This is a genomic window from Kluyvera genomosp. 2, assembly GCF_036759865.1.
GTDB classification, from domain to species: Bacteria; Pseudomonadota; Gammaproteobacteria; order Enterobacterales; family Enterobacteriaceae; genus Kluyvera; species Kluyvera ascorbata_B.
The window spans coordinates 57672-113730 of sequence record NZ_JAPKIA010000009.1 but is presented as its reverse complement, the minus strand read 5'-3'; the positions used below and the strand labels follow the sequence as shown (position 1 = coordinate 113730).

Annotated in this window: 56 protein-coding genes and 1 other RNA gene (2 of these 57 only partly in view); 21 read left to right on the top strand and 36 right to left on the bottom strand. The window is 56.1% G+C overall.

Annotated elements, in window-relative coordinates:
* Window positions 1-1179: the 3' portion of a DEAD/DEAH family ATP-dependent RNA helicase gene (locus tag V6942_RS11620; RefSeq protein WP_182928506.1), read on the top strand. Its footprint begins 774 nt before the window's first position; only the last 1179 of its 1953 coding nucleotides appear in the window; its start codon lies beyond the left edge, outside the window; its stop codon occupies window positions 1177-1179.
* A gap of 145 nt (window positions 1180-1324) precedes the next feature.
* Complete coding sequence (gene mtr, locus V6942_RS11615) at window positions 1325-2569, top strand: tryptophan permease (RefSeq protein ID WP_182929957.1); 1245 nt, start codon at window positions 1325-1327, stop codon at window positions 2567-2569.
* Window positions 2570-2656: 87 nt separating this feature from the next.
* Here mtr and V6942_RS11610 read toward each other — a convergent pair whose 3' ends face one another.
* From V6942_RS11610 to ubiU, 3 genes are all read right to left on the bottom strand, one after another.
* Window positions 2657-3664 carry a luciferase-like monooxygenase gene (locus V6942_RS11610; RefSeq protein WP_333501275.1) on the bottom strand — a complete coding sequence of 336 codons (1008 nt, stop codon included), beginning with the start codon at window positions 3662-3664 and terminating at the stop codon, window positions 2657-2659.
* Window positions 3665-3798: 134 nt separating this feature from the next.
* A complete protein-coding gene (locus tag V6942_RS11605) occupies window positions 3799-4677 on the bottom strand; it encodes a U32 family peptidase (RefSeq protein WP_106927204.1) in 879 nt (292 codons plus the stop codon).
* A gap of 8 nt (window positions 4678-4685) precedes the next feature.
* Window positions 4686-5681, bottom strand: coding sequence for a ubiquinone anaerobic biosynthesis protein UbiU (gene ubiU / locus V6942_RS11600; RefSeq protein ID WP_106927202.1), 996 nt, complete (start codon window positions 5679-5681; stop codon window positions 4686-4688).
* A 219-nt stretch (window positions 5682-5900) separates the two neighbouring features.
* On the opposite strand from ubiU, the gene ubiT reads away from it, so the two are divergent.
* Window positions 5901-6425: a ubiquinone anaerobic biosynthesis accessory factor UbiT gene (gene ubiT / locus V6942_RS11595; RefSeq protein ID WP_106927200.1), complete on the top strand. Its 525-nt coding sequence runs from the start codon at window positions 5901-5903 to the stop codon at window positions 6423-6425.
* Window positions 6419-6922 (top strand): GNAT family N-acetyltransferase, encoded by a 504-nt coding sequence (locus V6942_RS11590; protein WP_106927197.1) that lies wholly within the window; start codon window positions 6419-6421, stop codon window positions 6920-6922. Before ubiT ends, V6942_RS11590 begins: the two co-directional genes overlap by 7 nt.
* On the opposite strand, the gene V6942_RS11585 is transcribed toward V6942_RS11590, so the two are convergent.
* Complete coding sequence (locus tag V6942_RS11585; RefSeq protein ID WP_106927195.1) at window positions 6909-7193, bottom strand: GIY-YIG nuclease family protein; 285 nt, start codon at window positions 7191-7193, stop codon at window positions 6909-6911. The two genes, V6942_RS11590 and V6942_RS11585, sit on opposite strands and share 14 nt — an antisense overlap.
* Window positions 7194-7247: 54 nt before the next feature.
* Between V6942_RS11585 and V6942_RS11580 the strand changes: the two genes are divergently transcribed.
* On the top strand, window positions 7248-7673 hold the full coding sequence (locus tag V6942_RS11580) for a YhbP family protein (protein WP_106927193.1): 426 nt from the start codon (window positions 7248-7250) through the stop codon (window positions 7671-7673).
* Here the strand turns inward: V6942_RS11580 and V6942_RS11575 are convergent.
* From V6942_RS11575 to V6942_RS11565, 3 genes are all read right to left on the bottom strand, one after another.
* Window positions 7670-9106 (bottom strand): Cu(+)/Ag(+) sensor histidine kinase, encoded by a 1437-nt coding sequence (locus V6942_RS11575; RefSeq protein WP_106927191.1) that lies wholly within the window; start codon window positions 9104-9106, stop codon window positions 7670-7672. The genes V6942_RS11580 and V6942_RS11575 overlap by 4 nt on opposite strands.
* Window positions 9096-9779, bottom strand: a complete 684-nt coding sequence (locus V6942_RS11570) for a copper/silver response regulator transcription factor (protein WP_106927189.1) — start codon at window positions 9777-9779, stop codon at window positions 9096-9098. The genes V6942_RS11575 and V6942_RS11570 overlap by 11 nt, the downstream gene beginning before the upstream one ends.
* 175 nt (window positions 9780-9954) lie before the next feature.
* Window positions 9955-11241 (bottom strand): ABC transporter substrate-binding protein, encoded by a 1287-nt coding sequence (locus tag V6942_RS11565; protein ID WP_106927187.1) that lies wholly within the window; start codon window positions 11239-11241, stop codon window positions 9955-9957.
* Window positions 11242-11748: 507 nt separating this feature from the next.
* Between V6942_RS11565 and V6942_RS11560 the strand changes: the two genes are divergently transcribed.
* From V6942_RS11560 to V6942_RS11540, 5 genes are all read left to right on the top strand, one after another.
* Window positions 11749-13131 (top strand): Cu(I)/Ag(I) efflux RND transporter outer membrane protein, encoded by a 1383-nt coding sequence (locus V6942_RS11560; RefSeq protein ID WP_333501274.1) that lies wholly within the window; start codon window positions 11749-11751, stop codon window positions 13129-13131.
* 22 nt (window positions 13132-13153) lie between these two features.
* Complete coding sequence (locus tag V6942_RS11555) at window positions 13154-13498, top strand: copper-binding protein (protein ID WP_106927183.1); 345 nt, start codon at window positions 13154-13156, stop codon at window positions 13496-13498.
* A 5-nt stretch (window positions 13499-13503) separates the two neighbouring features.
* A complete protein-coding gene (locus V6942_RS11550; protein WP_333501273.1) occupies window positions 13504-14763 on the top strand; it encodes an efflux RND transporter periplasmic adaptor subunit in 1260 nt (419 codons plus the stop codon).
* Window positions 14756-17899 (top strand): CusA/CzcA family heavy metal efflux RND transporter, encoded by a 3144-nt coding sequence (locus V6942_RS11545; RefSeq protein ID WP_106927180.1) that lies wholly within the window; start codon window positions 14756-14758, stop codon window positions 17897-17899. The genes V6942_RS11550 and V6942_RS11545 overlap by 8 nt, the downstream gene beginning before the upstream one ends.
* Window positions 17900-18024: 125 nt before the next feature.
* Entirely contained in the window at window positions 18025-18663 is a 639-nt protein-coding gene (locus V6942_RS11540; protein ID WP_333501272.1) for an NAD(P)H-binding protein, read from the top strand.
* A 22-nt stretch (window positions 18664-18685) separates the two neighbouring features.
* Here V6942_RS11540 and dolP read toward each other — a convergent pair whose 3' ends face one another.
* The 4 genes from dolP to V6942_RS11520 are packed head-to-tail and all read right to left on the bottom strand — an operon-like array spanning window position 18686 to window position 22315.
* Window positions 18686-19261: a division/outer membrane stress-associated lipid-binding lipoprotein gene (gene dolP / locus V6942_RS11535; protein WP_106927175.1), complete on the bottom strand. Its 576-nt coding sequence runs from the start codon at window positions 19259-19261 to the stop codon at window positions 18686-18688.
* A gap of 9 nt (window positions 19262-19270) precedes the next feature.
* Window positions 19271-19861: a DnaA initiator-associating protein DiaA gene (gene diaA, locus V6942_RS11530; RefSeq protein WP_064542037.1), complete on the bottom strand. Its 591-nt coding sequence runs from the start codon at window positions 19859-19861 to the stop codon at window positions 19271-19273.
* 16 nt (window positions 19862-19877) lie between these two features.
* Complete coding sequence (locus tag V6942_RS11525) at window positions 19878-20267, bottom strand: YraN family protein (protein WP_106927174.1); 390 nt, start codon at window positions 20265-20267, stop codon at window positions 19878-19880.
* A complete protein-coding gene (locus V6942_RS11520; protein WP_106927172.1) occupies window positions 20225-22315 on the bottom strand; it encodes a penicillin-binding protein activator in 2091 nt (696 codons plus the stop codon). Before V6942_RS11520 ends, V6942_RS11525 begins: the two co-directional genes overlap by 43 nt.
* A 62-nt stretch (window positions 22316-22377) precedes the next feature.
* Here V6942_RS11520 and rsmI point away from each other — a divergent pair, with 62 nt between their 5' ends.
* Window positions 22378-23241, top strand: a complete 864-nt coding sequence (rsmI, locus tag V6942_RS11515; RefSeq protein ID WP_106927170.1) for a 16S rRNA (cytidine(1402)-2'-O)-methyltransferase — start codon at window positions 22378-22380, stop codon at window positions 23239-23241.
* A 59-nt stretch (window positions 23242-23300) separates the two neighbouring features.
* On the opposite strand, the gene V6942_RS11510 is transcribed toward rsmI, so the two are convergent.
* From V6942_RS11510 to kbaZ, 11 genes are all read right to left on the bottom strand, one after another.
* The gene (locus V6942_RS11510) at window positions 23301-25190 is read right to left on the bottom strand and encodes an enterotoxin (protein WP_182966933.1); all 1890 of its coding nucleotides are present in this window, start codon (window positions 25188-25190) and stop codon (window positions 23301-23303) included.
* A 14-nt stretch (window positions 25191-25204) separates the two neighbouring features.
* Window positions 25205-26380, bottom strand: coding sequence for a PatB family C-S lyase (locus V6942_RS11505; protein ID WP_333501271.1), 1176 nt, complete (start codon window positions 26378-26380; stop codon window positions 25205-25207).
* An 11-nt stretch (window positions 26381-26391) separates the two neighbouring features.
* Window positions 26392-27963 carry a maltose/glucose-specific PTS transporter subunit IIBC gene (malX, locus tag V6942_RS11500; RefSeq protein ID WP_106927164.1) on the bottom strand — a complete coding sequence of 524 codons (1572 nt, stop codon included), beginning with the start codon at window positions 27961-27963 and terminating at the stop codon, window positions 26392-26394.
* Between the two features lie 114 nt (window positions 27964-28077).
* Window positions 28078-28950, bottom strand: coding sequence for a tagatose-bisphosphate aldolase subunit KbaY (gene kbaY / locus V6942_RS11495; protein WP_106927162.1), 873 nt, complete (start codon window positions 28948-28950; stop codon window positions 28078-28080).
* A 12-nt stretch (window positions 28951-28962) separates the two neighbouring features.
* On the bottom strand, window positions 28963-30117 hold the full coding sequence (locus V6942_RS11490) for an AgaS family sugar isomerase (RefSeq protein ID WP_106927160.1): 1155 nt from the start codon (window positions 30115-30117) through the stop codon (window positions 28963-28965).
* A gap of 298 nt (window positions 30118-30415) precedes the next feature.
* The gene (nagA, locus tag V6942_RS11485; RefSeq protein ID WP_333501270.1) at window positions 30416-31549 is read right to left on the bottom strand and encodes an N-acetylglucosamine-6-phosphate deacetylase; all 1134 of its coding nucleotides are present in this window, start codon (window positions 31547-31549) and stop codon (window positions 30416-30418) included.
* Entirely contained in the window at window positions 31546-31980 is a 435-nt protein-coding gene (agaF, locus tag V6942_RS11480; protein ID WP_106927156.1) for a PTS galactosamine/N-acetylgalactosamine transporter subunit IIA, read from the bottom strand. The genes nagA and agaF overlap by 4 nt, the downstream gene beginning before the upstream one ends.
* Before the next feature lie 17 nt (window positions 31981-31997).
* Window positions 31998-32876, bottom strand: a complete 879-nt coding sequence (agaE, locus tag V6942_RS11475) for a PTS N-acetylgalactosamine transporter subunit IID (protein ID WP_182966941.1) — start codon at window positions 32874-32876, stop codon at window positions 31998-32000.
* On the bottom strand, window positions 32866-33645 hold the full coding sequence (agaW, locus tag V6942_RS11470; protein ID WP_106927154.1) for a PTS N-acetylgalactosamine transporter subunit IIC: 780 nt from the start codon (window positions 33643-33645) through the stop codon (window positions 32866-32868). The genes agaE and agaW overlap by 11 nt, the downstream gene beginning before the upstream one ends.
* Window positions 33646-33655: 10 nt before the next feature.
* Window positions 33656-34129 carry a PTS N-acetylgalactosamine transporter subunit IIB gene (gene agaV, locus V6942_RS11465; protein ID WP_106927152.1) on the bottom strand — a complete coding sequence of 158 codons (474 nt, stop codon included), beginning with the start codon at window positions 34127-34129 and terminating at the stop codon, window positions 33656-33658.
* A gap of 19 nt (window positions 34130-34148) precedes the next feature.
* On the bottom strand, window positions 34149-35426 hold the full coding sequence (gene kbaZ / locus V6942_RS11460; RefSeq protein WP_264988179.1) for a tagatose-bisphosphate aldolase subunit KbaZ: 1278 nt from the start codon (window positions 35424-35426) through the stop codon (window positions 34149-34151).
* Between the two features lie 269 nt (window positions 35427-35695).
* On the opposite strand from kbaZ, the gene V6942_RS11455 reads away from it, so the two are divergent.
* Window positions 35696-36511, top strand: a complete 816-nt coding sequence (locus tag V6942_RS11455; protein WP_106927148.1) for a DeoR family transcriptional regulator — start codon at window positions 35696-35698, stop codon at window positions 36509-36511.
* Window positions 36512-36628: 117 nt separating this feature from the next.
* Here V6942_RS11455 and garD read toward each other — a convergent pair whose 3' ends face one another.
* A complete protein-coding gene (garD, locus tag V6942_RS11450; protein WP_106927146.1) occupies window positions 36629-38200 on the bottom strand; it encodes a galactarate dehydratase in 1572 nt (523 codons plus the stop codon).
* A 413-nt stretch (window positions 38201-38613) separates the two neighbouring features.
* On the opposite strand from garD, the gene V6942_RS11445 reads away from it, so the two are divergent.
* From V6942_RS11445 to rnpB, 5 genes are all read left to right on the top strand, one after another.
* Window positions 38614-39954, top strand: a complete 1341-nt coding sequence (locus V6942_RS11445) for an MFS transporter (RefSeq protein ID WP_333501269.1) — start codon at window positions 38614-38616, stop codon at window positions 39952-39954.
* 27 nt (window positions 39955-39981) lie between these two features.
* Window positions 39982-40752 (top strand): 2-dehydro-3-deoxyglucarate aldolase, encoded by a 771-nt coding sequence (garL, locus tag V6942_RS11440; protein ID WP_182929970.1) that lies wholly within the window; start codon window positions 39982-39984, stop codon window positions 40750-40752.
* A 29-nt stretch (window positions 40753-40781) separates the two neighbouring features.
* Window positions 40782-41672 (top strand): 2-hydroxy-3-oxopropionate reductase, encoded by an 891-nt coding sequence (gene garR, locus V6942_RS11435; RefSeq protein WP_106927140.1) that lies wholly within the window; start codon window positions 40782-40784, stop codon window positions 41670-41672.
* A 94-nt stretch (window positions 41673-41766) separates the two neighbouring features.
* Window positions 41767-42912, top strand: coding sequence for a glycerate 2-kinase (gene garK, locus V6942_RS11430; RefSeq protein ID WP_333501268.1), 1146 nt, complete (start codon window positions 41767-41769; stop codon window positions 42910-42912).
* 32 nt (window positions 42913-42944) lie between these two features.
* An RNA gene (rnpB, locus tag V6942_RS11425) (RNase P RNA component class A) lies at window positions 42945-43325 on the top strand.
* Window positions 43326-43440: 115 nt separating this feature from the next.
* Here the strand turns inward: rnpB and V6942_RS11420 are convergent.
* Both V6942_RS11420 and V6942_RS11415 read right to left on the bottom strand, forming a co-directional pair.
* Window positions 43441-43602: a hypothetical protein gene (locus V6942_RS11420; RefSeq protein WP_181358003.1), complete on the bottom strand. Its 162-nt coding sequence runs from the start codon at window positions 43600-43602 to the stop codon at window positions 43441-43443.
* A 26-nt stretch (window positions 43603-43628) separates the two neighbouring features.
* On the bottom strand, window positions 43629-44330 hold the full coding sequence (locus tag V6942_RS11415) for a pirin family protein (RefSeq protein ID WP_106927137.1): 702 nt from the start codon (window positions 44328-44330) through the stop codon (window positions 43629-43631).
* 104 nt (window positions 44331-44434) lie between these two features.
* Here V6942_RS11415 and V6942_RS11410 point away from each other — a divergent pair, with 104 nt between their 5' ends.
* Window positions 44435-45331 carry a LysR family transcriptional regulator gene (locus tag V6942_RS11410; protein WP_106927136.1) on the top strand — a complete coding sequence of 299 codons (897 nt, stop codon included), beginning with the start codon at window positions 44435-44437 and terminating at the stop codon, window positions 45329-45331.
* Between the two features lie 109 nt (window positions 45332-45440).
* On the opposite strand, the gene V6942_RS11405 is transcribed toward V6942_RS11410, so the two are convergent.
* The 3 genes from V6942_RS11405 to V6942_RS11395 all read right to left on the bottom strand — a co-directional run bounded on the left by V6942_RS11405 (window position 45441) and on the right by V6942_RS11395 (window position 47383).
* Entirely contained in the window at window positions 45441-45806 is a 366-nt protein-coding gene (locus tag V6942_RS11405; RefSeq protein WP_106927135.1) for a DUF805 domain-containing protein, read from the bottom strand.
* A 130-nt stretch (window positions 45807-45936) separates the two neighbouring features.
* Window positions 45937-46923, bottom strand: coding sequence for a glutathione S-transferase family protein (locus tag V6942_RS11400; protein WP_333501292.1), 987 nt, complete (start codon window positions 46921-46923; stop codon window positions 45937-45939).
* 67 nt (window positions 46924-46990) lie between these two features.
* A complete protein-coding gene (locus V6942_RS11395; RefSeq protein ID WP_106927133.1) occupies window positions 46991-47383 on the bottom strand; it encodes a DoxX family protein in 393 nt (130 codons plus the stop codon).
* A 273-nt stretch (window positions 47384-47656) separates the two neighbouring features.
* Here V6942_RS11395 and V6942_RS11390 point away from each other — a divergent pair, with 273 nt between their 5' ends.
* A complete protein-coding gene (locus tag V6942_RS11390) occupies window positions 47657-48568 on the top strand; it encodes an Rpn family recombination-promoting nuclease/putative transposase (protein WP_333501267.1) in 912 nt (303 codons plus the stop codon).
* Between the two features lie 6 nt (window positions 48569-48574).
* Here the strand turns inward: V6942_RS11390 and V6942_RS11385 are convergent, their stop codons facing one another.
* The 8 genes from V6942_RS11385 to V6942_RS11350 all read right to left on the bottom strand — a co-directional run bounded on the left by V6942_RS11385 (window position 48575) and on the right by V6942_RS11350 (window position 53671).
* Window positions 48575-48865: a YqjK-like family protein gene (locus tag V6942_RS11385; protein WP_106927131.1), complete on the bottom strand. Its 291-nt coding sequence runs from the start codon at window positions 48863-48865 to the stop codon at window positions 48575-48577.
* The gene (locus tag V6942_RS11380) at window positions 48862-49260 is read right to left on the bottom strand and encodes a phage holin family protein (protein ID WP_106927129.1); all 399 of its coding nucleotides are present in this window, start codon (window positions 49258-49260) and stop codon (window positions 48862-48864) included. The genes V6942_RS11385 and V6942_RS11380 overlap by 4 nt, the downstream gene beginning before the upstream one ends.
* 2 nt (window positions 49261-49262) lie before the next feature.
* Window positions 49263-49568: a DUF883 family protein gene (locus V6942_RS11375; RefSeq protein ID WP_106927127.1), complete on the bottom strand. Its 306-nt coding sequence runs from the start codon at window positions 49566-49568 to the stop codon at window positions 49263-49265.
* 29 nt (window positions 49569-49597) lie between these two features.
* Window positions 49598-49966, bottom strand: coding sequence for a DUF1090 domain-containing protein (locus tag V6942_RS11370; protein WP_106927125.1), 369 nt, complete (start codon window positions 49964-49966; stop codon window positions 49598-49600).
* Between the two features lie 144 nt (window positions 49967-50110).
* Complete coding sequence (gene mzrA / locus V6942_RS11365) at window positions 50111-50491, bottom strand: EnvZ/OmpR regulon moderator MzrA (RefSeq protein ID WP_182966955.1); 381 nt, start codon at window positions 50489-50491, stop codon at window positions 50111-50113.
* Window positions 50492-50493: 2 nt separating this feature from the next.
* Window positions 50494-51156, bottom strand: a complete 663-nt coding sequence (yqjA, locus tag V6942_RS11360; RefSeq protein WP_106927121.1) for a DedA family general envelope maintenance protein YqjA — start codon at window positions 51154-51156, stop codon at window positions 50494-50496.
* Window positions 51157-51459: 303 nt separating this feature from the next.
* Window positions 51460-52236 carry a transcriptional regulator ExuR gene (gene exuR, locus V6942_RS11355; RefSeq protein WP_182929973.1) on the bottom strand — a complete coding sequence of 259 codons (777 nt, stop codon included), beginning with the start codon at window positions 52234-52236 and terminating at the stop codon, window positions 51460-51462.
* A gap of 130 nt (window positions 52237-52366) precedes the next feature.
* Window positions 52367-53671, bottom strand: coding sequence for an MFS transporter (locus tag V6942_RS11350; RefSeq protein ID WP_106927117.1), 1305 nt, complete (start codon window positions 53669-53671; stop codon window positions 52367-52369).
* A 475-nt stretch (window positions 53672-54146) separates the two neighbouring features.
* Between V6942_RS11350 and uxaC the strand changes: the two genes are divergently transcribed.
* Together uxaC and V6942_RS11340 are read left to right on the top strand one after the other, a co-directional pair.
* Window positions 54147-55559, top strand: a complete 1413-nt coding sequence (gene uxaC, locus V6942_RS11345; RefSeq protein ID WP_182929974.1) for a glucuronate isomerase — start codon at window positions 54147-54149, stop codon at window positions 55557-55559.
* Between the two features lie 15 nt (window positions 55560-55574).
* Window positions 55575-56059, top strand: the 5' portion of a protein-coding gene (locus tag V6942_RS11340; protein ID WP_106927113.1) for a UxaA family hydrolase. It continues 1003 nt past the right edge of the window; only the first 485 of its 1488 coding nucleotides appear in the window; its start codon is at window positions 55575-55577; the stop codon falls past the right edge of the window.

Below are 56059 nucleotides of genomic sequence, written 5' to 3'. Positions count from 1 at the left end.
CTGGAAGTGGCTGAAGCGCTGGAACGCAGCGGCTATAACAGCGCCGCGCTGAACGGCGACATGAACCAGTCTCTGCGTGAACAGACTCTGGATCGTCTGAAAGACGGTCGTCTGGACATCCTGATCGCGACCGACGTTGCGGCCCGTGGTCTGGACGTTGAGCGTATCAGCCTGGTCGTTAACTACGACATCCCGATGGACTCCGAGTCTTACGTTCACCGTATCGGTCGTACCGGTCGTGCGGGTCGTGCTGGCCGTGCGCTGCTGTTCGTTGAGAACCGCGAACGTCGTCTGCTGCGCAACATCGAACGCACGATGAAGCTGACCATTCCAGAAGTTGAGCTGCCGAACGCAGAACTGCTGGGCAAACGCCGTCTGGAAAAATTCGCCGCGAAAGTACAGCAGCAGCTGGAAAGCAGCGATCTGGATCAGTACCGTGCACTGCTGGCGCAAATCCAGCCGACCGCGGAAGGCGAAGAGCTGGACGTTGAAACGCTGGCCGCTGCGCTGCTGAAAATGGCACAGGGCGAACGTTCTCTGATCGTTCCACCCGATGCGCCAATGCGTCCTAAGCGTGAGTTCCGTGACCGTGACGATCGTTTCGAACGTCGTGACCGCAACGACCGTGGTCCGCGCGATCGTAATGAGCGTGGTGGCGAAGATCGTCCTAAACGCGAACGTCGTGACGTTGGCGATATGGAACTGTATCGCATTGAAGTGGGTCGTGATGATGGCGTTGAAGTTCGTCACATCGTTGGCGCTATCGCGAACGAAGGCGACATCAGCAGCCGTTACATCGGTAACATCAAGCTGTTCGGTACCCACTCTACTATCGAACTGCCAAAAGGCATGCCGGGCGAAGTACTGCAGCACTTTACTCGTACCCGCATCCTGAACAAACCGATGAACATGCAGCTGATCGGCGACGCGCAGCCTCGTCCAGAGCGCAGCGGTCGTAGCTTCGGCGGCGAACGTCGCGAAGGCGGTCGTAGCTTCGGTGGCGAACGTCGTGAAGGTGGTCGTGGCTTCGGCGGCGAGCGTCGTGAAGGCGGTCGTGGTGATGGTCGTCGTTTCAGCGGCGAACGTCGTGAAGGCAGCCGTGCTCCGCGTCGTGATGATGCTGCTGCGCCGCGTCGTGATGACTCCGCAGGCCGTCGTCGTTTCGGCGGTGACGCATAAGCCCAACGGCTTAAAAGCGTAAAGTAAAATATACAGCCCCGATCGTGACGATTGGGGCTTTTTTTATTCCCTTTGTACTCGTGTACTGGTACAGTGCAACACATTAAAATGCAGTAGCAAAATAATACACTGGAGAAAAGGCTGTATGGCGACACTAACCACCACCCAAACGTCACCTTCGCTGCTTGGCGGCGTGGTGATCATCGGCGGCACAATCATTGGTGCGGGGATGTTTTCTCTGCCGGTGGTGATGTCCGGTGCGTGGTTCTTCTGGTCAATGGCGGCGCTGGTGTTTACCTGGTTCTGCATGCTGCATTCCGGGCTGATGATTCTGGAAGCTAACCTGAACTATCGCATTGGCTCCAGCTTCGACACCATCACCAGGGATCTGCTGGGTAAAGGCTGGAACGTGGTGAACGGTATCTCTATCGCCTTCGTGCTCTATATTCTGACCTACGCCTATATTTCAGCGAGCGGGTCGATTCTGCACCACACGTTCTCTGAGATGTCGCTAAACGTCCCGGCGCGTGCGGCGGGCTTTGGCTTCGCGCTGCTGGTGGCCTTTGTGGTGTGGCTGAGCACCAAAGCGGTGAGCCGTATGACCGCGATTGTGCTGGGCGCGAAGGTGATCACCTTCTTCCTGACCTTCGGTAGCCTGATGGGGCACGTTACGCCCGCGACGCTGTTTAACGTTGCTGAGAGCCACGCCAGCTATACGCCTTATCTGCTGATGACGCTGCCGTTCTGTCTGGCCTCCTTTGGCTATCACGGCAACGTGCCGAGCCTGATGAAGTACTACGGCAAAGATCCGAAGACCATCGTGAAATGCCTGGTGTACGGCACGCTGCTGGCGCTGGTGCTCTACACCGTATGGCTGCTGGGGACGATGGGCAACATCCCGCGTCCGGAATTTATCGGTATTGCGCAGAAGGGCGGTAACATTGATGTGCTGGTACAGGCGCTGAGCGGCGTGCTCAATAGCCGTGGCCTGGATCTGCTGCTGGTGGTGTTCTCCAACTTTGCGGTGGCGAGTTCATTCCTTGGGGTGACGCTAGGCCTGTTTGACTATCTGGCGGATCTGTTCAAATTTGATGATTCTGCGCTGGGTCGCTTCAAAACGGCGCTGCTGACCTTCCTGCCACCGATTATCGGCGGCCTGCTGTGGCCGAACGGTTTCCTGTACGCCATTGGTTACGCAGGGTTGGCGGCAACGATCTGGGCGGCAATTGTTCCGGCGCTGCTGGCGCGCAAATCCCGTAAACGCTTCGGTAGCCCGAAATTCCGCGTCTGGGGCGGCAAGCCGATGATAGCGCTGATTCTGGTGTTTGGCGTGGGTAACGCGCTGGTGCATGTGCTGTCGAGCTTTAACCTGCTGCCGGTTTATCAGTAAGGCATTCGCCCGGTGGCGCTACGCTTACCGGGCCTACATTCTTGTGTAGGCCGGATAAGGCGCAGCCGCCATCCGGCACAAACCACACTACCCCAACAGTTCCCGCTTCACATCCATCGCCAACCCAAACGAATGCAGCCGCGCCTGGTGATCGAAAATCTGGCCGTTAACCATAATCTCATCCGCCTGCGTTTCCCGCAGAATCGACTCCAGCCCGTGGCGCACCTTCGCTTTATCGCCTACCAGTGACATCCGCAGCGCCTGATCGACACCGTATTTTTCCGACGGCGTCCAGAAATGTTCCATTTGCTGCACCGGCGGTGGCAACTGCCCGGTTTCACCACGGCGCAGTTTGGTAAATGCCTGTTGCATCGAGGTGAAGAGGAATTCGGCATCGCGGTTGCTGTCGGCGGCGATAATATTAATGCACACCATTGCATACGGTTTCTCGAGCCGCGCTGACGGCTGGAAGTGAGTGCGGTAGAGGTGCAAGGCCTGGAACAGCATATCCGGTGCAAAGTGCGAGGCGAAGGCAAACGGTAGGCCAAGCTGTGCCGCCAGCTGCGCACCGTACAGGCTTGAGCCTAACAGCCACACCGGTATTTTCTCGCCATAGCCCGGTACCGGGCGCACCTGCGGGTTAGGATCGGCCGCATCAAACCAGTCCACCAGTTCCGCCACGTCGCGCGGGAAGTTATCGATATCCCAGCTCATATGACGACGCAGTGCGCGCATCGTCGGCTGGTCGCTACCCGGCGCGCGGCCAAGGCCGAGATCGATACGTCCCGGATACAGCGTATTCAGCGTCCCGAACTGTTCGGCAATCACCAGCGGTGAGTGGTTAGGTAGCATCACGCCGCCTGAACCCAGATGTAGCGTAGTCGTGTGGGCGGCGAGATAGCCAATCAGTACCGAAGTTGCCGCACTGGCGATACCGACCATATTGTGGTGTTCTGCCAGCCAATAGCGGTGATAGCCGCGCTTTTCAGCGAGCTGTGCGAGATCGAGAGAATGGGAGAAGGCTTCTCGCGCGGAGGAGCCCTGAGGGATCGGCGCGAGGTCGAGCACCGAGAAGGCAACGGTTTTGTCAGTCATAAAGGCTCACTTTGCTACAGCATAGTCATCAGATTGAAGGTCTTGTTCCCACCGGGGTCACCCGGCCAGAAAAGCTGCATCTTTAATAATGCATTAAAATCTGACGACAGTTGTTAACAAAGTGAGCGGTTTTATCAGGCCTGTAGCTCCAGCCCGGCCAGACGCTTCCAGTAGCCGTTGCAGTCGCTGTTGGCGGTCAGCGGCAGCGGGGCTGCGCCATTTTCGTTAGCGCGGAAGGCGTCAAGCATGGCGAAGGTCTCATTGCCCATCGGCGACAGACGCACCATATCAACCAGTCCGTGCATCGATGTCAGTTCGTTGCCGAGGTTGTAAACGTAGCCGCTCATAGTCTGAATACCGTTCAGCACGAACACCTGCTGATTCTCCTGCGACAGCATGCTGCGCCCGTTAGGGTACTTGATGCAGCAGGTCTCGCACTCATCTTTTGGCTTATCTTCTGAGCGCGCGGTAAAGCAGCGGGCGGAATAGGCCAGCGGCAGGTGACCGTAGCTCAGCACTTCCACTTCAAACTTATCGCGGATGCCCAGCTCTTCACACTGATTGAGCAGGTTTACCAGCCAATCGCGCGAGAGCTCAACCGGCATGCACCAGCGAACCATGCCCTGCTTTTGCAACAGGCGCAGGGTGACCGCGTTATAGCAGTTCAGCGCATGGCCGGCGACGAACGGTAGCTTACGCTCAGCGCACAGGTTAACCACGCCCAAATCGCTGGCTTCAACGAGGAAGTCACCGTTCTCAACATAGCGCTTGAGCTCGCCCAGCTCGGACGATGCCTGGACCAGCGCGAGGGTGGAGAGCACCACCTGTTTACCGCTACCGGCCAGCGATTTGGCCATATCCAGCCAGTCGCCCACTTTGGTGGCGCGGCGTTTGCTGCATACGGCTTCACCCAGATAAATGGTGTCGGCGTTGCTGATGGCGGCCTGCTGGTAGAAATCTTCCAGCGTCTCTTTTGACCAGTAGTAAAGCACCGGCCCTAATGAATATTTCATGGGAATTCCTACTGCCATTTACGGTGATACGCGCCGAGCGTGGTCTGGGTGCCTTCGGACATCGAGCCGAGGGTTTCCATCCACGCGGCCTGCGGAACGAAGTTCTGCGGATCGGCCATACAGCGGTCGATCGCCTGACGCCAGACTTTGGCCACCTGGCTAACGTACGCCGGGCTGCGCTGGCGGCCTTCAATTTTCACCGAGGCGATGTTCGCGGCCAGCAGTTCCGGCAGCAGCTCCAGCGTGTTAAGGCTGGTGGGCTCTTCCAACGCGTGATAGCGCTCGCCGTCTACCAGATAGCGGCCTTTGCACAACGTTGGGTATCCGGCGTTTTCGCCGTCCTGATAGCGGTCAATCAACACTTCGTTAAGCCGTGACTCCAGCCCCTGCGGCGTTTGCTGCCAGCGTACGTAGCGGGCCGGTGAACAGGCACCCACGGTGTTCGGCGACTCGCCGGTTAAATAAGACGAGAGGTAGCAGCGGCCTTCGGCCATAATGCACAGACTGCCGAAGGCGAACACTTCCAGCGGCACCGGCGTGACGCGAGCCAGCTGTTTCACCTGGTGAATCGACAGCACGCGCGGCAGCACTACGCGGGCAACGTCAAAGTTGCGATGATAGAACTGAATCGCCTCTTCGTTCGTCGCGGATGCCTGAACGGAGACATGGCGCTCAATATGCGGGTAGCGCTCTGCGGCATACTCAAGCATGGCGAGGTCGGCAAGGATCAGCGCATCGGCACCCAACTGGGCGGCCATGTCTACGGCGCGCTGCCAGCGCACGTAGCCGTCCGGGTGCGCGAAGGTGTTGATGGCGATATGCAGCTTACGGCCGTGTTGATGCACGAAGCTGACGGCTTCCTGCAATTTCTTTTCGGTAAAGTTCAGACCAGCGAAATGGCGGGCGTTGGTATCGTCTTTCAGCCCGATGTACACCGCATCCGCGCCGTTTTCGATAGCCGCTTTTAGCGCCGGGAGGTTTCCGGCAGGGCAGAGCAACTCCATAATTCTTCCTGAGTTAGCGGCCCAGCAGGGCGCATTATTGTTAATGAATGGGGATTTTAGTTAACCTATCGCTAATCATTTTTGATTTGAGGCAGACAAAAGCGTATTGATTGCGCCAATAATCCCTCTGTCTCACGACATAATTGTTGATTTACGCCGCTATGTCGTTTATCTGATATGGCAAAATAACGGAACTATTGCATTCAGGGAGTAAAGCTTGTGTTGGATAAACTGCGTTCACGTCTGGTTCATGTTGCTCCGACTTTAATGAGCGTTCCGGTAAAATTGACGCCGTTCGCGCTTAAGCGTCAGGTGCTACAACAGGTGTTAAGCTGGCAGTTCCGCCAGGCGCTAAACGATGGCGAACTGGATTTTCTCGACGGCCGCTGGTTAAGCATTGAGGTGCGTGATATTGGCCTGAAATGGTTCACCTCCGTTGAGAATGAACGTCTTATCGTGAGCGATGCTGCCCAGGCAGACGTGAGCTTTAGCGCGGACGCCAGCGATTTGCTGATGATCGCCGCGCGTAAACAGGACCCGGATACGCTCTTTTTCCAGCGTCGGCTGGTGATTGAAGGCGACACGGAGCTGGGTCTTTATGTCAAAAATCTGATGGATGCTATCGAGCTTGAGCAGATGCCAAAAGCGCTGCGCGTGATGCTGATGCAGCTGGCTGATTTCGTTGAAGCTGGCCTAAAATCACCATCAGAAACTAAACATACATCGGTAGGTGAGCCATGCTGATTCGAGTAGAAATTGGAATTGATGCCCCGGGCATCGACGCGCTGCTGCGTCGGACCTTCAACCGTGACGGCGAAGCCAATCTGGTACGCGAGCTGCGCGAAGACGGTCTGATCACGCTGGGCCTGGTGGCTACGGATGATGAAGGCCATGTGGTGGGCTATGTGGCATTTAGCCCGGTCAGCATTGAAGGCGAAGAGCTACAGTGGGTCGGTCTGGCTCCGCTGGCGGTCGATGAAGCCTATCGCGGCCAGGGGCTGGCGCGTCAGATGGTCTATGAAGGTCTGGATTCACTCAACGAGTTCGGCTATGCGGCGGTCGTCACGCTTGGCGATCCGGCGCTGTACGGGCGCTTCGGCTTCGAACGGGCGTCCCAGTACGATCTGCGTTGTCGTTGGCCGGGGACCGAAGAAGCGTTTATGGTGCACCGTCTGGCCGACGATGCGTTAAACGGCGTGCACGGCCTGGTGGAATACTCTGACCACTTTAACCGTTTCTAAGGCTGTCCAGTAACGTTTCAAACGAACCGTCACCTGCGACGAGGCGCTCTTTCTGGCGCTTCGTTAGCTGTTTAATGCGGTACTCCAGGCGTAGTGCCAGCGAGTGCTCGCCCACTTCACCGGAAAATGCCAGCCGCAGCGCGCCTTTGCCGCGCAGCGCCTTCGCGCCTTTACCGCTCTGATGCTGGTGAAATCGCCGTTCAACATCGGTGGTGATACCGGTGTACAATTTGTCGTCCTCGGTGCGGACAAGATAAAGAAACCAACGCACGTGTGCCAACCTGTCTGTGTAGGTGAGCGCACCATAGCATATCGGAGAGAACAGATGGAAACGCTGGCAACCATCAGCCGCTGGCTGTCGAAACAACATGTCGTAGGCTGGTGCGTAGCGAATGAGGGCGAGCTGTGGTGTGCCAATGCGTTCTACGTCTACGACCCGCAGAGGGTGGCGTTTTATCTGCTGAGCGAAGAAACCACCCGCCATGGCCAGATGACCGGCAAACAGGCCTCGGTGGCCGGGACGGTCAACGGCCAGCCGAAAACGGTGGCGCTGATTCGCGGCGTGCAGTTTAAAGGGCAAATTCGTCTGCTTGAGGGCGAAGAGGCCGATGAGAAGCGCGCGCTATACGTCCGTCGCTTCCCGGTGGCCCGCATGCTCTCTGCCCCGGTATGGGAGCTACGTCTCGACGAGCTAAAGTTTACCGACAATACCCTTGGCTTCGGCAAAAAACTACACTGGCTGCGCGACTAAAGCCGCGGCAGCTCCAGCGTAAAGCGCGTGGCGACGGTATCGGAGGTCACGCCAATCTTCCCGCGATGCGCCAGTACGATCGATTTTACGATCGCCAGACCAATCCCGCTGTTTTCCCCTTTCCGCTGGCGCGACGGATCGACCCGGTAAAAACGATCGAACAAACGCGGCAGATGCTCTGCCGCAATCGGCGTACCGGGATTCTCGACACAGTACTCCACCCAGCCGCCTTTCTCGCTGACCTGTACGGTGACCGACATTCCACGCGGAGTGTAACGGATAGCATTGGAGAGCAAGTTGTTGATCACCCGGCGAATCATAAGCGGATCGCCCGATATCAACGACGGCTGCCCTGCAAACCTCAGCGTCACTTCACGTTCTTCCGCCCAGGCTTCAAAGAACTCAAATACCTTCATCGTTTCACTTTGCAGATCCAGCGGTACACGCTCGGGGATCAGCAGATTTTCATCGGCCTGCGCCAGAAATAGCATATCGCTGACCATCTTCGCCATCCGGTTGTACTCTTCGAGGCTGGAGTACAGCACGTCTTCCAGCTCCTTGACCGTTCGCGGCTGGCTGAGCGCTATTTCGGTTTGAGTCAGCAGATTGGTAATCGGCGTGCGGATTTCATGGGCGATATCGGCCGAGAAGTTGGCCTGTCGACGGAATACATCTTCGATCCGGCCGATCATCTGGTTGAACGACATCACCAGCTGTTCCAGTTCGATCGGCACCCTGGACGGATCCAGCCGCACGTCGAGATTTTCTGAGGTAATACTTTTAATCTCATGGCTGACGTCGCGCAGCGGCTGGTGGCCCTTGCGCACGGCGATCAGCACGATCACGATAATCAACAGGCTGATGACGGCAGCAATCATCATCAGGTTGCGTTTTAGCGCATCGAGATAATGCAGATGAAAGTCGATCGACAGCGCGGTCAGCAGGGTGTAGGTCCGATCCTTTGCCTGGAGGGTGGAGGCGATGACCCGATAGGTTGTGGGGTGCTGAGCGCTCACGGCATGTTCTGCCATCGGACGCATCGCGCTGCCGGTCCAGCGGAACATTTGCCCGGACTGACGTTCACGAGTGAAACGATCGCTGGTGAGAATCGGCGACAGATCCGGCCCGCCCGGTGAGTGGTAGAGATGGGCGTTATCCGGCGTGGCGAGCAGCACGGCGGTGTTGCGATAGCCCGCCAGCACATTGTTAATATTCGCGAGCTTCTCCGCTTCTGAGGTATCAGGTGCGGTCAGCAGCGCGTTCAGCGTCGCGTTAACTTGCTTCAGGTCGCTGACATCCTGCTCAGCGAAGTGTTGCTCCACCGAGTGCAGCATGATGCCGGTGAAGGCGGCAAAGGCGATGACGGTGGCCAGGCTGATAAAAAAGGTCAGACGCGTTGCCAGCGAGAACGGGCGGCGCAGGCTAGCCTTCATCCCTAACCTCAAGCACGTAGCCCACGCCGCGTACGGTCTGAATCAGTTTGGGCGAGAAGTCGTTATCAATTCTGGCACGCAGACGTTTGACGGCGACGTCGATAACGTTGGTGTCGCTGTCGAAGTTCATATCCCAGACCTGTGAAGCAATGAGCGAGCGGGGCAGCACTTCTCCCTGATGGCGGAGAAAGAACTCCAGGAGCGTAAACTCTTTACTGGTTAGCGTGATGCGGGTATCGCCGCGGGTGACTTTGCGCGAGACCAGATCGAGCGTAAGGTCGGCCACCTGAAACTGACTTTCGACAATGGCGGCCGCGCCGCGCCGCAGCAGAGTGCGCACGCGCGCCAGCAGTTCGGCAAAGGCGAACGGCTTGACCAGATAATCGTCGGCACCCAGTTCCAGCCCCTTCACCCGTTGCTCAATTGTGCCCAGCGCGGTGAGCAGCAGAATCGGCATCCCTTTATTGGCGGCGCGCAGCATGCGCACGATATCCCAGCCGTTAACGTCCGGCAGCATGATATCCAGCACAATCAGATCGTAATCGGCGGTCATGGCCAGATGATAGCCGTTGAGGCCATTGTCGGCGTGATCCACCACGAAGCCTGCTTCCGTCAGCCCCTTGCACAGGTACTGCCCGGTTTTGACTTCGTCTTCTACCACCAGAATTTTCACGCGTCCTCCGTCGCTGCTGTGTGATGGGGCCATTCTAATGAGGTGTAAGGAGTGACGGAAGAAAAAAGCCCGTCCTGATGTTACCTGTAGTCCGCAGAGCAGTGACGCCGCCATCGGGCAGCCTGAGCCAGGCAGCCCGATGGCGCTACGCTTATCAGGCCTACAAGCGTTGGTATTACTCCGCCCACGCGTTCTGCCGTTTCAGCTCCTCGTTGACCTTGTCGTTGAGCGTCTTGAGTACCGCCGGAATATCGCCCTCGCAATCGGCATAAATTTTGTTAAAACCGTCGGCGGTGATCTGCCTTACCGGGATCCAGTTTGGGATCTGCGGCATGTAGCGCCCTTCCTTCGCGTAGGTTTCCGCAAACACTTCCCAGCGCGGATCGTCATGGTAATCCTTGATGTTCAGCGTTTTATTGATCGGCAGGCGGACGATCGGCATCGAGGTACTGTCGGTCGCCATACCGATCTTCTGGCCTTCTGGTGAAATTAAAAACTCGAGGAATTTTTTAGCCGCCGCTTTGCGCTGGCTGGTTTTCATCAGGAATGCCGTGGTGCCTTCGGCCATCGACGCTGCGCCGCCGGGGCCCGCCGGCGGGGGGACTACGGTATAGGTCGCTTTACCCGGATCTTTATCAAACAGGGCAATATGGTACGGGCCGGAGGAGTACATCCCGCTTTGTCCGGAACGGAAGGCCGTGTTCGCATCGGCAGTGGTGTGATTAATCGCGCCCGGCTGTGCAAGCCCTTCGCAAACCATGCTTCGCATAAATGTCATGGCGGCGACCGCTTCCTGGCCGTTGAGCGCGGCCTTAAATTTTCCCGGCTGGGTGGCAACCAGATAATTACCGCCCGCCTGCCACAGATAGGAAGATGAAAATGAGCTGGCATAGCCGCGGGTGGTCGATAGCGGCATGGTAAAGCCGTAGGTATCATTCTTACCGTTACCGTCAGGATCGTTGCGGGTGAACGCCTGCGCCACGTTTTTCAGTTCATCCCAATTGGTGGGGGCCTTGAGGTTAAGCTTGTTGAGCCAATCCTGGCGGATAAACAGCGCATAGGTATGCGCCGACGTTGGGACGCCGTAGTACTTACCGTCCGGGAGCTGTGCGGATTTCCACGCCGTCTCGTAAACATCGCCGCCGCCTTTCAGTTCGCCGGGTTTGATTTCATCGACGATACCTAGCTGCACCATCTGGCCGACAATAATGGCGTCGTTGAAAACCACGTCCGGCAGCGCGTTGCCGGTTGCCGCGCGCGCCAGTCGCTGGTCAAAGTCGGTGACGGCGTTGAAGTACTTGATGGATATCCCTGTCTCTTTCTGGAACTGGTCGGCGAGTTTTTGGTAAATCACTTTTGAATCATTGCTGGCGCGTATCCAGACGTCGAGCTGTTCGCTGAAGGCATTTTGTGAAAGGGCACATAACAAGGCTAAACCAAGCGCTTTTGTTCTGAATTTCATAGAGAGACTCCGGTTTTGCGATAGGTATTATTTTCATCCCTGAACAGAGGTAAGGATTGCTGAAAAGGAAAACGAAAGTGATGATAGGAGCGCTATTTGTATGAAACAATGTTCTATTATGGCTAACCGGTAAATATCGTATCGTTATGCGGTGCGTCTCACAGAGAAAATGCAGAGAATTCTTTCGGGGAAATATAACCTCTTGAAAAAGTTATCTTGCTTTTTTTTTAATAAAAATACTTATTTGTCATTCAGACGTTAATTTGTGAGCAATCTGGCATATTATTGAATAAATGTGATCGCGGTTAATTTCTTTCCACCGATATTCCCTTTTTTTATGTTCGTAAAAGCTAATTTATTTTTTCTGCACGACTTTTCGCTGTGCGGATCACGTTATCTCAGGCCTTAAATGACAACTTTGTCATTATCCTGTCAGGCTGCAAACAGAGTCGCTCCCGTAAGGTAATTGCCAGGCCAGCCCTTTTCCTTGGCCATACAGGACGTGACATGTTGAAAGTAAAACCGCTGACGCTGCTGATGGCGTTGTTTCTGGCCGGGTGCGTCTCGCTGGCGCCGGACTATCAACAGCCGGAAAATACCGTGCCCGAGCAATTCTCGCTGTCTTCGGGAGCGCTGGTGCCAACCGGCACCCGCTGGCAGGAGACCGGCTGGCAATCGTTTTTCGCCGATCCGCAGGCAAAGCGGCTGATTGACATTGCGCTGCGTAACAACCGTGACTTACGTATGGCGGTACTCAACGTTGAGGCCGCGCGCGCGCAGTATCAGGTCACCGACGCCGGGCGTTATCCGCAGCTGGATGGCACTGCGGACGCCAGCTATAAAGGCGACCTGCAGGACAATAACCCCACCGATAAAGGCTACGCGACCGGGTTGAACCTGAGCTATGAGCTCGACTTTTTCGGCAAGCTGAAAAACATGAGCGAAGCTGACAGGCAGAACCTCTTCGCCAGTCAGGCGGCCCAGCGCGCCGCGCAAATTACCCTGGTGACCAGCGTTTCGCAGGCCTATTTCAACCAGCGTCGGCTGGCCGCACAGCTGGCGATCGCCAAAGAGACGCTGCGTAACTATCAGCAGTCGTACGGTTTTGTTGAACAGCAGTTGGTCACTGGCAGTACCAATGTGCTGGCTCTGGAACAGGCGCGCGGCGTGATAGAAAGCACCCGTGCGGACATCGCTAAGCGTGAAGGCGAGCTGGCGCAGGCCGGCCATTTACTGCAGCAACTGCTGGGTACCTACAGCACGCCGCTAAGCGATAGCGCGCAAAGTGAGGCGGTGAACCCGCTGGTGCTGCCAGCAAACCTGCCGTCAGCGATTCTGCTTCAGCGCCCGGACATCATGGCGGCGGAGCACCAGCTGCGTGCCGCTGATGCCAATATTGGCGTGGCGCGTGCGGCATTTTTCCCCTCCATCACCCTAACCAGCGGTGTCTCAACCAGCAGCTCGGCGCTCTCCAGCCTGTTTAACGCAGCAAGCGGTATGTGGAGCTTTGTGCCGAAGGTTGATCTGCCCATTTTCAACGCCGGGCGTAATGAAGCCAATCTGGCGCTGGCAAAAGTGAAGCAGCGTCAGGCCGTGGTGGCCTATGAGCAAAAAATTCAGGCGGCGTTTAAGGATGTGGCCGACGCACTCTCGCTGCGCGACAGTATTCAGGGGCAGCTGGCGGCCCAGCGGCGTTATTTATCCTCGCTGCAAATCACCTTACAACGCGCACGTGGTTTATATGCCAGCGGTGCGGTGAGCTATATCGAGGTACTCGATGCTGAGCGCTCAATATTCACCACGCAGCAAGCCATTCTCGATTTAATTTATTCCCAGCAGGTTAACGAAATCAATTTATTCACCGCCCTTGGCGGCGGCTGGAAAGCATAAAACTTATTCAGGAGTCTTAAATATGCGTCACTTTACCACTCTGCTTGGCGGTATTTTTATGGTTATGACGATGAACGTTCAGGCGACAGAAATGCAGCATGACGGTCATGGATCCATGACGACGATGAATGCGCAACCCACGGTTATTCAGGGAACCGGGATTGTGAAGTTAATTGATCGACAGGCGAAGAAAATCACCATTGCGCACGATGCGATTGCGGCAATCGGCTGGCCGGCGATGACCATGCGTTTTACCTACGCTGAACCGACGGCGGCAATCGAGCAGCTTAAAGCGGGTAGCCAGGTGGATTTCAGCTTTATCCAACAGGGAAATATTTCCCTTCTTCAGGACATTAAGACGCGCTGAACGCTATGACCAACGCACAATTCAAATACGCCGTGACGATCGTCTGTAGCCTGATAGTCGGCGGAATAGCCGCGGTGATGATGGGCCACCTGTCGACCCCGGCGGAACATGCCCATGCGCAGCCAGCCGAGCGTAAGGTGCTCTACTGGTACGATCCGATGAAGCCGGATGTCCGCTTTGATAAACCGGGTAAGTCGCCGTTCATGGATATGGACCTGGTGGCAAAGTACGCCGACGAGGGCGGTGAGGCCTCCGCGAATGGCGTACGCATCGACCCTACTCAGGTGCACAACTTAGGGCTACGCACCGTGGCGGTCAGCAAGGGGCGGCTGAGCGACAGCCAGACGCTCCCGGCTAACGTCAGCTATAACGAGTACCAGTTTGTGATTGTACAGGCGCGTGCGGAAGGCTTTATCGAAAAGGTTTATCCGCTGACGGTGGGGGATACGGTCCACAAGGGCGCGCCCTTAGTCGAGGTCACTATCCCATCGTGGGTCGAGGCGCAGAGTGAATACCTGCTGCTGGCGAACTCGGGCGGAACGCTAACTCAGCTGGATGGCGTGCTCGAGCGCCTGCGGCTGGCGGGGATGCCGGAGGCAGACATCCAGCGTATGCGTGCCACTCGCCGGGTGCAGACGCGCTTTACGCTCACCGCACCAATTGATGGCGTGCTGACCGCCTTTAGCCTGAAAAGCGGCATGAATATCGCCAAAGACAACGTGGTGGCACAAATCCAGGGCATGGACCCGGTCTGGATCAGCGCCGCCGTACCGGAGTCGATGGCCTGGCAACTGAAGAATGCCGCCCAGTTCCGCATCGCGATCCCTGCTTATCCGGATAAAACTTTCCCTATCCAGACGTGGTCGGTACTGCCGAGCGTCGATCCGACGACGCGTACCGTACAGGTACGTTTGCAGATCAATAACCGCGATGGGCTGCTTAAGCCCGGCATGAATGCCTCGCTGAAACTGCAAAGCCAAAGCGATGAGATGCTGCTCATCCCCTCGCAGGCGGTGATTGATACCGGTGACGAGCAGCGGGTCATTACCGTTGGCCCGGACGGTGAATTTATCCCGAAGACAATCCAGGTGCTGCACGAATCCCGGCAGCAGACGGGGATTGCCGGTGGTCTGGTCGAGGGGGAGTCGGTGGTCCTCAACGGCCTGTTCCTGATTGACTCTGAAGCGAACATCAGCGGCGCGTTAGACCGTATGCGCCGCGCCGCCGACGCCCACGCCGGGCACTCAGGAGGCGGTAATGATTGAATGGATAATCCGGCGCTCGGTGGCAAACCGTTTCCTGGTCATGATGGGCGTGCTGTTTTTAAGCCTCTGGGGAGGCTGGACCATACTGAATACGCCAGTGGATGCGCTGCCGGACCTCTCGGATGTACAGGTTATCGTTAAAACTAACTATCCAGGGCAGGCGCCGCAGATTGTGGAAAACCAGGTGACTTATCCGCTGACGACCACCATGCTTTCGGTCCCGGGGGCGAAGACTGTCCGCGGCTTCTCGCAGTTTGGGGCCTCTTACGTGTACGTCATCTTTGAAGACGGGACGGATTTGTACTGGGCGCGCTCGCGCGTGCTGGAGTACCTCAACCAGGTGCAGGGGAAACTGCCGCAGGGCGTCAGCTCGGAGATTGGCCCTGATGCGACCGGCGTCGGTTGGATCTTTGAGTACGCGCTGGTGGACAAAAGCGGTAAGCACGATCTGGCCGCGCTGCGATCGTTACAGGACTGGTTCCTGAAGTACGAGCTGAAAACGATCCCTAACGTTGCCGAAGTGGCGTCAATCGGCGGCGTGGTAAAACAGTATCAGGTGCAGGTCGACCCGATGAAGCTCGCCCAATACGGCATCAGCCTCAGCGACGTCAAACAGGCGCTCAGCACGTCTAACCAGGAGGCGGGCGGTTCATCAGTAGAGATTGCCGAAGCCGAATACATGGTACGCGCAACCGGATACCTGAAGAGCCTGGCAGACTTTAACCATATCGTTTTGAAGGCGGGTACCGACGGCGTACCGGTGTATCTGCAGGATGTGGCGCGCGTGCAGATCGGTCCGGAAATGCGTCGTGGTATTGCCGAACTAAATGGTGAAGGCGAAGTGGCGGGCGGCGTTGTCCTGCTGCGTTCGGGCAAGAACGCCCGAGAAGTGATTACGGCGGTGAAAGACAAGCTGGCCGCGCTGCAAAAAAGCCTGCCTGATGGCGTTGAGGTGGTGACCACCTACGACCGTAGCCAGCTGATTGACCGGGCAATTGACAATCTGCGCGGCAAGCTGATTGAGGAATTTATCGTTGTGGCGGTCGTGTGTGCGCTATTCCTCTGGCACGTCCGTTCGGCGCTGGTGGCCATTGTCTCGTTGCCGCTGGGGCTGTGCATTGCCTTTATCGTCATGCACTTCCAGGGACTGAATGCCAATATCATGTCGCTCGGCGGTATTGCGATTGCGGTTGGGGCGATGGTGGACGCGGCGATCGTGATGATCGAAAACGCCCACAAGCGGCTGGAGCACTGGCAGGAAGCGCATCCCAACGTGCAGATGGATAACGCCACGCGCTGGAAAGAGATTACCGACGCGGCGGTCGAAGTCGGGCCGGCGCTGTTTATCAGCCTGCTGATCATCACTCTGTCGTTTATCCCGATCTTTACCCTCGAAGGGCAGGAGGGGCGGCTGTTTGGCCCGCTGGCGTTTACCAAAACCTACGCCATGGGCGGGGCTGCGGCGCTGGCGATCGTGGTGATCCCTATCCTGATGGGGTTCTGGATCAAAGGCCGGATCCCGGCAGAGTCGCGCAATCCGCTGAACCGCGTGCTGATAGCCTTGTATCATCCGCTGCTGCTGAATGTATTGCGCTGGCCAAAGCTGACGCTGGTGGTCGCGCTGCTGTCGATGTTGACCGTGCTCTGGCCGCTTAGCAAGGTGGGCGGCGAGTTTCTGCCGAAAATTAACGAAGGCGATCTGCTCTACATGCCCTCCACGCTGCCGGGCATTTCTCCGGGCCAGGCGGCGGTGCTGCTACAGCAGACTGATAAGCTGATAAAGACGGTACCGGAGGTGGCATCGGTGTTTGGCAAGTCGGGAAAAGCGGAAACGGCGACCGACTCCGCGCCGCTGGAGATGATTGAAACCACCATCCAGCTCAAGCCGCAGGATCAATGGCGCCCGGGGATGACGCTCGACAAAATCATTGATGAACTGGACGCCACCGTGCGCCTGCCGGGCCTGGCGAACCTGTGGGTGCCACCGATTCGTAACCGTATCGATATGCTCTCTACCGGCATTAAAAGTCCCATTGGTATCAAAGTGTCGGGCACGTCGCTGGCGGATATCGATGACGTGGCGCAGCGTATTGAAACCGTGGCGAAAACCGTGCCCGGGGTCGTCTCTGCGCTGGCAGAGCGGCTGGAAGGTGGGCGCTATATTGATGTGGATATCGACCGGCAGAAAGCGGCCCGTTACGGCATGACCGTTGGCGATGTACAGCTGTTCGTCTCATCGGCGATCGGCGGCACGACGGTGGGGGAGACCGTGGAGGGCGTGGCACGCTACCCGATTAATATTCGTTATCCGCAGGGCTTCCGCGATGGCCCAACGGCGCTGCGTCAGCTACCGATTCTGACGCCGGCAAAGCAGCAGATTACGCTGGGGGATGTGGCGCAGGTGAAGGTGGTTTCCGGGCCAACGATGCTGAAAACGGAAAATGCGCGTCCCACCAGTTGGATTTACATCGACGCCCGCGGCCGCGATATGGTGTCTGTGGTGCATGACCTGCAAACGGCGATTAGCCAGCAGGTCACCCTCAAACCGGGGACCAGCGTGGCGTTTTCCGGCCAGTTTGAACTGCTGGAGCACGCGAATAAAAAGCTTAAGCTGATGGTGCCGATGACGGTAATGATTATCTTCATTCTGCTCTATCTGGCATTCCGGCGGGTAGAAGAGGCGATGCTGATCCTGATGAGCCTGCCGTTTGCGCTGGTGGGCGGTATCTGGTTCTTGTACTGGCAAGGGTTCCATATGTCGGTAGCGACCGGCACCGGGTTTATCGCCCTGGCAGGGGTGGCGGCAGAGTTTGGCGTGGTGATGTTGATGTATCTGCGCCACGCCGTCGAGGCCGACCCTAAACTGCAGCGCCCGCAAACTTTTACCGAGCAAGGGCTGGACGACGCGTTGTACCATGGGGCGGTGCTGCGCGTGCGGCCAAAGGCGATGACGGTTGCCGTGATTATTGCCGGGTTATTGCCCATACTATGGGGGACAGGCGCAGGATCTGAGGTGATGAGCCGCATCGCCGCGCCGATGATAGGGGGGATGATCACTGCGCCGCTGCTGTCGTTGTTTATCATTCCGGCAGCCTATAAATTGATATGGTTACATCGGCACAGGCGTAGTTTGTAGGCCGGATAAGGCGGTTACGCCGCCATCCGGCAATGTGCACCGTATTGCCTGATGGCGCTGCGCTTATCATGCCTACAAACTACAAACGGTGAACTATTCGATTCCAGGGAAATAGGGAGACCCTCATGCACTACGTCCTCATTACCGGTGCCACCGGCCTTGTTGGTGGGCACTTACTTAACTTACTTCGCCGGGCGTCGCAGGTTGAATCCATCGTCGCACCTACGCGCCATCCGCTGGAGGATGTCTTCGGCATCGATAATCCGCATCATCCGGATCTCAGCGCCGCGCTGGCGCAGATAGACTCACCGATCGATACCGTCTTTTGCTGTCTTGGCACGACGATACGCGACGCAGGTTCAAAAGCCGCGTTCACCCACGTTGACTACGATCTGGTGCTGGAGACCGCACAAACCGGTTTACGCTTGGGCGCAAAGCAAATGCTGGTGGTGAGCGCGATGGGGGCTAACGCCCATTCACCGTTTTTCTACAATCGCGTGAAGGGTGAAATGGAGTCGGCCTTAATTGAACAAGGCTGGCCGCGATTGACGATTGTGCGTCCTTCGATGCTGCTGGGCGAACGCCGCGCGCCGCGCTTAAACGAGCGCCTGCTGGCACCGTTGTTCAGCCTGCTACCGGGGAACTGGAAATCCATTGCTGCTCAGGATGTGGCGAAAGCGATGCTGAAAATGGCGAAGAATCCGGGGACATCACCGGTAACGATTCTGACGTCACGCCAGCTCAGAGAAACTGCCCGGCAGTGAACCTACCGGGCGAACGTACGGATTACTGAATGTAGGTAAATGCGGTGGTGACGCGCTTCACGCCGCTCACGCGGCTGGCGATGTCAGCCGCTGCTTTCCCTTCGCGGTCGGTCACCAGGCCCATCAGGAACACTTCTCCATTCTCGGTGGTGGCCTTCACGTTGGACGATTTGACCTGATCGCTGGTTAACAGCTGCGAACGTACTTTAGTGGTGATCCAAGTATCGGACGACGAGGTTCCCAGGCTAATCGGCTGGCCCTGGCGCACTTCGTTAAACACCTCGGTCGCGCCATCGACGCCCACCGCAATCTGCTTCGCCCGTGTGGCGAGGCTGAGGTCCGGCGCCTGGCCGGTCAGCAGGACTTTGCCCTGATAAGCCGTCACGTTAATGCGCGCTTCTTTTTTAATCTGCTCGTCTTTTGACAGAGCGCTGTTCACGCGAAGCTCCAGCGTGCTGTCATCGACCTGAGTCCCCACCGTTCGCGGGTCAGTTGCGGCTTTGGTCCCCACTGCAGCGGTGCCGACAACGGCGGCTGCAATGCATCCCTGGAGCAGCAGTGCGGAAATAAGGACCGCGAGGGTCGAAATTACCTTCATGTGTTCTCCTTAGTCGTCCTGGTGTGGGAAAAGGGTGTTATCAATTAAATCGCACAGGCAGTTAACCGTGAGCATGTGCATCTCCTGGATGCGCGCGCTGCGATGCGACGGGATGCGAATTTCCACATCCTGCTGGCCCAGCAGGCCCGCCAGCTCGCCGCCGTCGTAGCCGGTCAGGGCCACGATGGTCATATCGCGGGTCACCGCGGCTTCGACCGCTTTCACAATATCGCGACTGTTACCGCGCGTGGAAATCGCCAGCAGAACGTCCCCGGCGTGGCCCAGCGCGCGTACCTGCTTGGCATAAATTTCATCATGCAGACGATCGTTGGCAATTGCCGTTAAGACCACGTTATCAGTATTAAGTGCAATCGCGGGTAAACCGGGACGCTCGGTTTCATAACGGTTAATCATGCAGGCCGCAAAATGCTGTGCGTTGGCCGCGGATGAACCGTTACCACAACAGAGAATTTTGTTGCCGTTCAGCAGCGATTGTACCAGGGTCATCGCTGCTCGGGAGATAGCGTCCGGGAGCGCTTCCGCCGCCGCAATTTGGGTCTGGATGCTTTCAGTGAAGCACACTTTGATTCTTTCGAGCACGATATCCCTTTACATTCTATGAGCTAAAAGCGTTTTGAAACCATTCGATCTCATGGCCCGTGAAGGCTATCACATCGAAACGGCAATCCACAGTGTCAAAACTCCCATTGTGACGTGCAAGCCACAAGCGGGCAGTTTGTAACAGTTTGTTTTGTTTGCTCCGGGTCACGCTTGCGGCTGCGCCGCCGTAGGCACCGGAAGAACGATAACGGACTTCGACGAAAACCGTTACCGCTCCTTCACGCATAATCAGATCGATTTCGCCGCCGCGCTCATGCACGTTGGCGGCGATAAACACCAGTCCCTGGTGTTCCAGCCAGCGACGCGCGCGTTGTTCGGCGGCGTCGCCGGTCTGCCTGGCGGTCAGTTTGCCGGGACGACTTGCCCCTGTTGGTATTTGAGCCATGATAACTTCCTGTTAATCACGCAGTCCTGATTCGCGCTCAGATCGCCGGTGTTGCCGTTCAGTTCAAAGCCCGGTACACCGCGCATCTGAGAGAAATGATTCGCCAGCGCCCAGGCATCGACGCCCATTGCGTACAGGCGCGCCAGCGAGTAGTCGTTGTTGACCGCGCGTAGCGCCTGCTGCATCAGCGCCGGATTGCTGCCGGCCAGCATAGGGATTTCACTGTACTGCAAACCTTCCATTTCCAGACGGAAGTCCGGGCCCGCAGTGCCCTGTGCGCTGCGGGAACTGGCATACAATAGCGCGCCGCTCTGGCTGCCGTTACGCATCGCAATCATTGGCTTGATAAAGGCGATTTCTTCCGGCGTTGCCACAATGTAGGCCGCATCAACTTTACTACTGCCGGTAATCTGCGCATCGGTTGGCGCTGCCGGAATCGTTAAGCCGCCGATGGTTACACCCTGCGCCTGAGAAGCGGCAACCGGCGTACCTGACAGCGAAATACCGGAACCGCCGTTGACGCCGCCGCGCAGCTCAGAGAGCGAACCAAATTTCTGCTGCAGCACGGTACCGCCGCCCAGCTTGTGCCATTCGTCGGCAAAGGCTTTGGTGACGCGATCGCCGAGGGCGTTACGCGGAATCAGCAGCAGCGGCGATTGTTTACCCTGGTCATGGATATGGCGCGCGGCATCGCGGGCCTCATCTTCCGGCGAAAGGGCAAAATAGCACACGTTGGCGCGGCTGGTGACCGACTCCGGCTGGTTAAGCGCCAGCACGTTCAGCGTGGTATTGCTTTTGAGCAGCTCATCAACGTTATTTTTTAACAGCGGGCCGACCACCAGGCTGACGCCGTCCTGCTGCGCCTGCGCCAGAATCTGGTTTAGCGGCTGGGATGAGGTGTCATAGATTTTCAGCTCCGCAGACGGATTGGCCGCTACGCTGGCGACCGGCTGCGGCGATGAGGGGGCAGTAGATGCTGGAACGGGGGCCGGGTTAGTCTGCTCCGCGTCGGCTTGCGGCTGTGCGGCGGCTTCGACCGGGGCTGCGGCGGCAGGTGCCTGAACCGGTGCCTGAGTTTGCGGGCTGGTCAGATCGGTGACTTCCGCCTGTGACGGGCTGACGACCGCGGCGTTAGCCGCCTGGGCAACCTGCTGCGGGACAGCGCTTCCGGTGACCGGCGTCGTACCGTTTTTCGCCGCTTCAAAGCCTTGCTGGATGGTGCGGCCAAAGACCGACGCCTGGCCGCTCAGCGGCAGCAGCAGGGCAATTTTATTGACCGAAGCCGGTTTAAAATTCTGCACGTTAGCCAGCTGCGACGGCAGCACTTTCGCGCCCGGATTTTGCGGGTAGCGGGTCTGCCAGTCTTTAATACCGGCCTTCAGCATGGTGGGATCGTTGCGATTGTCAAACCACATGCGCTGCAGGTCGAGCCAGCCCTGCAGGTCGTTTTCATCGGCATTGATCACCAGCGCGTTAGCCTGCTGTTGGGTCATTGAGGACAGCGTCTGCCAGGTTGCGTCGCTGTTTTGCTGTTTTTCCTGCTGTGACGCGAGCAACGGGGCCTGTGCAATCAGGGCGCGCAGCAGCGTGAGTGAGGGTTTTCCCTGTTCTGCCGAAATAGTGTCTTGCCAGAATCGCGCCTGTAACGCACTGTCGAAATCACTCGCCTTCAGCGGCTGCAGCAGCGCTTTTGCGCCCGCAAAATCTTTCAGCGCCAGCTTAATTTCGACGGCCAGCAGAGACTGCTCCTGACGCTGGGCAGCATTGAGTTCTTTAGGCAACTGATTGTACAGCTCCAGCGCCCGCTGGCTTTTGCCTTCTTTCAGCAGTGCACGAATGGCGAGTAATTGCCAGTTGGTCTTGCTATCATTCGAACTTTGCTGCATCTGCTGCAGGTAAAAGCCGGAATCAGCCTGCGACGCACCCTGAAGCTGGGTGGCACTCTGATCGGAAGCCTGCTGGGTTCCACAGCCTGCGAAAATCAGCGCAGCCAGGATAACCGGCAGACAACGCGCGGCTTTCATACGAGAAAATGTTGAGGGTACCATACTGTATCCAGTGATATTTTTTACGCAATGCTCAATATTAAATCGGCAATACGGACGAAACAATGAAACAACACGAATCGGCGGATAATTCTCAAGGCCAGCTCTTTATTGTACCTACTCCTATCGGAAATTTGGCTGATATTACCCAACGAGCGCTCGAAGTATTGCAAGCTGTTGATTTAATTGCGGCTGAAGACACCCGACACACAGGTTTATTGCTGCAACACTTCGCCATTAACGCCCGTTTGTTTGCGCTGCACGATCATAACGAGCAGCAAAAGGCCGAAACGCTGGTGGCAAAACTGAAAGAAGGGCAAAACATTGCGCTGGTGTCCGACGCGGGCACGCCGCTGATTAACGATCCTGGCTATCATCTGGTGCGTACCTGCCGCGAAGCGGGTATCCGGGTCGTGCCGCTGCCGGGCCCGTGCGCTGCGATCGCCGCGCTGAGCGCCGCCGGTCTGCCATCGGACCGTTTTTGCTATGAAGGTTTCCTGCCGGCCAAGTCAAAAGGCCGTCGCGACGCGCTGAAGGCGATTGAAGACGAGCCGCGCACGCTGATTTTTTATGAATCAACCCACCGTCTGCTCGATAGCCTGGAAGACATGGTGGCGGTGTGGGGCGAAGCGCGCTACGTGGTGCTGGCGCGTGAGCTGACCAAAACCTGGGAAACCATTCACGGCGCGCCGGTTGGCGAACTGCTGGCGTGGGTGAAAGAGGATGAAAATCGCCGCAAAGGTGAGATGGTGCTGATTGTTGAGGGCCATAAAGCTCAGGACGACGAACTGCCCGCCGATGCGCTGCGTACGCTGGCGCTGTTGCAGGCGGAGCTGCCGTTGAAGAAAGCGGCGGCGCTGGCGGCGGAGATCCACGGCGTGAAGAAGAATGCGTTGTATAAGTATGCGCTGGAGCAGCAGGGGGAGTAAGCCCCTGCTGCCGGTTTTGCCGGGTTGCGCTTTACCCGGCGACTCATTGGTGCAGGCCTTTAGTTAACGGGCACCGCCTCAAACACCAGCGTTTCAAGCGGCTGTAACGTAATTACCGTCGCGTTTTTATACTCAACGGGCACGGTTTTGTTACTGCCGTATACCGCTTTCAGCCTAAACTGCGCCGCGTCTCCTGTTGGTATTTCGAAATCTTTCGCTAAATCCAGATAGTAGGTTTGTGGCTTATCCGACGGGTTGCGCAAACCGAGAATGGCCTTGTCTTTGCTCCAGGAGGCCCAGCCGTACACGGCAAGCGCCGTCGGGTCGCCGCCAATCCAGTGGGTATCAACCAGCACGCTGGCGTTTTCCTTCGACCATTTTGCTGCCTTCGCCAGCGTATCCCACTTCACCTTGTTCAGCATGGACGGGGTAATATACAGCTCCTGCAGCTGGGTGCCGGTCGCGAAGTAGCTCCAGACCTGATCGGCAAAATCGCTGTCCGTTTGCACCTTCTCCAGCCCGTAATAGGCATTCGCGGCGCTGACTATCCCGTGGTACATCAGCGAGTTCAGCGGGAACAGTGGGCCTTTACGGACAATGGAGCGGTACGTCTCGGCATCGCGGTAGGTCATCCACTGCTGTACCGGCGTGCCAGGACCATACAGGTTGATGTCATCCCCCTGACGCCAGATTGAATCAGCGTAGAACAGCCAGGACGGGCTGGCGTCGGTGCCGGTGGTCAGGTTGATAAACAGATTCGGGTTTGCGCTACGCATATTGTGCAGCAGGGCGATTGACGCATCGAAATCTGAGGCGAACGAGCTGCCTTTGATATGTGAACTGGCGTTACCCATCCCGTCGAGCTTAAACGAGGTGATGTGCTCGTTTTTGATAAGCTTGATGATCTGCTCATTAAAGTTTTTAAAGTAGTTCGCCCCCGACAGCGCCAGCTTGCCGTCCACGGTTTCGAACCCATACTCTTTTGCATGCGAAACGCGAACATCGCGCGGTTTGTTGTAGCCGCCCCACGGAGAAAGCCATAGCCCAACGGAGCTGTGCAGGCTGTCGGCTTTCTCCCTGACTTTGCTAAAACCGTTGCTGAATGCCGGGCCAAATAGCCAGCGTCCGGTCAGATCGTCCCAGCCATCGTCCAACAAGAAAGCGTCTAAGGTCACGCCGCGGCCCGTAATGAACTCCTTGTTCCATTCGCCCATACGCCCCAGCACATCCTGTTCGGTGTAGGGAGTGAAAAAGCCGATATCCATCCAGCTGTTGTAGTGCAGATAAGGCTTGTAGGGCCGTGGACGTACGTCATTAATAAACTGGTTCACGCTGCGGCGCAGCTGACTGGTCTCCGGGAAAGTGCCGAACCAGGTGGTAAAACTGACCGGGGCCTCTGGTTGAATCGGCGTTTTCAGTTCTACGTTGAGATTGGTTGTGGCTTCATAGGCGTAGGTATTGACGATCGGTTTATCCGGCAGGATAAAGAACGAGTCGGCAACGATCGGTGAGCTATTGATTGCGCCATCTACGTAAGGAGCCTGAGACTGCTTTTTGGTTGGGAAGAAGGTGATTTTAGCCACGTCTCGCGGCTGCCCAACGGCGGCAATGGTGTAGCCGATGTTGGCGTATTTTCCCTTCACCAGGTTCAGCTTCACCGTGACGTTAAAATCCGGATGCGTAAAGTCGATGACAATCGCGTTGCCCTGTTTTTCAACGTGCTTGATTTTGAAATCCGCGGTGTGGATTTTGCTCTCATCCGGTAGCGTCAGAAAGAACAACTCCTGCGGCGTGAGCGGATGGTTAGCCCTGTTGTCCTTCACCACGACCGTTGAGTTGGTATCATCGAATGAGAGAGCAATATTGTCGTTATTGAGCGCGTAGTTTGCCGCCACTGCGCCATGAGAAACACAGAGAGCCAGCAGTGAGAGAGTGAGCACCTTTTTCATTGTGGGTAAGATCCTTATTTGTCATTTTTCAGCATTCGGTTAATGGCCTGCTCCAGCCAGTAGCGCTGGGTGCCAAAATTAATCCGCAGGTAGTTTTCGCCGTTTTGTACGTAGTGGCTGCCGTCTTCTATGACTACGCCCGCCTGCTGTGCGAAATGTTGGGTTAGCTGCGTTGCGCTACGGTCATCCGCGCTCACGTCTATCCACGCCAGATACGACGATTCCGGATTCATCATCTTCCACGCCGGGAAGTGGGTCGTAATGGCCTCCGCCAGATAACGGGCGTTGCCTTGCAGATAACCGTTCAGCGCGTCGAGCCATGGCAGACCCTGCTGATAGGCCAGAATAATTCCCCATACCCCGAACATATTGGGCGAGGTAATGGAGTTCTTCTCAAGCTGTTGGCGGAAGCGCTGGCGCAGCGAGCCGTTCGGAATCATGGAGTAGGAGGTTTTCAGCCCGCCCAGATTGAACGCCTTGTTGGGTGACGTGAGCACGATCAGGTTGTCCTGTGCGGCACAGCCAGAGGTGAGGCAACTGACGAATTTGCCATCCAGAATGTGCTCGGCGTGAACCTCATCGACTACCAGAATCGTACCGTAGCGTTGACAGAGATCGGACACCTGACGTATCTCTTCCGCGCGCCAGATCCTGCCGGACGGGTTATGCGGCGAGCAGAAGAACCACAGCGTTGGACGGTGGGTTTTGAGCTGTTCTTCTATCAGATTAAAATCAAGCTGATAGCGGTTGTCCTCCACGCGAAGCGGGTTAGCAAGTACTTGCACGCCCTGGCGCTGTGCCGCCATCGCAAAAGGATCGTAGACCGGCGTGTTCATCATCACGCTGTCACCCGGTTTGCAGAACGCCTGAACCGTGTAGTGCAACGTAGAGACGGTGCCGTAGGTTAGCGTGATCCACGACTTTTCTACCTCAACCTGATGACGTTTACGCTGGAAAGCGATAACCGCGTCGTAGAATTCATCAAAGCACCAGGTATAGCCAAAGGTGCCGTGCTCCACGATGCGCCGGAAGCCGTCAATCACCGCAGGCGGCGAGGTGAAATCCATATCGGCTATCCACAGGGGGATAAAGGACTGCGGGACGTCACCGAAACGTGAGCACACAAAGGCATGGTCCCATTTACGGCACTTATCACTTTGGCGCTCGATGATTTTGTCGAAATCAAACATCACTCCCCCTGTTAAATTAAGGCTTCAATGCCGGTTTTGACGCTCTGTACCTGCGGGCCGATGATCACCTGTACGCTGTGAGCATCAAGCACCACCACCGACAACGCGCCGGCCGCTTTCAGCGCCTGTTGATCGATAAGGCCCATATCTTTCACCACCAGACGCAAGCGGGTAATGCAGTTATCAAGCGACTCAATGTTCTCTTTACCGCCGAGCGCACGCAGGATAAGACCATGATCGTATTTTGATTTTCCACGCGCGCGGGTGTTAGCCTCGACGGCTTGCTGCGCCCCCTGAGCATCCACCTCGCGGCCCGGCGTTTTGATGTCGTGTTTGAGGATGTACCAGCGGAAGACAAAGAAGTAGATGGCAAACCAGGCAATACCGACCGGGAACAGCAGATACCATTTGGTCGACATGCCCTGCATCACGCCGAAAATCAGCAGATCCAGAATGCCGCCATCGGTATTGCCAATGGTCACCCCCAACAGGGCCATTACCATCAGCGCCAGGCCAGACATGACGATATGGAAGGCGTAAAGCGCGGGGGCGATAAACAGGAACAGGAACTCAATCGGCTCTGAAATACCGGTGACGACGGAAACCAGCACGCCGGAAAGCAGCAACCCCTTAATGACTGGCCGATTTTCCGGACGCGCGGTGCGGTAGATGGCGTAAGCCACAGCGGGCAAACCGAAGATAAAGGTCGGCATAAACCCTTGTGACAGAAACGCGGTAACGTGCGGGCTAAACGGCAGGCCGGCTTTAAGCTCTGCGTAGAAGATATTCAGCGCCCCGGCGACCTCATGGCCATTCACCATTTCAATGCCGCCTGCTGGGGTAAAACGCACCATCGCCAGCAGGATGTGGTGCAGACCAAAAGGTTTCAGCAGCAGCACGCCCACGCCGTAGAGGAAGGGGCCGAAAACGCTGGTGCTCTGGATGATATGCCCAATACCCGCGATACCCAGCGCGACGTATTCCCACAGAAGAGGAATGAACAGACCCACCAGCGACAGGGTAAGAGCGGTCATAATCGGCACAAAACGAATGCCGCTAAAGAACGCGAAGGCGTCGTGCAGAACCGTGTCCTGAAAACGTTCGTGCAGAAAATAGGTGATAACCCCAACCACGATGCCGCCCAGTACACCCATCTCCAGGGTTTGAATGCCCAGCACGATCGATTGTCCCACCTGTTTCATGGTGGCGGGGTCGGCAAGCTGGTGGGTAGCCGTCAGGTAATAGTTAATGCTCATATTCATCAGCATGTAGCCAACGAACCCGGCAAAGGCGGCGACCGCCTTGTTGCGGTTGGCAAGCCCCATGGGGATCGCCATGGCAAACATCAGCGGCAGATAGGTAAATGCAAAGCCACCGACCATGGCGATAAAGCCAAAGGTCAACTGCGTAAATTCGCCGCCCAGAAAGGGAAAACTCGTAATGGTGGAAGGGCTGGTCACTGAACTACCGATACCCAGCAGCAATCCCATAAAGGCAAGAAGTGAAACCGGGAACATAAAGGTTTTTCCCAGACTTTGGAAAAACTCCCATGATTTTGACTTAAAAGATTTTTTCTGTGTCATGTAGGGACCCTCGGATTTTTAGGATAATGGAAGGCGCTACCCGGTTTAAGGGCGCGCCTTCATATTTGCGAGGCTTATAGTTATTTTGAGATATTGCTGTAATACGCTGTAAGATCAGGCCTCCGCCGGTAGCCGTAACCGATTCGCTGAGCCGCAGACGGCGATTTTGCTTCTGACCACTTCTTTCATGGCGTCCATGCCAACCCGCATGTAAAAGCGCGGGTCATTGCCCTGCGGATTTTCAGCAAACCAGGCTTTGACGGCGTCAGAGAAGGCGATCTTCAACTCGGTTGCGACGTTGACTTTGCAGATGCCCAGCTCGATGGTGCGGCGAACATATTCATCCGGCACATCACTTGCGCCATGCAGCACCAGCGGCACCGTCACCACTTCCCGGATTTCTGCCAGCCGCTGGAAGTCGATTTTTGGCCGTTTGGTATAGAGACCATGTGCCGTGCCGATAGCCACGGCAAGGCTGTCAACACCGGTCAACTCAACAAAGCGTTTCGCCTCCTGCGGGTCGGTGAGAAAGGCGCTTTCCGCGTCGACGCTCATGTCGTCTTCTACCCCGCCCAGACGGCCCAGTTCGGCCTCAACGCTGCAATCGTTGAGGTGGCAGAAGTCAACCACCGATTTCACCAGCTTCACGTTTTGTTCAAACGGATAGTGGCTGCCATCGATCATCGCGCTGCGTACACCGGCATGAACCTTACGGCGAATGTCATCCAACGATTCGTGATGATCGAGATGCAGCGCCAGCGGCATGTCGTAAGTGAGCGAATACGCGCTGCACAGGGCGTAGATCTCTTCCAGGGCAATGTGTTTGAACGTGCCGGGAGTCCCCGCGAGGATCACGGGCGAGCGCATTTCGCTGCACACCTCGAGGATCGCCTGGATCGTTTCGGCGTTGTGGATGTTAAACGCCGGCACGGCGTAGCCGTTGGCCTGCGCATCCTGCAGAAGGTATTTCGTTGAGATAATGCTCATATGGAGATCCTCTTAAGCCTGCCACGGATGAATAATCACGCCTTGCACAACACGATTGACCGTGCCGCTGGCAGAGGGGGTATCTGGGGTATTGCCAACACGAATCGACTGAGTCAGCGCAAAGATCTGGGCGTACATCAGGAAGCAGAACGCCTGTTCCATGTCGATAAACGAACGGGAAGGAGGCAGCAGAATATGCGGGCCAGCTTCGATGATGGCATCCGTTTCCGCGGCAATCGCGACCACGCGCATTGCCTGACGATCGCGGCGCAGTTCCGCCAGCAGATCCAGGTCGTACTGGCGCGTGTAAGAGTGGCTGGAGATGAACACCACGATAAGCGTTTCGTTATCGACCAGCGATTTTGGTCCGTGGCGGAAACCGGTTGGCGAGTCGTAGAAGGCCGCCAGTTTGCCGGCGGTTAGCTCCAGCACCTTCAGCGCAGACTCACGCGCGATACCTTGTAATCCGCCGCTGCCCAGATAGACGACGCGTTTCCAGGCGCCGTCGCCAAAGACACCCAGGCTAAAATCACCGAGTGAGTCGAGGATCGCCTGGCTGCGATCGGCCACGTCCCGGAAGGTCTGGCTGTTAATGATCTCCGGCGCGAATACCGCCAGACAGCTTGCCATCATGGTGGTGATGCTGCTGGTCATGGCAAAGCCGCGATCGTGCGTTTCGGCCGGCATCAGCAGGGCGAAAGCGTTATCGCTGTCGACCAGATTTTGGTACAGGCTGCCCGCTTCGTTACAGGTAATTGACAGGTGGTAGCACTCAGGAACGAACTGGTTGGCCAGCTCAACGGCAGCCACGCTCTCCGGGCTGTTGCCCGAGCGGGCAAATGAAACCAGCAGCAGCGGATGTGCCGGGTTCAGATAGTCCATTGGATTGGTGACGAGATCGGTGGTGGGTACGGCGCTGATATTTTTCCCCGTCTGGTGGCAAAGCCAGGGGGCAATCGTCTCGCCGATAAAGGCCGACGTTCCGGCGCCCGTCAGGACGATCCGCAGGTTTGGTTTGCGCAGCAGCGGCGCAAGAAAACCGTCGATCGCCGAGCGGTTTGCATCAATATTTTTGAGTGAGCGGATCCAGCTAGCGGGCTGTTGGCGGATCTCTTTTTCGGTCCAGGTGCCGGTGGTCGCGGCAGCGGGGGTATAGGTTTCTGGCATAACGTAGGTCCTTAGTCTTGTTAATTCCACATCAGACGCTGGCAAAAGCTGTTATCTTTCGTTTTGTTTCACTTGTTAACTTTAGCGGTTGATTAAAATCTATAGAAAAGAAATCGAAAGGTCAATGGCGTGCGTCGAAATAAAACGAAAACTGTGATCGAAAAACGAAAGATGTATTTATATATTTGATATATAACGATTAATATAGATTTTCGCTGAATAGCGCTGTTACTGGTGGAAAGGAAAAGAAAGGCCTTACGCGGATAAAGCGAAGGCCTGGCAGGAAAAAACGAAAGGATTAATGGGTATAAGGCTGGCCCTGGATCCAGAGATGCTGCAGATGCAGGCCGCCGTCGAGCGCAATGATGTTGGCGCGCTTGCCTGGTTTGAGCGACCCCAACTGACTATCGATACCGAGCAGGCGAGCCGGATGCAGCGAGGCCATGTGGATCGCGTCTTCCGCCGTCATTCCCGCGAGTTCGACCATATGACGTACGGCAGCGTCAACCGACAGGGTACTTCCGGCCAGGCCACCCGAGGCGGTGCGTACGATCCCGCCGCGCATGTCGACCTGTTCACCGCAGAGCGTGTAGCGGCCGTCGGGCATTCCGGCCGCCTGCATGGCATCGGTAATCAGCACAATTCTCTCTTTTGCGCAGATGCCGCAGAGCCGCATCGCCGCTGGATGGACATGATGGCCGTCGGCGATGAGCTCAAGCCATGCGCGCGGATCGGTGAGCCCCGCGCCCACCATTCCCGGTTCGCGATGATGCAGCCCGGTCATGCCGTTGTAGCAGTGCACTAACCCGTCCGCCCCTGCGTCAAACGCGGCGCGGGTTTGCGCCCAGGTTGCCGCGCTATGCCCTAACATAACCCGCACGCCCTGCTGTTTGAGATGCTGGATAGCCCGCAGCGCACCGGGTTTTTCCGGCGCTAACGCCACCACGCGAAGGGTATGTCGGGATACGGCTATCAACGTATCCAGTTCATCCGCGACCAGCTCGCGAAATAGCTCGGGGGGATGGGCGCCTTTGTTCTGTGGCGTAAAGTAAGGCCCTTCCAGATAGCTCCCCAGTATCTGGGCGCCCGGCCCGCCTGAATGATAGCGCTCGGCAATGCGCGCCAGCGTCCGGTGAATCGACGCCAGCGGCGCAGTCACCGTCGTGGGCAGCCAGGCGGCGACGCCCTCTTGCGCCTTATGGTGGGCGAGTTTATCCAGCGTACCTGGCGCATCGTCCATCACATCAACGCCCGCGCCGCCGTGAACGTGAACATCGATATACGCGGGGCAAAGCAGCTCAGCATCACGCCAGACAATACCCGCCGGTATCGGTTCTATTGCGGCGATCGTGCCCGCTTCAATACGCAACTGACAATCATCCTGCCAACCGTACTCCGTTAACAGGCGGCGAGCGCGGAGAATTTGCGTCATATGCCTTCCTCTACGGGGGACGCCTCGCGACAGCGTCCCAGCTCGTCGACCAGGCTGGTTAAGCCGCGATGCCCGCACTCCAGCGCCTGTAGTCGGAAGGCCTCGCCGCTTAATCCATCGCGGTCCAGCACCATTTCCAGCAGCAGCTGGAGGTTGGTGCCGGCGATCACTTCGCGCCCGGCCTTTTGCATTGCCAGGGTTGATGCCACGCGAAATGGCGTGCCGCCGAGCAGGTCGGTCAGAAACACGATATCTTCTTCAGCATCCAGCGTAGCCACCGCCTGTTCCAGCTGTTCGGTAAGCCGCGCGGTGGTTGAGGTTTCCGGAAAATCAATCGCGATAAACTGCGTTTGCTCACCGAGGATCTGCCGCATGGCTTTTTCCATTCCGCTGGCGAAGCCGCCGTGACCGGTCAAAATAATACCTAACATCGAGGACCTCTTTTGCTTTACAGGAAGTGGCAGAATTTACCGACGACGCCCAGCACCACGGTGATGGCGATCAGGCGCAGCGGACTCCAGCCGCGGCGTACCAGCCAGAACATCGTCAGGGTGTAGACCAGCGGTAAAAAGGCGGGCATGAGCTTGTCGATAACGTCGGCCTGCAGTTTGACGACCGCATCGCCGGCTTTAATTTCGAGCGTGGTGTTCAGGCGAACGTAGGTTGCCACCAGTGCACCAATCACCGTCATCCCGACGATAGAGGCGGCGTGGCCGACTTTTTTGGTGTTGGCCTTGATAAGCGGAATCGCCGCCACGCCCATTCGGTAGGCATAGTGAGCCAGGCCGAAGCGCAGGCCGAGATGCACCACGTTAAACAGCACGATAAACACCACGGCGCCAAGAATGGATCCCTGTAACGCGAGGCTGGCGCCAATCCCGCCGCAAATAGGCAGCAGCGTTAACCAGAACATGGCATCGCCAATCCCGCCCAGCGGCGCGCCGACGGCAATTTTGGTGCTTTGAATACTGTTAACGTCCTGTTTGGAGCGCTCCATCGCCAGAATGATGCCGATGACAAAGGTCACCAGGAAAGGGTGGGTGTTGAAGAATCCCATGTGGCCTTTCATGGCTCTCGCCAGATCGCGCTTGTTGGTATGAATTTTTTTCAGCGCAGGCAGCAGACCGTAAAGCCAGCCGGAGGCCTGCATACGTTCATAGTTAAAGGACGCCTGTAGCAGCATGGAACGCCAGGCGATGCGGTTGATATCTTTTTTGGTCAGCTCAGCGCCAATGGTTTGATCTTCATAAATGTTTTCGTTTACGCCGGTCAGCAGCGTTTCTTCATTCTCGGAAACATTCGGCAGAGTCTGTTGATTAGATGCCATCTTCGAATTCCTCTTTCTGTGCCGCAGGTTGGGTCGGTTCAGGGGATTTACGCAGCAGGTCAATCAGCGCCATCGCCAGCGCCGCAGCGGCGATAGCCAGCACGGGAAGCTTGAGCCAGGCCGCGGCAACGAAACCGATAATGAAGTACGGAATGTAGACGTTTTTCATCATGATTTTCAGCAGGACGGCAAAGCCGATGGCTGGCATGATGCCGCCCGCGACGCCCAGACCGTCAATCAGGCGTTCCGGCAGCACGTCAATGGCGGTTTTGGCGTGTTCAGCCCCGAAGTAAATCGGTAAAAAAGCGCACAGGAAGTAGAACGTGCCTAACGCCAGCAGCGCCAGATAGTTAACCCGTTCAATACCGTCGGTGTCGGCGTTTGCCGCCATACGGTCGCAGCGAGACATCACGCCGGACATGACCGAGAACAGGAAAGTAATCCCCATCTGTACCGCTACGGCGAACGGTACCGCGACCCCGACGGCGACGTCAGGTTTCACGCCGGTAGTGATGGCGAATGTGGTACCGACGATGGTGCCGATAATCACGTTTGGCGGCTGAGCGCCCGCCAGCGGGGCCAGGCCCATCCACACCAACTCCAGCGTACCGCCGGTTAAAATACCGGTATGCAGATCGCCGAGGATCAGGCCGACCAGCGGCCCAAGCACCACCGGGCGGTGCATGTGGGTTAAGCCGTTGAACATATCCAGACCCGCAATAAAGGCAAGAATGCCTAATGCAAAAGCCTGCAACAGACTAATTTCCATTGTGAATCCCTCAAAGTAGTTTAAAGAGATCCAAAGCAGGTTCTGTGGGCACGCCCTGAACGAAACATTCCACGCCGGCAGCCTTCAGGCCGTTGAACGCGTGGACATCGTTGGCATCGACAGAAACCGTTTTGGCAATTTGTGTTTTTCCTTCGGCGTAGTGCATGTTGCCTACGTTGATGCGCGTGATGGGGACACCGCCCTCAACCAGCGTAAGGAAATCTCCCGGCGTTCTGCACACCAGTAAAATTTTCTGCCGGTCGGCGGCGCGGTGGATGTTGTCGATCGTTTTTTGCAGCGACCAGAAGCGCACGGCGATCCCTTCAGCCAGCACCATTTCCATCAGGTTCTGTTGAACGGTGTCTTCTGCGACTTCATCGTTGGCGACCAGCACCAGATTTGCCCCCGCAAATCCTACCCACTGCACGCCAACCTGGCCGTGGATCAGGCGTTCATCTATGCGGCTTAATACAATATTTGGCATCGCGTTTTCCTCTTTGTTGTTATCCGTTATGGGGGGTAACGCCCTGACAGGCGGCATGGTACTGCTGCAGTATGTCCTGAATGTGGCTGATGATGAGTTCTCGCGGCGTTGCGTTGAGATCTCCCTCGCGGACTTTGACGTACTGCAACGGTAAATACTGGCTGATGAGCGGTAGCGGAATAGGTTCGTCCGCCAGATTGCGCACCAGCCGCGCGAAGGCATCATCAATTTGCCCATCAGGCCAGTAGTAGCGCACGCGGTCGGAATAGCTATAGCCGCGCGCCAGTCGCCGCGCGTTGCCGTCACCGTGATAATGGCTCTGCCAGTATTCCGGGCGATCGAGCATGACGCTCTCCAGAACGTTACGCAGGCCAGAACAGGCTTTAGCGGGCAGCAGTTCTTCTTCGATCGCCGCCAGTGAAAACAGCGCTTCGCGCAGGGCGAAGGTCAGCGCCGGACCCACTTTCAGGATGGCGAAGTGATCGACCACCAGCTGGCGCAGCGATTGTGGCGTCTGGTAATCGGTGGAATGCGCCTCGAACACCAGCGTGTCATAGGCTTCCACCATCTTGCTCAGCGCGACGGCTTTTTGCGGCTGATAATCAATGATATGGGTATGATCGAATTCGACGCCGGGCTGTACAACCAGCGCAATAATGCGTGGCCACACGGCGTTCAGCCCCTGCTTTTCAAACGCGTGGCGATGGGCTTCCAGCGTGGCCCGTGCTGCTTCAGGCGTGGTGACCGCCAGTTCGGTTAAGGTTTCATGGGCACCGCCGGGTACCGGCACCTCGGTCCCGATCACGTAGACCAGATCCGATTCGCCAAACAGCGCGGCGTGGGTTTCTTCGGCGATTTTTGCCAGACGCGCGGCGCGTTCGGCGACGATCTCGTCGGTGAGTGGAACCGGATCGCCCTGACAGGACATGCTGCAATCGAGATGGATTTTTTTAAATCCAGCGGACACATAGCTTTTGATCAGATCGTCAGCGTGAGCCATCGCGATCTCTGCTGGCAGATCCTGCCAACGGTTGGGACCGAGATGATCGCCGCCGAGGATCAGCTGCGTTTGGGGAAAATGCAGCGCGTCGGCCAGCCCGCAGACAAAGCCGCGAAAATCGGCTGGCGTCATGCCCGTGTAGCCGCCAAACTGGTCAACCTGGTTTGAGGTTGCTTCGATCAGCAGCGGCGCCTGGTTGGCGTGGGCGTAGCGTATGGCAGATTCCAGTACCAGTGGATGCGCGGAACAAACGGCATAAATCCCGTTTGCCTTCCCCCGTTTATGCTGTTCCACCATGTTAGTCAGATGTTTCACTTTCCTCTCCAGGTCAGATGATGGTGACATCATTCTTTCGTTTTGTTTCATTTGATACTGCATCATGGTGTGTTAAAAATAAAACGAAAGATAATAGTTTTCCGATCTGTTTCACAAAAGAAACATAATGAAAGGTTTGTGATCGGTGTTGCGGCCATTCTTTCGGCTTTTTAAGGCTTGCATTCCGATAAAAGAAAGGCGTTAATAAGCCAAACGAAATGAAACGAAAGAAATTGATCAAAGGATTACTTATGAGCAACACCGACTCTTCTGCGGATAAGCGGGTGCCTGGAACCAGCGAAAGGCGTGAGCAGATCATCCAGCGGTTGCGACAGCAGGGAAGCGTGCAGGTCAACGATCTTTCCGTGCTGTTTGGCGTTTCGACCGTGACGATCCGCAACGATCTGGCCTTTCTTGAAAAGCAGGGTATTGCCGTGCGGGCCTACGGCGGTGCGCTGATTTGCGACGGTAATACGCCGGGCGCAGAACCCTCCGTTGAAGATAAAAGTTCGCTGAATACGGCGGTGAAACGGCGTATCGCCAGGGCCGCCGTTGAGTTTATTAAGCCGGGGCATCGGGTGATTCTGGATTCGGGCACTACAACCTATGAAATCGCGCGGCTGATGCGTCATCACAGCGATGTGATTGCTATGACTAACGGTATGAATGTCGCCAATGCGTTGCTGGAAGCAGAAGGCGTTGAGCTGTTGATGACCGGTGGGCATCTGCGCCGCCAATCGCAGTCGTTCTATGGCGATCAGGCTGAGCAATCGCTGCAAAACTACCACTTTGACATGCTGTTTCTCGGCGTTGATGCTATCGATCTGGAGCGTGGAATCAGCACGCATAATGAAGATGAAGCGCGGCTGAACCGGCGCATGAGCGAAGTGGCTGAGAAGATCATCGTGGTGACCGACTCCAGCAAATTTAATCGCTCAAGCCTGCATAAGATTATTGATATGCAGCGTGTGGATATGATCATCGTGGATGAGGGGATCCCGCAGGAGAGCCTCGACGGATTACGTAAGAGCGGTATCGACGTGATTCTGGTGGCGCTGTCGGAATAAAAAAGGGGCGCCCTGGCGTAATGCTGGTCCGTTAAGGCGTTGAAGTCAGGGCAGGAACGGTAGGCCGGATGTCGCTTTGCTTATCCGGCCTACGTATTTTCGATTGGCCGTCTGCCGTCAGGTTACCGGCGCCGGGTTGAACACCGCCAGCTGGTTGTGCAGCCCCCATTGATCCGAGAAGGTTTTTTTACGCCCGCTGGCCACATCGAGAATAAAGTGGAATAGCTTCGTCCCCACCTCTTCAATGGTCTCTTCGCCGGTGGCGATGGTGCCCGCGTTAATATCCATTAGGTCATACCAGCGGTTCGCCAGCGCGGTGCGGGTGGCCATCTTGATGACCGGTACCGCAACCAGGCCGTACGGCGTACCGCGCCCGGTAGTAAACACCTGTACGGTGATGCCGGAAGCAACCTGTTGAGTGCCGCAAACGAAATCGCTGGCCGGCGTCGCGGCGTAAATCAGGCCGCGCTTGGTCGGACGTTGGCCCGGTGACAGCACTTCGACGATGGCGCTTTTGCCAGATTTGGCGATTGAGCCCAGCGCTTTTTCCACTACGTTGGCAAGGCCGCCTTTCTTGTTGCCTGGAGATGGGTTGGCGCTGCGATCGGTTTGCCCCATGTTGAGGTAGTTATCATACCAGGCCATCTCTTCAAGCAGACGTTTGCCCACCTCTTCATTCACCGCGCGTGGTGTTAACAGATGGATGGCATCGCGCACTTCGGTGACTTCAGAGAACATAACCGTGGCGCCGCAGCGCACTAGCAGATCGGAAGCGTAGCCGACCGCCGGGTTGGCGGTCACGCCGGAGAACGCATCGCTGCCGCCGCACTGCATGCCAACCACCAGCTCGGAAGCTGGGCAGGTTTCGCGCTGACGTTGGTTGAGCTTTTGCAGGTGGCGTTCGGCAACCTGTAAGATATCGTCGACCATCGATTGAAAGCCGACGTGCTGCTCATCCTGCAGGCGCACGATGCTGGCGCTGTCGACCGCGATGCTTTGTACATCCTCCGTGCCTTCGAGCAGGCGTTCTGGCTGTAGCTTTTCACAGCCCAGTCCCACGACCATCACTTCACCGCCAAAGTTGGGGTTTAGCGCGAGGTTATGGATGGTGCGAATGGGGACCACCGCCGCCGGTGCGTTAATTGCCACGCCGCAGCCGTACAGGTGGTTCAGACCAACCACGCCATCGACGTTGGGGTATTTTGCCAGCAGATCGCGCTCAATGATTTTCACCACATAGTCCACCACGCCCGCTACGCAGTGTACGCTGGTGGTAATGCCCAGCAGGTTTTTGGTGCCGACGCTGCCGTCGGCGTTGCGATAACCTTCGAAGGTATAGCCTTCGAGCGGCGGCAGCGGCTCCGGGACTTTGGTCGCCAGCGGCAAGGTGTTGAGTGGCGGCGCTTCCGGTAGCACAACCGTGGATTCGTCAATCCAGCTACCTTTAGCAATATCGCGCACCGCGTAACCGATGACTTCGCCGTAGCGGATGATTTCACCGTTCTGAGGAATATCCACCAGCGCAACTTTATGCCCCTGGGGAATATGTTCAATTAATTCCAGACCGTCAGGAAAACGCGTTCCTGCTTTTAATCCGTTATCGTTAACAACGATCGCGACATTATCTGTTTCATGTACTTTTATATAAAAAGCCGTCGGCGATTCTTGTCTGATTTCAATGTTAGCCATTGTCCAGCATTCTCCAGCCAGGGGGTAAAAGAATTAGGGTTATTTATGGTTTGTTTCTGGTAATGGAAAATAAAATACCCATTGCTACATGAAATAAAGAATGTCAGGAGTTGAGCCATAAAAATGTGATGAAGATCACCTATCGCCTTCATGCCGCGGGAGACAAGGGAGTCAATGGCTGAAATTGTGCATCAGCGCCCAGTGCTGTGTGCATATGGTCAATAAAATGAATTTATTGCGCGTTTAAATTGGTGATTTGCACAATGTGCGAGCGAGATATCCTGATTATACTGAACCTCGAATTCATGGCGTCTGATTTTTTATTACGAGATTCATTTGTAATTAAATAATCAGCGAAATTCGCTTTAATAAAAACAATAAAATTAAAGCATCCTGTACCCGAGGATAATAAAATGATACACGATACTGCTGATGTTGTTGAAGCAAAAAAGGGTATACCTACCCGTTACTTAATTCTATTCATTATTTTTATTGTTACGGCCGTTAACTACGCAGACCGCGCAACGCTTTCCATTGCCGGTACGTCTGTCGCTAAGGAACTGGAACTTAGTGCGATTTCTATGGGGTATATCTTCTCTGCATTCGGTTGGGCGTACCTGCTCATGCAGATCCCCGGTGGTTGGTTACTGGATAAATTCGGCTCGAAGAAAGTTTATACCTATAGCTTGTTCTTCTGGTCTCTGTTTACCTTCCTGCAGGGCTTTGTCGGTTTCTTCCCGCTAGCCTGGGCCGGCGTTTCTATGTTCTTCATGCGTTTTATGCTGGGCTTCTCCGAAGCGCCTTCCTTCCCGGCAAACGCGCGTATTGTTGCGGCCTGGTTCCCAACCAAAGAACGCGGTACCGCCTCGGCTATTTTTAACTCCGCGCAGTATTTCTCTTTAGCGCTGTTCTCGCCGCTGCTGGGCTGGCTGACCTTCGCCTGGGGCTGGGAGCACGTCTTTACCGTGATGGGGGTGATTGGCTTTGTGTTGACCGGGCTGTGGGTGAAGTTCGTACACAACCCAACCGATCATCCACGAATGACCAAAGAAGAGCTGAAGTTTATTGCGGATAACGGCGCAGTGGTTGATATGGACCACAAAAAGCCTGGCAGCGACGCGGCAAAAGGTCCGAAACTGGATTACATCAAACAGTTGCTTAGCAGCCGTATGATGTTAGGTATCTTCTTCGGCCAGTACTTCTTAAACACCATCACCTGGTTCTTCCTCACCTGGTTCCCGATTTACCTGGTGCAGGACAAAGGTATGTCGATTCTGAAAGTGGGTATGGTGGCGTCTATCCCTGCGCTGTGTGGTTTTGCCGGCGGTGTGCTGGGCGGGCTGTTCTCCGACTACCTGATTCGCCGCGGTTGTACGCTGGCCTTTGCACGTAAACTGCCTATTGTGCTGGGCATGCTGTTGGCGTCGACGATTATTCTGTGTAACTACACCGACAACACGGCGCTGGTCGTAGGATTAATGGCGCTGGCGTTCTTCGGCAAAGGCTTTGGCGCACTGGGTTGGCCGGTTATCTCCGACGTGGCGCCAAAAGAGATTGTTGGGCTGTGCGGTGGGGTGTTTAACGTCTTTGGTAACGTCGCCTCTATCGTTACGCCGCTGGTGATTGGTTATATCGTAAGTGAACTGCACTCCTTTAATGGCGCACTGATTTTTGTCGGCTGTTCCGCGCTGATGATGATGGTTTGCTACCTCTTCGTGGTCGGCGACATCAAACGTCTGGAACTGCGGAAGTAAGCCGCGATTAACGTAAGGTAATAAAAAATGGATAACGCGATTTTTCCTAACAAATTCAAAGCGGCGCTGGCTGCTCAACGGGTTCAGATTGGCTGCTGGTCAGCCCTCTCCAGCCCGATCAGTACTGAAGTGTTAGGCCTGGCCGGTTTCGACTGGCTGGTGCTGGACGGTGAACATGCGCCGAACGATGTGACGACGTTAATCCCACAGCTGATGGCACTGAAAGGCAGCCAGAGCGCGCCGGTCGTACGTATTCCGACCAATGAGCCGGTCATTATCAAGCGCATGCTGGATATCGGCTTCTATAACTTCCTGATTCCGTTTGTGGAAACGCAGGAGCAGGCGGCGCAGGCGGTCTCTTCCACGCGCTATCCGCCGGAGGGGATTCGCGGCGTATCCGTTTCGCATCGCGGCAATATGTTTGGCACCGTACCGGACTACTTCGCGCAGTCCAACAAAAACATCACCATTCTGGTGCAGATTGAAAGCCAGCTGGGCGTCGATAACGTGGATGCCATCGCGGCAACGGAAGGTGTGGATGGCATCTTTGTCGGGCCAAGCGACCTGGCCGCCGCGCTGGGGCATCTGGGTAATGCTTCGCACCCGGAGGTTCAGAAAGCCATTCAGCATATTTTTTCCCGTGCGAAAGCCCACGGCAAGCCAAGCGGCATCCTGGCACCGGTTGAAGCCGACGCGCGCCGCTACCTCGAGTGGGGAGCCACCTTTGTGGCCGTTGGCAGCGACCTGGGCGTCTTCCGCGCCGGTACTCAAAAACTGGCTGATGCTTTTAAAAAGTAACCACCACCGATTAACGCAATATTGAGGAAATGACGATGAAAGTTGGTTTTATTGGCCTGGGTATCATGGGTAAACCGATGAGTAAAAACCTGCTGAAAGCGGGTTACTCGCTGGTGGTGTCGGACCGTAATCCTGAAACGATTGCCGAAGTGATTGCCGCCGGAGCGGAAACGGCGACCACGGCGAAAGCCATTGCCGAGCAGTGCGATGTCATCATCACGATGCTGCCAAACTCGCCGCACGTAAAAGAAGTGGCGCTGGGGGAAAATGGCATTATCGAAGGTGCCAAACCGGGCACGGTACTGATCGATATGAGCTCAATTGCGCCGCTGGCGAGCCGCGAAATTAGTGAGGCGCTGAAAGCAAAAGGCGTAGATATGCTTGATGCGCCGGTAAGCGGCGGCGAACCGAAAGCCATTGATGGCACGCTGTCGGTGATGGTTGGTGGAGATAAAGCGATTTTCGACAAGTATTATGACCTGATGAAAGCGATGGCCGGCTCCGTGGTGCATACCGGGGAGATTGGCGCGGGTAACGTCACCAAGCTGGCGAATCAGGTGATTGTCGCGCTGAACATCGCTGCAATGTCGGAAGCGTTGACCCTGGCGACCAAAGCGGGTGTGAATCCTGACCTGGTTTATCAGGCCATCCGCGGCGGTCTGGCGGGCAGCACCGTGCTGGATGCCAAGGCGCCGATGGTTATGGATCGTAACTTCAAGCCGGGCTTCCGTATCGATCTGCATATTAAAGATCTGGCCAACGCGCTGGATACGTCCCACGGCGTTGGGGCGCAGCTGCCGCTGACCGCAGCGGTGATGGAGATGATGCAGGCGCTGCGTGCCGATGGGTTGGGAACGGCCGACCATAGTGCCCTGGCGTGCTACTACGAAAAACTGGCGAAAGTTGAAGTGACTCGTTAAGGACGTTGCGCCCGGCGGCGTTAGCCTGCCGGGCCGGCAAGGTAGGCCGGATAAGTTATGCGCCATCCGGCGTCGCGCGCTAATAGGCTCAGATATGAAAATCGTAATCGCCCCAGACTCTTATAAAGAAAGCCTTTCTGCCACCGAGGTAGCACAGGCGATAGAAAAAGGATTTCGGGAAATCTTTCCGCAAGCGCAGTTTGTGTCTGTACCGGTTGCCGACGGCGGCGAAGGTACGGTTGAGGCGATGATTGCGGCCACTCAGGGGCGCGCGGTGATGTCGACGGTAACCGGCCCGCTTGGCGACCCCGTGCAGGCTCAGTGGGGCATCTCCGGCGACGGCGGTACGGCATTTATCGAAATGGCCGCCGCCAGCGGCCTGACGCTGGTACCGCCTGAACGTCGCAACCCGCTGATCACCACGTCCTATGGTACCGGTGAGCTGATCCTCCAGGCGCTGGAAAGTGGAGTGAAGAGCATTATTATCGGGATCGGCGGCAGCGCCACGAACGACGGCGGGGCGGGGATGGTACAGGCGCTGGGCGCAAAGTTATGCGACGCCAACGGTTTGCCGATTGGTTTCGGCGGCGGTAGCCTGATGAGCCTTAATCATATTGATATTTCCGGACTCGATGCGCGGCTGCAGGCGTGCACAATTCGCGTAGCCTGCGATGTGACCAACCCGTTAACCGGGCCGTCTGGCGCGTCCTGTATTTTTGGGCCGCAGAAAGGCGCTACCGCGGCGATGATCGCCGAGCTGGACCGCAACCTCGCGCACTATGCCGAGGTGATTAAAAAATCGCTACGGGTGGATGTTAAAGAGGTGCCGGGCTCTGGCGCGGCGGGGGGAATGGGCGGCGCGCTGATGGCGTTTCTCGGCGCAGAGCTGCGCAGCGGCATTGAGATAGTCACTCAGGCGTTAAATCTCGAAGAGCATATTCACGACTGCACGCTGGTGGTGACCGGTGAAGGGCGGCTGGACAGCCAGAGCATTCACGGTAAGGTGCCCGTTGGGGTGGCCAGCGTGGCAAAGAAATACCATAAGCCGGTGATCGGTATTGCCGGTAGCCTGACCCGCGATGTCGGCGTTGTGCACCAGTACGGCATTGATTCTGTGTTCAGCGTGCTGAACCGTATTGGCTCGCTGGAAGAGGCGTTCCGTGAGGCGGCGGACAATATTTATCTCACTTCCCGTAATATCGCTGCCACCCTTCAGGTGGGAATGCAGACGGAAAGGTGACATTGGCTCGTAAACCCTCTATACTTCGCGCCGAAGCTGACCAGACAGTCGCCGCTTCGTCGTCGTCCTCTTCGGGGGAGACGGGCGGAGGGGAGGAAAGTCCGGGCTCCATAGGGCAAGGTGCCAGGTAACGCCTGGGGGGTGTCACAGCCCACGACCAGTGCAACAGAGAGCAAACCGCCGATGGCCCGCGCAAGCGGGATCAGGTAAGGGTGAAAGGGTGCGGTAAGAGCGCACCGCGCGGCTGGTAACAGTCCGTGGCACGGTAAACTCCACCCGGAGCAAGGCCAAATAGGGGTTCATAAGGTACGGCCCGTACTGAACCCGGGTAGGCTGCTTGAGCCAGTGAGCGATTGCTGGCCTAGATGAATGACTGTCCACGACAGAACCCGGCTTATCGGTCAGTTTCACTTCTTAAAAAACCCCGCCTTGATGGCGGGGTTTTTGCTTTCTGACGTACCCTGCCGCGCACCGACAGAGCGAGGATGGCGACGCGGTCAGCCCCGGTTACCAAACCAGGGCATTTGTTCAGGCGGTCTGTTCTTCCGCCTGGCTGCTCTCAGCCTGGGCCACGATGGCTTCCAGTTCGCTCAGCATGTCTTCCAGACCAAACTCCGGTGCCGCGTTGGTGGGTTGAGGGGCGTTGGCCACCTTCATCGTCTGCTGCTTTTTATTGTTTCTCTTACTCATTTTTGCTTCCGCTATCCTGAATAGACCTACACAGGTAAATCTATCAGCAAAGCGCGCAGTGGGGTATCAGCAACGAGTGTGATATTGGCCTCATCGCGAATAAATGCCCCATCGCCGCAGGTGAGCGATTTGTTTTCTGCGTCGTTAGCCAGCGCATGTACGGTGCCGTGAATCGACTGTAAATAGGCGCGCGGCCCGTGCAGTGACAGAGAAACTTGCTCGCCTTTTGCCAGCTCAATATGGTGTAGCCACACCTGCTGACGCAGCTGCAGACTATGCTGACTGCCATCCGGCGAGGCCAGCAGCTGGTGCGCGGTATCTTTCAGCTTCAGTTTCTGTACCCGCGAATTATCGCGTTCCGGGCAGGCGTCCAGCCAGATTTGTATCCGGGTTAACGGCTTGTCTTTGCTCAGGTTATGTTCGCTATAGCTGACACCCTGCTGGGTTGCAATCAGCAGCGCTTCACCGGCCTTCGCCTGAATATGGTGGCCTTCGCTGTCGCGGTACTCGGCCTCACCTTCCAGAATCAGATTCAGAATATCGACCTTCGGATAGGTCCGCGGCTGGAAGGCCGCGCCGGGAGCAAGGACTTCCTGATTCAGCACGCGCAGAGACGCATAGCCCAGCAGTTTCGGATCGAAGTAGTGTCCAAAAGAGAAGGTATAGCGGGCCTGAAGCCAACCGAAGTCCGCCTGTCCGCACTGTTTCGCTGTTCTTGTGGTAATCATCTTCTTGACCCTCCTTTACATTAAATCAATGGTAAAGGTATGGACGCTGCATTGTTAGCCAGATATTCTGCCCGGTATGTTCAAATTTCCTGAATGAGCAAGCTATGGCTAAAGAGAGAGCACTGACGCTGGAAGCACTACGAGTAATGGACGCCATTGACCGACGCGGCAGCTTCGCCGCCGCGGCGGATGAGCTTGGGCGCGTGCCCTCGGCGTTGAGCTATACCATGCAAAAGCTGGAAGAAGAGCTGGACGTTGTGCTTTTTGACCGTTCAGGTCATCGAACAAAATTCACTAACGTCGGGCGTATGCTCCTCGAACGTGGTCGCGTCCTGCTGGAGGCGGCAGATAAGCTGACCACCGATGCCGAAGCGCTGGCGCGCGGCTGGGAAACGCACCTCACCATTGTGGCGGAAGCGCTGATCCCAACGGCAACGCTGTTCCCGCTGGTGGAAAAGCTGGCGGCGAAGTCTAACACCCAGCTGTCGATTATCACCGAAGTGCTGGCGGGCGCCTGGGAGCGTCTGGAGCAGGGGCGAGCGGACATCGTGATCGCACCGGATATGCACTTCCGTTCTTCCACGGAAATTAACTCGCGCAAGCTCTACTCGCTGATGAGCGTTTACGTGGCGGCGCCGGATCATCCGATTCATCAGGAGGCGGAACCGCTGTCTGAAGTGACGCGCGTGAAATATCGTGGGGTAGCGATTGCGGATACCGCGCGGGAGCGCCCGGTACTGACGGTGCAGCTGCTGGACAAACAGCCGCGTCTGACGGTGACATCGATGGAAGAGAAGCGTCAGGCGCTGCTCGCCGGGCTCGGCGTGGCGACCATGCCGTATCAGCTGGTTGAAGAGGATATTGCGCAAGGGCGTCTGCGGGTGGTGAGCCCGGAGTACAGCAAAGAGATTGACATTATTATGGCGTGGCGCCGCGACAGCATGGGCGAAGCGAAATCGTGGTGTCTGCGCGAAATTCAGAAACTGTTAACCGCAAAATAAAGCAGTAGGCCGGATAGGCGTTTACGCCGCCATCCGGCGATTTGTGCCGAATAGCCTGATGGCGCTGCGCTTATCAGGCCTACCAGACCCGCGTTGTGCCTGGTTGGGATCAGGAAATCCCCTTCGGATCGGGCCCGAAACGGTTATTGCCCGGCGTGCCGCTCTGACAGTTGAAGATCAAAATTACGATCCAGCCGATCACCGGAATAATCAGCAGCAGTAGCCACCATGCCGAGCGGTCGGTGTCATGCAGACGACGGAACTGCACGGCCCACCACGGCAGGAAAACCAGCACCCCATAAATAGTGGTGAGGATCCCTTCACCGCCGGCGCGCTGCCAGCCAAGCATCTTATCGACTACGCCCAGCACGAGCGTAAAAATCACGTTCACCAGGACGAACATCCAGTACTCTTTGCGGCGGGCGCGGCCGCCAAAGCCAATGTAGTTACGTATAACCTTGAGATACCAATCCATTTTTTTGCCTCAATTGATCATTAATCACTTGTTTTTAAAGCGATCAAGCTAAGGATAGTCGCGAATGAAAATGAGGTAAATATTGATGAGGCGAATAAATTAGGGCGCCGATGGACGGCACCCTGAAGGTTTAGCGAAAACGAACGTCGCGACCGTGCGGCTGGTCCAGATCCTGCCACGGGGCAACCGAAATAATCCCGGTCGGGTTAATGGTCTTGTGGCTGCGGAAATAGTGATTGCGGATGTGGCCAAAATCGACGGTTTCCGCAATGCCCGGCATCTGGTAGATATCGCGCAGGAAGCCATGCAGATTGGGGTAATCGCTGATGCGGTGCTTGTCGCACTTAAAGTGGGTTACGTACACCGGATCGAAACGGATAAGCGTCGTCCACAGGCGGATATCGGCTTCGGTAAGCTGATTGCCGGTCAGGTAACGCTGCGTACCGAGAATATTTTCCAGACGATCGAGCGAGATAAAGACCTTTTCCACCGCCTCATCGTAGGCTGCCTGGCTGGTGGCGAAACCGGCCTTGTAGACACCGTTATTGACCGTGTCGTAGATCCAGCCGTTCAGCTCGTCGATTTGTTCGCGTAGCGCCAGTGGATAGTAATCCCCCGCTTTGGCGCCCAGGGCATCAAACGCGGTGTTAAACATGCGAATAATTTCGGCAGATTCGTTGCTGACGATGGTTTGATTTTTCTTGTCCCACAGCACCGGCACGGTTACGCGCCCGGAGTAGGTCGGGTCGGCGTGCTGGTAGAGCTGATACAAAAACTGATGCTGATAGAGCGCATCACCGGTCGCCGCCGGGAAGTCCGCGTCGAAGGTCCAGCCGTTTTCCAGCATCAGTGGGTTAACGACGGACACGGAGATAAACGGCTCCAGCCCTTTCAGTTTGCGTAAAATCAGCGTGCGGTGCGCCCACGGGCAGGCGAGGGAAACGTACAGATGATAGCGATCTTTTTCGGCGGCAAAGCCACCGCTGCCGGTTGGGCCTGGCTCGCCGTCGGCGGTCAGCCAGTTGCGAAAGGCGGAGACTGAACGCTGGAAACGTCCGCCGGTGGATTTGGTGTCGTACCAGGTATCCTGCCAGACGCCGTCAATAAGTTGTCCCATCATGTTCTCCTTTAGATAGCAAAAGCGAGGAGATATCTCCTCGCTTTGTGTATTCAGTATAGTGCGCTTACCACTTTTTATTCAGCACGCGGTCGATGCTGAAGGCGCCCGGACCGGTGATGCCCAGCAGCAGGTAGCCGCCAGCGATGGTCAGGTTTTTCATAAACATCAGCGAGTTCATGCCTTCCGCAAAGTTGCTGTGGAAGATAAACGCGGTCAGTACCGTGAACGCCGCGGTGAACAGCGCGGTGGTACGGGTCAGGAAACCGAACAGAATGGCCAGACCGCCGCCAAACTCAAGCAGAATGGTCAGCGGCAGCAGGAACCCCGGGACGCCCATGGCTTCCATATATTGCTGTGTACCCGCATACCCGGTTATTTTGCCCCAGCCAGCCGTGATAAACAGAATTGGCATCAGAATACGAGCAACCAGGAAACCAGTATCTTCTAATTTTTTCATCTTACACTCCAGAGAACCTTGCGGGCAGTTAAACCATTTTATTGAGCATTTACACGTCGATAGCGCGTAGCTGCTGTCGATGAAGAGCAATATAACTGCGGTGTATGACAATTGTTAGCAAGGAAAACTGTTGAACTCCTTCAAAGAATCTGAGTAATGATGTACGACTCCGCGATTTTTCCCGAGCCGCTACGCAAAGAAGCACTTGTGCGATTGCGCCTTTCTGACCCTGGAGGATACTCGCGGCAGGCTGGTTATCAGGGACGAAACGCGATGGTGAACACCCCGCATGATGCACTCTTTAAGACCTTTATGTCGCATCCCGAGACGGTGGGCGATTTTCTGGGAATACACCTACCGGCAGAGCTGCTGGCCCTTTGCGACCTGAAAACGCTGAAGCTGGCGTCGGGGAGTTTTATTGATGAGTCTCTCAGGGCAAGCTATTCCGATGTGCTGTGGTCGCTGCAAACCTGCGACGGCGTGGGCTATGTCTATGCGCTGATTGAGCACCAGAGTTCGCCGGATAAGCATATGGCTTTTCGCTTAATGCGCTATGCCTTTGCCGCCATGCAGCGGCATCTGGAGGCTGGGCACGATACGCTTCCACTGGTGATTCCCATGCTGTTTTACCACGGAGAAAAAAGTCCGTATCCGTTCTCCATGCGTTGGCTGGATGCGTTTGCTGAACCCGAGGTTGCGCGGGTACTCTATGACGGCGTGCTTCCGCTGGTCGATCTCACCGTGCTGTCGGATGATGACATCATGGGGCATCGGCGTATCGCGCTGCTGGAGTTTTTACAGAAAAATATTCGCCGTCGCGATCTGATGGAGATGACGGAAAACCTGCTTAGGTTGCTGCGCGCGGGGTACACCACCGACAGCCAGTTCCGTGCGCTAATTCACTATCTGGCCGAGACGGGAAGAGCCACGCAGCCGGAGGCGTTCTTTCGACAGCTGGCGGGGGGGATGACGCCCCGTGAGGAGAAGATGATGAAAAAGAAACTGACGCTAATGGAGTGGGCTGAAATACAGCATGACGAGGGCAGAAATGAAGGACGTAATGAAGGTGAGCAGCAAACAACGCTGAAAATTGCCCGCGCCCTAATCAGCCACGGCGTTGCGCTGAAAACCATCGCGCAGACGACCGGGCTGTCGATAGAAGAACTGGCTGAAATAAACCGCTAGACGCAGTCAGACTGGCTTATGCAGCAGGCTTTTAACCATCCGCCATGTGCTCCAGACGCCAAGGCCACGACGCGCCCAGCGAACCAGAAAACGTGGGTGGCGCAGTGACACTACGGCCATGGCGCTGCTGGCGACCATCGCCCACGAGCGCAGGCTGACCAGCCGGCTCCAGCCACGGTCATAGATCTGCGTTGCGTTCAGCCAGTCGCGACGGCTGGCGCTGAGATCCAGCCGCTGCTGCTGAATCTGGCGCAGCAGCGCGGCCTTGCGCTGTTCGCGCTCCTGGCGTGGGCTCATGGCTCGTCGTTCTCCAGCAGGGTGCGATCGTTAGCGAGCTCGTGGCGCGTATGGCGCAGCAGCGTGGAGCGACGCGCTTTACGCAGCGTCCAGATGCCGCCAATCAACGCCAGCAGCAGCAGCGTAACGGTGGTGGCAATCATCACGTGAAGCCGATATTGCGGGTCAACGGCCCACATTATCAGTACCAGCAGGCTCATCAGGCCGAAGGCAGTAAACAGCAGGGTTAACCCGGCCATCAACAGCAGCTGAATAAGGTTCGCTTTCTCCTCTTCCAGCTCAACGACGACCAGGCGCAGCCGCGTTTCAACCATCTGAACCAGCAGGGTGACGATGCGCTGGCCAATGCCGAGGACGTTTTTCCCCGGCCCCGGCGCGTGCTGAGAATCACTCATACTTAGCGACGCGTCAGCAGTACGCCCAGCACCAGACCGACTGCGGCACCGATGCCCACGCCGGTCCACGGGTTTTCACGCACATAGCCATCGGCTTTAGCCGCCGCTTCGCGGGTTTGCTTCGCAATAGCATCCCCCGTTTCGCCCAGACGGTCACGGCTCTCTTTCAGCGCGCTTTCCGCTTTGCTGCGCAGCTTACTCATCTCTTCTTTCGATTTATCGGTGGAAGCGTTAAGGACTTCTTCCAGGGTATCTGACAGGGCCTTCAGCTCTGCACGTAACTGATCTGAGGTTGAATCTTTCGCCATCGTCTCTCTCCTGTTTAGGTTCCACTTACTCAATACGCGCGGGATTCCAGCGCGTTAAGTTCTTTTTTGGCTTCCTGAAGCTTGTGCTCGCGTTTAGCCACTTTTTCCGCATCGCCGCTCTGTTTTGCTTCACGCAGATCGTGTTCGCGCTCGCGAATTTCGTCTTTCTGTTCGGCAATTTTTTCCTGATGGTCGGCGCGAAGCTTGCTGTCAGTACAGTTAGCTTTGACTTCGCTTAACGCCTTTTTCAGGCCGCTAATGCGGTTCTGATTGTTATGCTTTTCGGCATAACCAATTTCACGCTGAATGTCTTGCTCTTTTTCCTGACAGAGTGATGTTGCTGCTGCACTCGCGCTAAGAGACGCGAGGGCGAGCGCAAAGACGATGCGGTATTTCATGTATGAATCTTCCATTTTGCGTAGTACATCTGGAATGTACTTTCCCAGTAAGTGAGCACCGCGATGGCGCTCACATTACTAAGCATAGTAAGTAAAAGGCGAAATGACCAAAGTAAGTGAAACTATTCAGATTCCTGGAAGTTTTTAGCCAAATCGGTGTGACGTATCGCGCAGCAGTGATAGCCAGCCCGCGGGGTCGTTTTCTTCTTCCTGTAGCGAAACGACGTAGACGTGCGGCAGCGTGCTATCCAGCACGCGCTTCGCCGCAGCGCTTTGTTCGCTGGATTCAAAGGTGATCAGCAGCGAATCATTGTGCGGAGTGATGCTCTTAAAACGAATACCGTTGGCATCCAGATGGTGTGAGATAGAAAAACCATCGGGCATGCTGGACTGGCTCATCGGGCGAATCGCCAGCGTAGACTCTTCACGTTGCAGCGCGGCCCACATCCAGAGAAGCGCGCATAACAACAGCAGCACGCTCATGCTGAATGCAAACCGGCGAAGATGAATGCGGCTCGGCACCATAGTTAGCCTCGGTTACCGTATTTTTTCTTCCACACCACGACCAACGAACCGCACAGGCCAAAAATCAGCAGCGCCACTGGCAGCAGCATCAGGCAGGACATCAGTGCGTCTTCATACTTCTGGAACACCGGCGTTTTGCCCAGCAGGAAGCCCAGGGTGGTCAGAATCAACACCCACAGCAGGCCGCTCATCCAGTTAAAGAACTGGAAGCGTGCGTTGCTCAGGCCGGACAGGCCCGCGATGGTAGGAAGCAATGTGCGAACAAAGGCAATGAAGCGCCCTACCAGCAGTGCAGAGAGGCCGTGTTTGTGGAAAAGATGATGCGACCGCTGATGATAATGAGCGGGGAGGTGTGACAGCCAGTTCTGGACGACACGGGTATTACCTAGCCAGTTGCCCTGGATGTAGCCCACCCAGCTGCCGAGGCTGGCGGCAACCGTCAGCAGTATAATCGTCTGCGGGAAGCCCATTGCACCTTTAGCAATGAGAACGCCGACCAGCACCAGCAGGCTGTCGCCCGGCAGGAAGGCGGCCGGCAGCAGCCCGTTTTCCAGAAACAGGATCATAAATAAGACGAAATACAGCATGCCGATCATGGAGGGATTCGCGAGCGTCTCGAAATCCTGGCTCCATAAGGCATTTAAGAGTTGGGTTAGTAGTTCCATTCACGATTCCTGGTACTTCGATTAAGGTCATGCCTGAATGCGCTGCGATATCTTCTCTATTTCTATTTTAATAGCATCGCGGTAAATACGCGCTGAACAGTCCTTGTTTTGGCGAAATAATCTCAAACGGATTGTCGAAGCGACAAAATGCATTCAATTGTAACAAACGGTGCAGTTTTCCGTCATAGAAATTGCAATGTGTTGCCGTTTGATTTTGCGGTTTAGCGCGGGGAGAGGCTAGGGGATTTACAAAGGCTTACCCACACAGAATGTCGGGCAAGCCTCGTTGAACAACTGAGAGACTTATTTACCGCCGAGGGCGACGGTATCAAGGTGGACGACCGGGTTCTCAGCGAACAGATAGCGGTCGGCGTTGAATTCAAAATCATCGCTGGTTTCGTTGAACAGCATCAGCTTGGTATTTTCCAGATGCTGCCACATGGCCAGCTTCGCCGCGTGCGGGTCTTTGCGAATCAGCGCCTTGAGGATCTGATCGTGGTCATCGCACCAGTTATCGACGGTGCGGGCATCGATATGGTCGTGCAGTTTTTTCCAGTACGGGTTATGCACTCGCTGGGTCCACATTTTTTCAACGATAGCGGCCAGCGCGGTGTTCTGAGTCGCCAGCGCAACCTGCACGTGGAACTGGAGATCCCACTCGGAGTCGCGGAAGCATTTCTCTTTGCGCGCCTTCTCCTGGATCTCCATTAGCTTCATGATGTCCTGCTTGGTGACCTGGGTGGCGGCAAATTCGGCGATATTGCTCTCAATGAGCTGACGCGCCTGCAGCAGTTCGAAAGGACCGTAGTTGGCAAATTCCAGATTTTCGTCCGGCACCTGGTGGTGCTTCGGCTGATTAGAAATAACGTGGATGCCTGAGCCTTTACGAACCTCAACGTACCCTTCCACTTCGAGCATGATGATGGCTTCACGCACGACGGTGCGGCTGACGCTTTTTTCATCAGCAATAAAACGCTCAGCGGGAAGCTTGTCGCCCACAAGGTAAACGCCTTGCTCAATGCGTTCTTTTAGCTCAGCGGCCAGTTGCTGATACAAGCGACGTGCGTCGGCGATTTCCATATGCTCTCCAGGCAGGGTACGGCAGAATGAATTTGTTATACCACTTTTACGAGCAGCTAACCACAATTTGACATGAAAAAAGCCGCCTTGATCAAGGCGGCTTAGGAGAAAACCTACTTCGCTCGCAGACTTAGTTTTGCGTCGCCTGCTGAGCCGGACGGTTAGCGCCGGATTGACCGTCGTCAGCCTGTTTATTTTGCAGGACGGTCCAGATAACCACTGCGCCTAACAGGTCGAAGATAGCCAGTACGGCGAACAGCGGGCTGAAGCCAATGGTGTCGGCCAGGGCGCCAACGACTAGGGCAAACATGGTGCTTGCCATCCACGCCGCCATCCCGGTCAGGCCGTTTGCCGTTGCCACTTCGTTACGACCGAAGACGTCAGAAGAGAGCGTAATCAGCGCGCCGGACAGGGACTGGTGAGCAAAGCCACCGAGGCACAGCAGGGCGATGGCAATGTAAGGGCTGGTGAACAGACCGATCAGGCCTGGGCCAATCATCAGCAGTGCACCCATGGTCACGACCATTTTACGGGACACAATCAGGTTAACGCCGAACCAGCGCTGGAACAGCGGCGGCAGGTAACCACCGATAACGCAGCCGAGGTCAGCAAACAGCATCGGCATCCACGCAAACATCGCGATTTCTTTCAGGTCGAAGCCGTACACTTTAAACATGAACAGCGGGATCCAGGCGTTGAAGGTACCCCATGCTGGTTCTGCCAGGAAGCGCGGCAGGGCGATACCCCAGAAACGACGGGTCTGAATAATCTGCCACGGAGACATTTTCTTCGCGTTGTTGGTCTGGTGTGCTGCTTCCTGACCGCCAATGATGTATTCACGTTCTTCGTCGGTTAGTTTTTTCTGATCGCGTGGGTGTTTGTAGAATACCAGCCAGCACATTGCCCAGATGAAGCTCAGCGCACCGGAGATGATGAACGCCATCTGCCAGCTGTGCATCACGATAGCCCAGACCACCAGCGGCGGAGCAATCATGCCGCCGATAGAAGAACCGACGTTGAAGTAGCCGACAGCGATAGAACGCTCTTTTGCCGGGAACCACTCGGAGCTGGCTTTCAGGCCCGCAGGGATCATTGCGGCTTCAGCGGCACCAACCGCACCACGTGCGATAGCCAGTCCGCCCCAGCTGCCTGCCAGCGCGGTTGCGCCGCAGAAAATAGCCCAGGCAACGGCGAAGAAGGCGTAGCCAATTTTGGTACCGAGGATATCCAGAACATAGCCGGCAACCGGCTGCATCACGGTGTACGCTGCGGAATAAGCAGCGATGATGTATGAATATTGCTGTGTGGAAATGTGCAGCTCTGCCATCAGCGTTGGCGCCGCTGCTGCCACGGTATTACGTGTCAGGTAGCCCAGCACGGTGCCCATCGTCACCAGTGCGATCATGTACCAACGTAATCCTTTAATTTTTCGCATGTAAACCTCATCGTGTTGTTATAACTGCGGGTCCTGCAGCCATCTTCCCGTTTGCTCGGAAGATGTCATTCTCGAAGGGCTTACCGTGGAAATGATCCCCGGTACGGCCCGAACTTGCCAGTAAATCAGCGTGCTTAATTCGGTATCCGTACCGCTCAATCAAGTGTCTGTATCGACCACCGCTAATGTATTCTGTCGCTCAATGTGTTTCGACGGAGGGCAAGATAACTTGTCATACAACTTTAAAAGGTGAATACCGTCACAAAAGAGGTATTTTCCATAGAGTTTAAGGGGTAGATAGGGCACACCAGGCGTGGCGCGGCTTGCAGCGTTGTTTTGGCGATTTTTATGTCATTTTTTGTCAAGGTTTATTGATCTAACTCACGAAAAAATCTTCGGTCTGGCGAAATTGGTGTGATAACTTTGTCTGCATTACAGATAAACATCTGACCCACTCGCTGAGAGGAAGACGATAATGACCCCGTTTATGACTGAAGATTTCCTGTTAGATACCGAATTTGCTCGCCGTCTGTACCACGACTACGCAAAAGACCAGCCGATTTTCGACTATCACTGCCACCTGCCGCCGCAGCAGGTTGCTGAAGACTATCGTTTTAAAAACCTGTATGACATCTGGCTGAAGGGCGACCACTACAAGTGGCGCGCGATGCGTACCAACGGCGTAGCAGAACGTCTGTGTACCGGCGATGCGTCTGACCGCGAGAAGTTTGACGCGTGGGCGGCGACCGTTCCGCACACTATCGGTAACCCGTTATACCACTGGACTCACCTGGAGCTGCGCCGTCCGTTCGGCATCACCGGTAAACTGCTGTCTCCGGCAACCGCAGGTGAAATCTGGGACGAATGTAATGCGCTGCTGGCGCAGGACAAATTCTCCGCGCGCGGCATCATGAAGCAGATGAACGTGAAAATGGTCGGCACTACCGATGATCCGATCGATTCTCTGGAGCATCACGCGACCGTCGCGAAAGACGGTTCCTTCGACGTGAAAGTGCTGCCGAGCTGGCGCCCGGATAAAGCCTTCAACATTGAACAAGCGACCTTCAACGACTACATGGCGAAGCTGGGTGAAGTGTCTGACACCGACATCCGCCGTTTTGCTGACCTGCAAACTGCACTGACCAAGCGTTTGGATCACTTCGCGGCTCACGGCTGTAAAGTTTCTGACCATGCGCTGGACGTTGTCCTGTTCGCGGAATCTAACGAAGCCGAGCTGGACAGCATTCTGGCCCGTCGCCTGGGCGGCGAAACGCTGAGCGAGCATGAAGTGGCGCAGTTCAAAACTGCCGTGCTGGTGTTCCTGGGTGCGGAATATGCTCGTCGTGAATGGGTACAGCAGTACCACATCGGCGCGCTGCGTAACAACAACCTGCGCCAGTTCAAACTGCTGGGCGCGGACGTTGGCTTTGACTCCATTAACGACCGTCCGATGGCGGAAGAACTGTCTAAGCTGCTGAGCAAACAGAACGAACAGAACCTGCTGCCGAAAACCATTCTTTACTGCCTGAACCCGCGCGATAACGAAGTGCTGGGCACGATGATCGGTAACTTCCAGGGCGAAGGTATGCCGGGCAAAATGCAGTTCGGTTCCGGCTGGTGGTTCAACGATCAGAAAGACGGTATGGAACGTCAGATGACGCAGCTGGCACAGCTCGGCCTGCTGAGCCGATTCGTCGGTATGCTGACCGATAGCCGTAGCTTCCTGTCTTACACCCGTCACGAATACTTCCGCCGTATTCTGTGCCAGATGATCGGCCGTTGGGTTGCTGCGGGCGAAGCGCCTGCCGACATCCAACTGCTGGGTGAGATGGTGAAAAACATTTGCTTTAACAATGCGCGTGACTATTTCGCCATTGAATTGAACTAAGGTCTGGGTGAAGGTATGCAATACATCAAGATCCATGCGCTGGATAACGTCGCGGTAGCGCTCGCTGATTTGGCTGAAGGAACCGAAGTCACCGTTGACGGTCAAGTGGTCACCTTGCGCCAGGCGGTGTCCCGTGGCCATAAATTCGCCTTATGCAATATTGCGAAAGGTGAAAACGTCATTAAATACGGTTTGCCAATTGGTCATACGCTGGTGGACGTCGCGGCGGGTGAGCATATTCATGCCCATAACACGCGCACCAATCTGAGCGACCTGGACACGTATCGCTACCAACCGGATTTCCAGGCCGAAGTCGCCCAGCCAGCCGATCGCGACGTGCAGATTTATCGCCGCGCAAACGGTGAGGTTGGGGTACGTAACGAACTGTGGATCCTGCCGACCGTCGGCTGCGTTAATGCGATGGCGCGCCAGATGCAGAACCGTTTCCTGAAAGAGACCAATGACGCCGAAGGTATCGATGGCGTGCATCTCTTCAGCCA

Excerpts from the sequence above, each read along its gene's own strand:
- mtr (WP_182929957.1), top strand. The coding sequence starts at position 1,325 with ATGGCGACACTAACCACCACCCAAACGTCACCTTCGCTGCTTGGCGGC.
- V6942_RS11610 (WP_333501275.1), bottom strand. The coding sequence starts at position 3,664 with ATGACTGACAAAACCGTTGCCTTCTCGGTGCTCGACCTCGCGCCGATC.
- V6942_RS11605 (WP_106927204.1), bottom strand. The coding sequence starts at position 4,677 with ATGAAATATTCATTAGGGCCGGTGCTTTACTACTGGTCAAAAGAGACG.
- ubiU (WP_106927202.1), bottom strand. The coding sequence starts at position 5,681 with ATGGAGTTGCTCTGCCCTGCCGGAAACCTCCCGGCGCTAAAAGCGGCT.
- V6942_RS11590 (WP_106927197.1), top strand. The coding sequence starts at position 6,419 with ATGCTGATTCGAGTAGAAATTGGAATTGATGCCCCGGGCATCGACGCG.
- V6942_RS11580 (WP_106927193.1), top strand. The coding sequence starts at position 7,248 with ATGGAAACGCTGGCAACCATCAGCCGCTGGCTGTCGAAACAACATGTC.
- V6942_RS11575 (WP_106927191.1), bottom strand. The coding sequence starts at position 9,106 with ATGAAGGCTAGCCTGCGCCGCCCGTTCTCGCTGGCAACGCGTCTGACC.
- V6942_RS11565 (WP_106927187.1), bottom strand. The coding sequence starts at position 11,241 with ATGAAATTCAGAACAAAAGCGCTTGGTTTAGCCTTGTTATGTGCCCTT.
- V6942_RS11560 (WP_333501274.1), top strand. The coding sequence starts at position 11,749 with ATGTTGAAAGTAAAACCGCTGACGCTGCTGATGGCGTTGTTTCTGGCC.
- V6942_RS11555 (WP_106927183.1), top strand. The coding sequence starts at position 13,154 with ATGCGTCACTTTACCACTCTGCTTGGCGGTATTTTTATGGTTATGACG.
- V6942_RS11550 (WP_333501273.1), top strand. The coding sequence starts at position 13,504 with ATGACCAACGCACAATTCAAATACGCCGTGACGATCGTCTGTAGCCTG.
- V6942_RS11545 (WP_106927180.1), top strand. The coding sequence starts at position 14,756 with ATGATTGAATGGATAATCCGGCGCTCGGTGGCAAACCGTTTCCTGGTC.
- V6942_RS11540 (WP_333501272.1), top strand. The coding sequence starts at position 18,025 with ATGCACTACGTCCTCATTACCGGTGCCACCGGCCTTGTTGGTGGGCAC.
- dolP (WP_106927175.1), bottom strand. The coding sequence starts at position 19,261 with ATGAAGGTAATTTCGACCCTCGCGGTCCTTATTTCCGCACTGCTGCTC.
- V6942_RS11525 (WP_106927174.1), bottom strand. The coding sequence starts at position 20,267 with ATGGCTCAAATACCAACAGGGGCAAGTCGTCCCGGCAAACTGACCGCC.
- V6942_RS11520 (WP_106927172.1), bottom strand. The coding sequence starts at position 22,315 with ATGGTACCCTCAACATTTTCTCGTATGAAAGCCGCGCGTTGTCTGCCG.
- rsmI (WP_106927170.1), top strand. The coding sequence starts at position 22,378 with ATGAAACAACACGAATCGGCGGATAATTCTCAAGGCCAGCTCTTTATT.
- V6942_RS11510 (WP_182966933.1), bottom strand. The coding sequence starts at position 25,190 with ATGAAAAAGGTGCTCACTCTCTCACTGCTGGCTCTCTGTGTTTCTCAT.
- V6942_RS11505 (WP_333501271.1), bottom strand. The coding sequence starts at position 26,380 with ATGTTTGATTTCGACAAAATCATCGAGCGCCAAAGTGATAAGTGCCGT.
- malX (WP_106927164.1), bottom strand. The coding sequence starts at position 27,963 with ATGACACAGAAAAAATCTTTTAAGTCAAAATCATGGGAGTTTTTCCAA.
- kbaY (WP_106927162.1), bottom strand. The coding sequence starts at position 28,950 with ATGAGCATTATCTCAACGAAATACCTTCTGCAGGATGCGCAGGCCAAC.
- V6942_RS11490 (WP_106927160.1), bottom strand. The coding sequence starts at position 30,117 with ATGCCAGAAACCTATACCCCCGCTGCCGCGACCACCGGCACCTGGACC.
- nagA (WP_333501270.1), bottom strand. The coding sequence starts at position 31,549 with ATGACGCAAATTCTCCGCGCTCGCCGCCTGTTAACGGAGTACGGTTGG.
- agaF (WP_106927156.1), bottom strand. The coding sequence starts at position 31,980 with ATGTTAGGTATTATTTTGACCGGTCACGGCGGCTTCGCCAGCGGAATG.
- agaE (WP_182966941.1), bottom strand. The coding sequence starts at position 32,876 with ATGGCATCTAATCAACAGACTCTGCCGAATGTTTCCGAGAATGAAGAA.
- agaW (WP_106927154.1), bottom strand. The coding sequence starts at position 33,645 with ATGGAAATTAGTCTGTTGCAGGCTTTTGCATTAGGCATTCTTGCCTTT.
- agaV (WP_106927152.1), bottom strand. The coding sequence starts at position 34,129 with ATGCCAAATATTGTATTAAGCCGCATAGATGAACGCCTGATCCACGGC.
- kbaZ (WP_264988179.1), bottom strand. The coding sequence starts at position 35,426 with ATGGTGGAACAGCATAAACGGGGGAAGGCAAACGGGATTTATGCCGTT.
- V6942_RS11455 (WP_106927148.1), top strand. The coding sequence starts at position 35,696 with ATGAGCAACACCGACTCTTCTGCGGATAAGCGGGTGCCTGGAACCAGC.
- garD (WP_106927146.1), bottom strand. The coding sequence starts at position 38,200 with ATGGCTAACATTGAAATCAGACAAGAATCGCCGACGGCTTTTTATATA.
- V6942_RS11445 (WP_333501269.1), top strand. The coding sequence starts at position 38,614 with ATGATACACGATACTGCTGATGTTGTTGAAGCAAAAAAGGGTATACCT.
- garL (WP_182929970.1), top strand. The coding sequence starts at position 39,982 with ATGGATAACGCGATTTTTCCTAACAAATTCAAAGCGGCGCTGGCTGCT.
- garR (WP_106927140.1), top strand. The coding sequence starts at position 40,782 with ATGACGATGAAAGTTGGTTTTATTGGCCTGGGTATCATGGGTAAACCG.
- garK (WP_333501268.1), top strand. The coding sequence starts at position 41,767 with ATGAAAATCGTAATCGCCCCAGACTCTTATAAAGAAAGCCTTTCTGCC.
- V6942_RS11420 (WP_181358003.1), bottom strand. The coding sequence starts at position 43,602 with ATGAGTAAGAGAAACAATAAAAAGCAGCAGACGATGAAGGTGGCCAAC.
- V6942_RS11415 (WP_106927137.1), bottom strand. The coding sequence starts at position 44,330 with ATGATTACCACAAGAACAGCGAAACAGTGCGGACAGGCGGACTTCGGT.
- V6942_RS11410 (WP_106927136.1), top strand. The coding sequence starts at position 44,435 with ATGGCTAAAGAGAGAGCACTGACGCTGGAAGCACTACGAGTAATGGAC.
- V6942_RS11405 (WP_106927135.1), bottom strand. The coding sequence starts at position 45,806 with ATGGATTGGTATCTCAAGGTTATACGTAACTACATTGGCTTTGGCGGC.
- V6942_RS11400 (WP_333501292.1), bottom strand. The coding sequence starts at position 46,923 with ATGGGACAACTTATTGACGGCGTCTGGCAGGATACCTGGTACGACACC.
- V6942_RS11395 (WP_106927133.1), bottom strand. The coding sequence starts at position 47,383 with ATGAAAAAATTAGAAGATACTGGTTTCCTGGTTGCTCGTATTCTGATG.
- V6942_RS11390 (WP_333501267.1), top strand. The coding sequence starts at position 47,657 with ATGGTGAACACCCCGCATGATGCACTCTTTAAGACCTTTATGTCGCAT.
- V6942_RS11385 (WP_106927131.1), bottom strand. The coding sequence starts at position 48,865 with ATGAGCCCACGCCAGGAGCGCGAACAGCGCAAGGCCGCGCTGCTGCGC.
- V6942_RS11380 (WP_106927129.1), bottom strand. The coding sequence starts at position 49,260 with ATGAGTGATTCTCAGCACGCGCCGGGGCCGGGGAAAAACGTCCTCGGC.
- V6942_RS11375 (WP_106927127.1), bottom strand. The coding sequence starts at position 49,568 with ATGGCGAAAGATTCAACCTCAGATCAGTTACGTGCAGAGCTGAAGGCC.
- V6942_RS11370 (WP_106927125.1), bottom strand. The coding sequence starts at position 49,966 with ATGAAATACCGCATCGTCTTTGCGCTCGCCCTCGCGTCTCTTAGCGCG.
- mzrA (WP_182966955.1), bottom strand. The coding sequence starts at position 50,491 with ATGGTGCCGAGCCGCATTCATCTTCGCCGGTTTGCATTCAGCATGAGC.
- yqjA (WP_106927121.1), bottom strand. The coding sequence starts at position 51,156 with ATGGAACTACTAACCCAACTCTTAAATGCCTTATGGAGCCAGGATTTC.
- exuR (WP_182929973.1), bottom strand. The coding sequence starts at position 52,236 with ATGGAAATCGCCGACGCACGTCGCTTGTATCAGCAACTGGCCGCTGAG.
- V6942_RS11350 (WP_106927117.1), bottom strand. The coding sequence starts at position 53,671 with ATGCGAAAAATTAAAGGATTACGTTGGTACATGATCGCACTGGTGACG.
- uxaC (WP_182929974.1), top strand. The coding sequence starts at position 54,147 with ATGACCCCGTTTATGACTGAAGATTTCCTGTTAGATACCGAATTTGCT.